The organism is Weizmannia sp. FSL W8-0676 (genome assembly GCF_038593015.1).
GTDB lineage: Bacteria > Bacillota > Bacilli > Bacillales > Bacillaceae_C > Weizmannia > Weizmannia coagulans.
On record NZ_CP151954.1, the window covers coordinates 2,703,641 to 2,761,311 of the forward strand.

Here is a 57,671-nt window from a genome sequence, read left to right on the forward strand (position 1 = left end):
CGATGCGCCGCCATGGATGCGCCTGAGCAGATTCATCGCTTCCAGGTCCTGAAGATCGCGCCTGACCGTTGATTCTGAAGCATTAAGCAGGTTAACCAGCTCCTGCACTTTTACGATATGGTTTTCTTGCAAATGTTGCAAAATGATTTGATAGCGTTCTTCTGCTAACATCTTCATTCCTCCGTCTGATGTTATTTTATCACACACTTAATCATAATCAACCGTTTTCAATCAAAAAATATCATTTTTCTTCAAAACAAATCATATTTCTGTCACATTTTGTCGGGACAGCCCCATTTTACTTATTATCCCCCGAAAATTGAACGTTTTTGAAAAAGTATGGATGATGCGATGAAAAGGTTTTCTTTTTTGCAAAAATAAGTTATGATGGAGTTGTGTTTGTTATACTTTTCACAAAAAGTCCTACGGTGTGATGTCAAGGGTTAAAAACAAGTGAATTGGAAATTTTGTTGGCTCTATGTCGTAAAAATGGCAATACTGAACTAAGCCTCCAGACAATTGGAATAATCTGGAAGTTTTCAAGTTCAGGCTATCGATGATGGTTACCTGGTTACCTCATCGCGTCACCTTCTTTTTCGGCGCATAAATTTGATCGTTGCGGAGCAGCGCATCGATCAGGCGCACCAGTTTTCTTGCCGTTAAGACGAGGGCGCGTTTGTGTGAGTGCTTATGCACCTCACGATATTTCTTTTGGTAAAAGGCGCGGTACTCAGGTTCGTGTCGCCGGACCAGATTGGCAGCCTCAACCAGGTAATACCGGAGATAACGATTGCCTGTACGCGCAAGCATTTTGTCATCAGCCTCAAAATCACCCGATTGGTGGCGGGGCCAGAACAATCCGGCAAATTTTGCGATCGCGGCTTGGTCGTCAAAGCGCTCAATGTCGCCGATTTCAGCGAGAATCCCAGCACAGCTCACCGGGCCTATTCCCGGAATGGTCTGGAGGGTATTCGGGATTCCATCAAGAACGCGGGCAATCGCCTTATCCAAATCCTTGATTTGGCGTTTAAGATGCCGGATGATCTCAATAGAACTGCCCAGGACCAAGTCAATCGAATCCTCCACACATTTAGAAAGCCGGTAAGAGGACCGGGCAGCTTTTTGGATGGATGCGGCCAAATCCTCGGGATCGCTAAAGCGGCCATGGCCTTTGGTCTGGAGATACATCGCTAAGTCCTCCAGAGGCATTTGGGCAATTTCATCGAGGCTATAGGCCTCAAGCAAAAATTCCGTTATGGCATGGCCGAAGACCGATGTATCCACTTCAAGGTTAAAGGCACTGAATTTGAAAAACAGATGATTCAAAAATACCTGTTGTTCCCGGGTTAAACTTTGAATCAGGTGATAGCGCATCCGTGTTAACCGTTGAAGGGCAAGGTATTGTTCTGACTGAATCACGGATTTCGGCAATCTCCCGAAACGCAAGCGGTCCGCAATTACCCAGGCATCTTTGGGATCGGTCTTGTCCATCTCGGCATAAGCCTTTTTGAAATTTCTCACCAGCTTCGGATTCAGGGTAAACACCTTTGTACGACGCTGTTTCAGCTCGGGATCTTCATGGAAAAACATTGCCGGGTGCCAACTATACACAGATGTGGCCTCCATGGCGATCTGGATGGTGTCATCCGCCTCCGCATGTTGGAGGATGGTGTCTCTTAACTCAGAGGCACCGGGAAGATTGTTTGTCACCGTTTGGGTGGCTAACGTTTCCCCCATTCCATCCATCAGGCAGGCATCGAGGTTTTTGGAGCTCACGTCAATACCGACAAATAAGGGCATATGATTTCCTCCTCTCTGTATTGGGATCGATGGAATCGGACGCTTCGGGATATCCCCAGATGGCTTGCCGATCTGTCAGCCTCGCGTATGAGAACTCATCCGGGCCGTGGGCTGCCTGGAACTGCTCATTTCCAGCACGGAGATCCGGAGGAACGGCCTACGGGTTAGACGTTCAAGCAAGAACCTGGGGATGCAGACTTTTCGAGTAGTCAGGCTACAAGGAGGGGAAGCATTGACCCAAACGATCCTAAGACCATTATCCGGGAACATCGCGAAGCGTCCAAGTCCGAACTTGTATTCCGGGCTCGCCCGGAATACAAAATCTTATATTCACTTGTCAATGAGCAGCAGAATGAACTGGAAATTGACATCCACTTTGGATTTAAACTTATTATACGAGGAGGCATTTTTATGACGAAAATCATTACCTCTCCAAGCAAGTTTATACAGGGCCCCGATGAATTGTCCAGGCTTTCGGCGTATACGGAAAGGCTTGGCAAAAAAGCGTTTATTATTGCGGATGAATTTGTCACCGGCCTTATCGGCAAAACGGTTGAAGAAAGCTATGCCGGCAAAGAAACGGGGTATCAAATGGCATTATTCGGCGGCGAGTGTTCTAAACCAGAAATCGAACGGCTTTGTGATGCCTGCAAATCCCAGAAAGCTGATGTCATGGTCGGAATCGGCGGTGGAAAAACATTGGATACCGCAAAAGCAGTCGGGTATTACAACAACATCCCGGTGATTGTCGCGCCGACCATCGCTTCCACCGATGCCCCGACAAGCGCCCTGTCTGTCATCTACAAAGAGAACGGCGAGTTTGAAGAATACTTGATGCTGCCGCTGAACCCGACGTTTGTCATCATGGATACGAAAGTGATTGCCTCTGCCCCTGCCCGCCTGCTCGTTTCCGGCATGGGGGATGCGCTTGCGACGTATTTTGAAGCGCGTGCCACTAAGCGGGCAAATAAAACGACGATGGCCGGCGGACATGTTACGGAAGCGGCGATTACGCTTGCAAAACTTTGCTATGACACGCAAATTTTGGAAGGGCTAAAAGCGAAACTGGCAGCAGAAAAACATCTTGTTACGGAAGCAGTGGAAAAAATCATTGAAGCGAATACGTATTTGAGCGGGATCGGCTTTGAAAGCGGCGGCCTTGCTGCAGCACATGCGATCCATAACGGGCTTACCGTGCTTGAAGAAACCCATAGCATGTACCACGGCGAAAAAGTGGCATTCGGTACCCTCGCCCAGCTGATTTTAGAAGATGCGCCGACAGCGGAAATTGAAGAGGTGGTCTCCTTCTGCCTGAGTGTCGGACTTCCCGTCACGCTCGGGGATTTGGGCGTGAAAGAACTCAATGAGGAAAAGCTCCGGAAAGTGGCTGAACTTTCCTGCGCGGAAGGCGAGACGATTTATAACATGCCGTTTGAAGTCACCCCTGACCATGTGTATGCAGCAATCGTCACTGCTGATTCCGTAGGGCGGTATTATAAGGAAAAATGGGCATGATGGAAAAAAGGCTGCTCCCGGTTCCGGGACAGCCCTTTTTTGGAATTTCACTGTAATCCAGTTGTACAGATTTTTTCTTCCAGCTCGTCTTTTTCAGCTGCTGATAACAGGTTTTCAGCCATTGGAAACAGGACGTTTTCTTCTTTGAAAAAATGGCTTGTGAGCAGCTCATACATTTGAACGATATAGGAAGCAAGCATTTCGGCCTGGCCTTCATCCATGATTTTTGTGCCATTCAAGAAAATCTCAATATATTTTTCTGCTTCATCATGCTCGTATTCCATCACGGCGATCGGCCCTTTTTCGCGTCCAATGTAGCGGGCCATCATGGTAAACAGCACATTTTCTTCCCGTTCGGCATGATGTTTCAGCTGTGCGGAAAAGGATTCAGTCCCTTTCCGCAGCGCACCAAGGGCTTCTCGTTTATTTTCGAGTTCACCGTTTATCATCTGCTCTGCCGTTTCATACAATGCGCGTTTTACTTCATTCAAGTGCCCATGCTCATTTTTCAACTGGTTGAGGCCTGCGCACAATGCAACATCAGCCCCGCCGCTAATCATGGCACAATGTGGCATTTTCATGTTAATTCCCCCTCTTTCTTTGCCATTTCCTTTATTTTAAACAAGATGGCGTAAAAATGGCGTGATGCAGATCATAGTTTGCAAATTTGTCTTATTTGCCAGAATCCGTTCAGGGCGGCCCAAACTGTTTTAAAAAAGACAGCCTGCCTGTAAGATGCATCACGAAAAGCCAAAAGCCGAACCGTTAAAACTATTTTAGAATGGGGCTAATCCAATTGAAGAAAAAGAAGCAGGAAAAGGGTCAGGAAGATTTTGGAAGCGTGATGTTTTACTGTAAACGTTGCAACAAGACTTTTGATATGGAATGGGAAACGATTTGGGATATGCAGGAGTTGACGCACGGCTATGTCGGGTATCATTTGTATGATACCTATATTTGTTGCCCGGATTGCGGCGAACTCGCTGAGGCACTGGAAGAGCCCGGCCCGAATCCATTTTAAAGAAGGGTGCCTGCCTTCTGCCGGCGGGCACCCTTCTTTTTACGACAACACCAGTTTCTCAATTGCATAGGCGACGCCGTGTTCGTTGTTCGTGCGCGTTTCGAAATCGGCAATCGCCTTAACTTTCGGGACAGCATTGCCCATCGCCACCCCGCAGCCGGCATATTCAATCATAGTCAGGTCATTTTCATTATCACCGATACAAAACACTTCCTCGCGGTGAATGCCGAGATGGCCGGCAAGGAGTTTCACAGCATTGCCTTTGCTCGCCTCTTTATGCAAAATTTCATAATAAAATGGCATGCTTCTGACCATCGTGTACTTCTCCTGCACCCAGTCCGGAATCGCTTCAATCGTCCGGCTCAGCTTCTCCGGCTCGTCAATAAACATCACTTTCGGAATCACCATATCCCGCGGCAGCTCTTCCAACGTCCGGTAATGCACCGGCATCTGCGTCAAATAAGATTCCACAACCGTATAAGGACTGAGATCCCGGTTCGGCGTATACAAATGTTCCGGGTCAAAAAAATGCATCGGCGTTTTCAGTTCGAGGCTGAGCCCGTACAGCCGCACCAAATCGCCGTAACCAATCGACCGTTCCGCGACAACCCCGTTCGTATGCGTATTTTGCACGAGCGCGCCGTTATAGGCAATGACATAATCATCTTCTTCATTCAGCAATAAATCTTCAAGAAAGCGGCGGACGCCCCCGATCGGCCGCCCTGTGCACAGCACGATTTTGACGCCTTTCTTTTTCGCTTTATGTAAAGCTTCCCGGACTTCCGGAGTGACTTCATGCTGGTCGTTTAAAAGCGTTCCGTCCATATCAATGGCAATCAATTTATACATATTTTTCTGCTCCTTGGTGATGAAAAAATTTCATACGGTTTTATCATAATATACTCAGCCGGATAAATCCATTTATGTAAAATCATTTACAAATCATGCATCGCCCAAACTTATTTTTTTAATAAATGCCGGATGGAAAAAACGGGATGGTACAAAAGCATCCACGGGCCGGAAAAACGCATGACCGCCCTGATTTTTTCACGGTAATCTTTCCGGTAGCAATGGACCTTGCAGTTGGAACACGCGCTTTTTTCCTCGCCAAACCGGCAATAGGAAAGCCTTTTTAAGCAATAGTTTTGTAAATCGAGGCATTCTTCGCAAAGCGTCTTGCGGTGGTGTTTTTTCCGGCAGTAAATGGCAATCATTTGTGACACGGTTTCCTTTTCTTTTTGGATGACCGGCCCGTTGTTTAATTCCCTTTTTGGCATGGCGATCGACCTCCTGTTTTCACCATACCACAGCCACAGAAAAGCAATTTTAACGATTTTTCTACAATGCACACAAAAATGCCGTAAAGAACAAAAGCCTTTACGACATTTCTATGTCCCTTTTAACAAACGGTAAAAAATGGGAGCCACCTTCTTTAAAAAAGATTATTCCCGGTTCCCTGATTTCATTTTTACCCGCATTACCCAGTCATCGAGGCCGATTGTCTGGGCCGGCGGGACTTCCATGCTTTCGACTTGATCCATATTGGCAACGGAGACAGAGGAGTAAAGATTTTCTGTTTTGGCATCTGTCAATTGAAAGGAAAATTCCATGAGCGGAGTTCCGGCGGTAATGTGATCGCCTTCTTTGACCATGATCACAAATTCTTCGCTTTCCATAGCGGCTTCTTCTGTATTGAGGCGGATTGTAATTTCAAGCCCCTGGTCTGTCAATATACTGATGGCATTGTTTTCCGGAGAAATGTGCGTAATTCTTCCTGCTGCGGGTGAATGCACCCTTCCTTCAAGCGGTTGGATGGCAATGCCTTTACCCGGCTTTCCCGTATCTTTGCACGGAATCATATTGCCGGCTATCGGGGAAACAAGTGTAACCACTTTTGAATTTTTTCTTTTCAGCCAGTTGAACATCTCACAACACCTCCTTTAGTCAGTAAAATCTGTATTTTTCACTTCTATTATACACCTATTTTGAAACACTGTCTTGTTTGGCGTCAGGAAACTTCACATCTTTTTGGAAAAACTTCTTATTCTATTATATGTATGGACAAACGAAAAGGGCCCGCGCCGGACCCTTTTCGAAAAATTTTTACCTGTCCATGCCGCTGTGATGCACGTGCTGCGGCTGGTTGTTCCGGTTGGATGTTGATTTTTTTCTGCGCGCAAAGTAACGCTCCTTCCGCGCATGGAAGCTTTGCTCAATTTCTTCAAGCGACCGCCCCTTCGTTTCCGGGACGAATTTTTTTACAAACAGGATGGAGAAGATGCCAAGCCCGGTAAAAATGAAGAATGTTGCCGACAGTCCGATTGCATGGAACAATACCGGAAACAACAGGCCGACAAGGAAATTCGTTATAAACAGGCAGAAAACCGAGATCCCCATCGCAAGCCCCCGTAAATGGATCGGATAAATTTCCGACTGCATGAGCCATGTCACAGGAGATACGCCGCCCTGCTGGAAAGCGAGAAACATGACGGTCAAGCCCAAAACGAGAAATGGCAATGCCGCACTGTTTTTTAACGTGATCGAAAAAATCCCGATCAAAAGGAGCGCAGTGCTTGTCCCTGCAAGCCCGGTAATCAGCATTTTTCTTCTGCCGGCCCTGTCCAAAAGTGCAATGCCTGTAAGGGTGGCGAGAACGGAAATCAAACCGTTGGCAATATTTCCGATCAGTGCTGCGCCTGTCGAAAATCCGGATTTCTTTAAAATTTCCGTCCCATAATACATAATGGAGTTCACGCCGGTCAGCTGCTGGATCATCGCGATGCCGACACCGATGACAATGATGCGGCGGACAAATGGAAGTTTTAAATCTTTCAAGGTTGCCTTTTTCATTTTGGCATCTTTTTCGACTGTCTGGCGAATCTCATTCCATTCCATTTGTGCCCGTTTTTCTTCGCGTATTCTCCGCAACACATCGAGGGCTTCCCCAAATTTGCCTTTTGCGGCGAGCCAGCGCGGGCTTTCCGGCACAATCAGCATCCCGAGCCATAAAATGACAGCCGGCAATGTTGCGATTGCCAACATATATCTCCAAATGTTTCCGGCTTCCCCGAACGTATTGGCCAGTATCGCGTTAAACGTATAGGCAAATAGTTGGCCGGAGACAATCATCAGTTGATTTTGTGTAACGATCCGCCCACGGTGTTCGGCAGGCGACAATTCTGCCAAAAAAGTCGGGACTGTGACAGCTGTCGCGCCAACTGCAAGGCCCAAGATCATCCGGAAGGTAACCATGGCGGCCACATTCGGCGCCATCGAACAGCCAAGCGTGGCGATGACGAAAATAAAAGCGACGCTTAAGATCGTTTTCCGGCGCCCTTTCCGGTCAGAAAGCCTCCCCCCGAACACGGCACCGAATGCTGCCCCTAAAAGCAAGGTGCTTGTGACAAGCCCTTGCGTAAACGGCGTTAAACCAAGCTGGTCGTCCCTTGACATGAATGGCAGCGCCCCGTTGACAACGCCTGTATCATAGCCATATAGTAAACCGCCAAATGTTGATACGATTGTAATCAAACGCAGAAAAGTTTTTTTAGAAAATGATTCTTTCCTTGTTCCCGCTTCCTCGGGACGGACTGAAACACGCCTGCCCCCGTCTCCCTCATCTTTTCCTCTCATTACGCTCATTCCTTTCCTATCATGTATTCTTCGTATGTTGTTAAAATATTTTTTCAGCATAGAATTGCTGTACCCTATACCTACCCTGTTTGTTCGTTTTTTTAAACGTAAAAAGCCCGCCCCGCTTTGGATAAAATCCAAAATACGGGGCGGGCTCTATTATGCCGTTCTGTTCGCTTTTTTGATCTGTTTGCTGCGGAGCTGGCCGCATGCCGCATCGATATCCGTGCCGTGTTCCTGGCGCACAACGCAGTTGATGCCATTTTTTTTGAGCGTATCGTAAAATGTCATAATCGATTCTTTTTCGCTTCTTTGATAACCGTGCTCGTTAACAGGATTGTAAGGAATGAGATTGACATAGGCAAGATGGCGCTTGTCCTGCAGCAGTTTTGCAAGCTGCAGCGCTTCTTCCTTATGGTCATTGACATCTTTCAGCAAAATATATTCGAACGTGATTCTGCGATTTGTTTTTTCTAAATAATAATCGATCGCAGGCATCAGCTTTTCAAGCGGGTATGCGCGGTTGATTTTCATGATGCGCGACCGGAGTTCATTATTCGGCGCATGCAGGGAAATGGCCAAATTCACCTGCAGGTCAAGGTCTGCGAACGCATAAATTTTCGGTGCAAGGCCGCTTGTGGAAACGGTGATATGGCGCGCGCCGATCGCCAGTCCCTTTGGCGCATTAATAATTTTAAGAAAGTTCACCACATTCTCAAAGTTATCGAACGGTTCGCCAATCCCCATGACGACCACATGGCTGACCCGCTCGCCCTTTCCGGCTTCATCAAAATGTTTCTGGACATACATAATCTGTTCTACAATTTCCCCGCTGTCTAGGTCGCGGTTTTTGCGGAGCAGGCCGCTTGCGCAGAACGAACAGCCGATATTGCAGCCGACCTGGGTCGTCACGCAAACCGACAAACCATAATGTTGGCGCATCAAAACCGTTTCAATTAAATTGCCGTCCTTAAGCTGGAACAAAAATTTTACCGTGCCGTCCTTTGATTCCTGTTTCACCACTTGTTTTAACGTGTGAATATGGAAATGTTCCTCAAGCAACGCAAGGCAGTCTTTATTGACATTCGTCATCTCTGCAAAGCTTTTCACCCTTTTTTGGTACAACCATTCCCACACTTGCTGTGCGCGGAATTTTTTCTGCCCGTGTTCCAGCATCCAGCCGGCCAGTTGATCTATCGTCAATCCAAAGATGGATTTCTTTTCCATTCTACCCCTCTTTTCTGGCGTTTTTCGCATAATTCCTATTGTAATCGAATTTGCCGCTGATTTCCACAGGCAGATGTTGCAAAATGGGCCGAAGCGAAAGCAGGAATTCCAGCGGCAAGGAACGAATATAGTTCAGTAAACTACATTTTTTCAGGGAGAGACAGACATGGGCACAAAAACATTATTCCTGCCATACCGTTGGACCGTTGTCATTCACGAATCATACCACTTGTACACAAACCAGGAAGACCAATATGCCTTTGCCGTGCTGGATGGCGAACTGGATACGGTGGTTGCTTTCTCTGTTGGCGATGCATCCGTCCAGGTGTCAAACTGCGGATACGATGTGAACTTGGACATCAACGTGGACACGCGCTTAATCACAATCGGGCATGAACCGGAAAGAGAGTAGCCTTTTTAAACGCTTTCAAAACTTATTTTTTGAAAGCGTTTATTGATGAAAAAGGCAGCCCGCTGTATTGTTACCTGCGAAAGCGGCAAAAGCGGCATGCGGCGTATTTTGGTTTCGCCCGTTTCCCGGCGATCCGCTGCCAACAATCCGCATGCATGCGTTAGCGGGAAACGGGAAAAAAACGAAAAGAAATGCCCGGCCTATTGCCGCCCGTCTTCCCGGCGATCGGGCAAAAAACGTGCGCATCCAGGCAAACGAGCATAATACTGCCGCGTAAATGTTGGATTTTCCCATCTGTCCATAAAAATTCAAAAAAACCGCACGCCATCAAACGGCCGTGCGGATTTTACCAAATCTCTTTTTTCCTGTTTTGCTCTTCTTCCAAAAAGTGGATAAAGTGGAGGAAAATATTCGTCGGTTCCTTTTCGATCAATGCCGCATAGCGTTTTTTCACCGGCTCCGTGACAATGCTGCTTTTTTCAATCCGCTTTTTCATATAGGAAAAACTGAGCTTCGTAATTTCTTTTCTCAAAACCCGCGCTTCCTGCGACAGCGCCATGCCGAACGCCCCGGCGACCGCACAGAAAAGGAGGAGCGGAATCGAGCGGTCTTCCGCCGGCATCACGAGAAGCAACAAAAACAAATTGAGCGCTGCCACAAAAATGAGCGGTTTGGACCAAAATGCATACTGGTTGGCTTTTTTCAGTTTTGGGGCGATCATTTCCCCTAATTTCTCCATTTCGAACCGGACAAATCCCGGCATTTCGTTCAAATTAATGATCAAATGGATCCCTTCCCATCCGTTTCATTTAAGGCCACTTTTAAAAAATCTTCAGGGATTCGAAGCTTTTCAGCGTCTATGATCAGTTGGTGCACGCTGTTTTCACTGTTCCGCTTTTTGACTTCCTTCATTTCTTTTTGGATGTTCTCCATTTTTACATCGAGCTGTGCTGCCTGCAGTGCTGCTTCTTTCAGTTCTTCCTTCAAATGTTGTGGCACATCCTCGTCATATTTATAATATATTTTATGTTCCAGGCTTGCCCAAAAGTCCATGGCGATTGTCCGGATCTGAATCTCAACATACACTTCTTCCGACCTGTCCGACATGAAAATCGGAATTTTGATGATCATATGGAGGCTCTGGTAGCCGTTCGGTTTCGGATTTTGAATATAATCCTTGCACTCAATTAACTTTACATCTTTTTGTTGCTGGATCATTTTGCTGATCTCATATATGTCTGAAATAAACGAACACGTAATCCGGATGCCGGCAATATCGCGGATGTTTTCACGGATCGAATCAAGCGATAATCCACAACCCTTCCGATATGCTTTGTTCAAAATGCTTTCCGGTGACTTTAGGCGCGATTTTACATGCTCAATCGGATTGTAGTCATGGACGTACTGGAATTCTTCTTTTAAAATATCAATTTTTGTCATCACTTCATGGAGCGCGAATTTATACGACATCATAAACCGCGTCAGCTCTGTTTTGACTTCTTTCATCTGCTCAAAATCTATCGGGATGGCAACTTCCATTTTTGTCTCTGCTTCAAATTTGCAATGCAAATTCGTTACCCCCATCTTAAAGGCAGGAAGGGGTTTTGTCAAAGAATCGAATTGCGCGGGTGGTTCATATCAGGTGTGGTCATAGCGGTTTCATCCGCCGTTTACCCGCTATCCAAAAGATGAATCAAAAAGGCGTAAAATCCCCCTAAAATGTATTTTTATTTTTGCAATATTTATAATATCATAATCTTATAAAAGGCACTATGATGACAGGAATCGGTTACATAAATATAATCAAACGATAAAAAGGAAGCGTTAAAATGACAAATGCAAATGTAAACTCCTCTCTGCCGGGACTGCTATCGAAAGAACTGTTGGAAAGAAGGGAAAAAGCCGTTCCCCGCGGTGTCAGCAATGGCATTCCGGCATTTGCAAAAGAGGCAAAAGGCGCGCTTGTTACAGATGTGGACTGCAACACGTATATTGATTTTGCCGGCGCAATCGGCACGCTGAATGTCGGGCATAACCACCCGAAAGTTGTCGCAGCTGTCAAAGAACAGCTTGAACATTTTATCCATACCGGCTTTAACGTCATGATGTATGAACCTTATATTGAACTGGCTGAGAAATTGGCAGCGCTCGCCCCGGGGAATGCGGAGAAAAAGGTCATCCTTTTAAACAGCGGGGCCGAAGCCGTCGAAAATGCCGTTAAAATTGCCCGCAAATATACGAAGCGGCCGGCCATTATCAGCTTTACCCGCGGCTTTCACGGCAGAACGTTAATGACGATGTCGATGACAAGCAAAGTGAAGCCGTATAAATACGAATTCGGCCCGTTTGCTTCTGAAGTTTATAAGGCGCCTTACCCTTATGCTTACCGGAAACCCGGCCATTTGACTGATGAAGAATATGAAGACTATATGATCCAGGAGTTCCGGCATTTCTTTCAAAACGATGTTGCCGCTGAAACGGTTGCTGCTGTGGTCATGGAACCAGTACAGGGAGAAGGCGGATTCATTGTGCCAGGCAAAAAATTTGTAAAAGCGGTTTATGACTTCTGCCAGGAAAACGGCATTTTGTTCGTATCGGACGAAATTCAGGCAGGATTCAGCCGGACCGGGCACTATTTTGCCATTGAGCATTTTGATGTTGTGCCAGATTTGATTACCATCTCGAAATCTCTTGCAGCAGGCGTCCCGTTAAGCGGTGTAATCGGACGGAGCGACATAATGGATGCGGCAAATCCGGGTGAACTTGGCGGGACTTATGCCGGAAGCCCGCTTGGATGCGCAGCCGCCCTTGCCGTACTGGACATCATTGAATCTGAAAAATTAAACGAACGGGCGGAAAAAATCGGGAGACAGGTACTTGATACGTTCCGCAGCTGGCAGAAGGCGTTTACCTTTATCGGGGATGTGCGCGGACTTGGCGCCATGTGTGCATTTGAAATCGTAAAAGACAAAACGACAAAAGAACCGGATAAAGCATTGACAAAGCGGATTGTGAAAGAAGCCAACAAGCGGGGGCTGCTTCTTTTGGATGCCGGGATTTTCGGCAATGTCATCCGCATTCTGATGCCCATTGTCATTACAAACGACCAGCTGCAGGAAGGCCTGGATATTTTAAAACAGTCCATTGCTGCTGCCGCAAACGTAAAGGAAGAAATATCTTTATTATGATATTAAAGGCCGTGCCCGTGGAAAGCGAAGTATTTTGACGGAGCGCTTCGTTGCTTTCTTATGAATAAATAAAAATCCGAATCATTCAGATAGAATGTCTGAATGAGTTCGGATTTTTCTATGAGTAAAATACTTCTGTCCCAGCCTCCTCTTATTAATCCTCCGGCGGGGCCATGAATTCAGGGCCAACGGGGTCTTTTACATTTTTATTTATGATATCATCGATTGTTTTCAAGTCTTCTTGTGTTAGTTTCCAACTGAAAACTTCCTTGACAGGGTTTAATTGATCGGGGCGGCGCGCACCCCATAAAGCGATGCTTGAACCCGGTTGATCAAGAAGCCAGCGAACAGCTAAATGAATAACTTGTTTGCCGTAAGCTTCTTGGACCCATTGATTTAATTCGTTAACGGCCGATAAATATTGTGGCAGGCGGTCCGGTTGAAATTTTGGATCTGTTTTGCGCAAATCATCGCCTTCGAATTTTCTGTCCGGTGTCATCTTACCGCTCAAAAGTCCCCGGCACAGGCTTCCATAAAATAAAGAAGTCATGCCTTTATCCACAGCATATGGCAAAACATCTTTTTCAATGTTTCGTTCAAACAAATTATAAGGGGGCTGTACCGTATGCAGAGGTGCCACAGTACGGAATGCCTCCATTTGTTCCGGAGAAAAGTTGCTGACGCCTATGGCGCGAATCTTCCCGGAATCATAAAGTGTCTTCATGGCCTCTGCGGTTTCTTCAATCGGTACTTTCGGATCCGGCCAATGCACCTGATAAATATCTATGTAATCGGTTTGAAGCCTTTTTAATGAATCATCAATTTCTGCTAAAATCCGTTCTTTTGATCCATTTCTGAAAACTTCACCATTTTTCCATTCCAATGCAACTTTTGTCGAAATCACCACTTTGTCACGTTGTCCGACTTCAGCAAGGGCTTTGCCGACTATTTCTTCAGACCGGCCAAAACCGTATGCGGGAGCCGTATCAATCACGTTAATCCCTAAATCGATCGCAGCTTGAATCGTTTTGATGGATTCCCTTTCATCGGTTCCACCCCACATCCAGCCGCCAATGGCCCATGTTCCGAGGGCTACCCTTGATGCTTCTTGAATATCGGTATTTTTTATTTTCGTATATTCCACTTCATTTTCCTCCTTCTGAATAGAATAGAAAATGCTTGGTGCAAAACTATTTTATTCTTATTCATTTATGAGTGTAAAGTAATGTGCATTGCTAATCTTTTTAAGCTTACATGAACTCTGAAAATAAAAAGCCCCGAGAATGTTCGGGTCTTCTTGTAATAAAAAATTAATGCTTTGACTGGTATCATAAAAAAAGTTAATCTTAAAATTCCTTCTCATTTTTCGTGAATCTCTAACATGCATACAGCACCGGCGTCCTCTCGAATATAATAAAAAGGAGAACCGATTGAGTGAATCTCTAACATGCATACAGCACCGGCCCCGTTTTTCCTAAGGGCCTTTCGAACGCCATACAGCGCGGGCGGGCAAAAAAGGCTTTAAAATGGCCATGCAGGGCGCCCGTGCGTTTTGCGTGAAAACCTGATGAAGGCTGCCCCACGTTTCATGGCCATTGGGGCAGCCGCCTAGCTCCTATGTTTTTCCACAAAAAAGCAATGCCCGGACCGTTCATACCGGCCCGGGCTATTTTTTTATTTTACCTTTAATGGTTCCAGCTGTTTTAAAATTTCTTCCAGTTCTGCATCTGCCTGGATCAGCGCGGCAGCCGTATAAGCACTTTCGACAAAGGCGGTGTCCATCAGGCGGATGTACTTATCCGACATCTCCATTGCCATTTCCAAATTCATTTTGGCGCTGCCAAGGTCATAAAAAGCAAACAGATCATCCGCTTCATTTTCGGCTATGGCGGCATTCATTTTGTCAAAACTGGTGCCAACCCCGCCGTCATCGGTGCCACCCGCATACGTAATGGAAACGTCTTTGGCCGCTTCCTTTAACAATGTGGCAAGGCCGGCCGCGATTTCAGGAATATGGGAAACAATGACAATGCCTACTGGTTTTTTACTCATCCAGAATCCCGCCTTCCAACAAAGCTTCAAACAAATAGCCGCTTGAAACCGCCCCAGGGTCAAGATGGCCAATGGAACGCTCGCCAAGATAAGATGCGCGCCCTTTTGTCGCTTTCATCTCTTTTGTCGCCTCTACGGCAGATTGAATGGCCTCTTTTGTCAGCGATCCGGACGCGAGTGCTTCACAGGCTGGCATCCAGACATCAACCATCGTTTTCTCGCCTTTTTCCGCTTTCCCGCGTTTTTGGATGCCTTCAAGCCCGGCTTTTACAATTGCCGCAACATCTTGTTCATTTTCCCCTGCCTGTTTTGCCATCGCAATCAGCGCTGATCCATACAGCGGCCCCGAGGCACCCCCGACTTTTCCAAGCAACGCCATCGCCGCTGTTTTCAGGACGTCCTGGACCGTGGCAAAACCGCCGGCTTCCAGTTTTTCTTCCATAGCCGCCACCCCGCGTGCCATGTTCGAACCGTGGTCGCCATCACCGATCGCACTGTCCAGTTCGCTCAAATAGGCTTTGTTCTCATTGATTTTTTCTGCAAAACGATGCAGCCAGTCTGTTGCTGTTTCTGCTGTTAACATATTTCCGCCTCCTTTACACCCATGCCGGAACGGATACCGGCCGTTTTAAAAATTTAAGCCACGCCTCATCTTCCAGTTTTACAAGCGTGAGGGAAAGGCCGGCCATATCAATGGACGTCATCAAATTGCCCACTTTTCTAAACGGAACGGTAAGGCCTTCCCGGTCAAGCAGGGCATGCACATCCTTGGTAAAAATATACTGCTCCATAAGCGGCGTAGCCCCAAGCCCATTGACAAGGAGCGCAAACCGGTCCCCTTCTTTCCAGTTGAACGCAGTTTTCAGCCGGGCAACGAGTTCTTCCGCGATCGCTTTTGACGACTTGATTTTTTCCCGCCGGTAACCCGGTTCCCCGTGAATGCCGACACCGTATTCCATTTCATCTTCTTGAAGGACAAAGCCCGGCTTTCCGACTTCCGGAACTGTTGCCGGCGAAATAGCGACACCGATTGTCTTCACATTGGGCACAAGCCGTTCAGCCAACGCCTTGATTTCCTGAAGCGTCTGCCCCTCTGCTGCTGCCGCGCCCAGAATTTTATGGACAAGAACGGTACCGGCAACGCCGCGCTTTCCTGCTGTATAGGTGCTGTCTTCTACCGCGATGTCATCGTCAACCACGATCTTCTCCACCTGAATATCTTCCATTTCAGCTAATTCCTGGGCCATGTCAAAATTCATGACATCCCCTGTATAATTTTTCACAATCATGAACACACCGGCGCTCTGGTCGGCTTTTTTAATCGCTTCAAAAATCTGGTCCGGCGTCGGCGAGGTAAACACTTCACCGCAAACTGCCGCAGACAGCATTCCTTCCCCGACAAAACCGGCATGGCTCGGTTCATGCCCGCTGCCGCCGCCGCTAATGAGCGCCACTTTCCCTTCATCCCGGAAAGTACGATAAATGACGCCTGTCCCTTCCAATCGCTCCACTTTTCCTTCATGGGCGTACACAAATCCATCCAGCATCTCATCGACAACTTTTCCAGGGTCGTTTATAATTTTTTTCATGGCGTATCCCTCCGCATCCTTATGTCCTTTCTTTTGCCCGGCACAACACATTCTAAAACACCACTTTTATTATACCGCTTCCATCGTGAAAAAAAATCATTTTTCATGTCAAGCCAGCAATCACGGATGCCCATTTTTTCTTCATCAACCCTATGTCTTTTGTTTCAACCGCTATTTTTTCAGTCATTTTCTGCTTTGAAAAAACCGGGATTGTTTTCGATCACTTTTTATCTAAAACAGCCTGCTTTTTAGTACTTTTATGCATATATGCACACACGCGGTAAAGTATTAAAAATTTTTGTTGACTATAATCTGAATGTTTTATATAATCATACGCAAACAGACAAGCATCGGCGCTTATCCGGCAGCGCCAGCAGCGAGGTCAAAACAAAATGGGGGCTTCCACTAATGAAAGATTTCTTTAGCAAACTGTTAAACGGAATGAGCATAGGCATTGTCGTTTCTCTGATCCCAAACGCCTTGCTCGGGGAGATATTGAAGCTTATTATCCCGCATGCGCCTTATTTGCAGCATGTTGTGGATGCAACCGTTATCATCATGAGCATGCTGCCTGTATTGATTGGCGTTATGGTCGGCATTACCTTTCAATTGACACCGATCCAGATTGCAAGTGTTGGCATTGCCGCAATGGTCGGGAGCGGCGCCATCGAGAAAACGGCTGCCGGCGCATTTGCTTTAAACGGGATCGGGATTGTCATCAATACAGGGATTACTGCGGCATTGGCGGTTTTATTCGTCAAGTGGGTCGGAACAAGGTTAAAGGCTTATTCCATCCTCCTGGTCCCGACATTAAGCATTTTGATACCGGGCATGATCGGCCTCACGATTTTGCCGTTTATTAAAACGGCTACCGGGCTGGTCGGCATTGGGGTGGCACATGTGACAAGCATGCAGCCTGTCGTAATGGGCGCGATTATCGCCGTCATTTTCTGCCTGATTATTTTATCGCCGATTTCAACAGTCGGCGTAGCAACCGTTATTATGCTGTCAGGTGTCAGTTCAGGGGCGGCAAATCTTGGCATTTGTGCCGCCGGGGTCGGGCTTGCCATCGCCAGCTATAAAGCCAACTCGCTCGGCACCGCCCTTGCCCATGTACTTGGCTCGCCGAAAATTCAGATGCGAAACTTCTTTATGAAGCCGAAAATTGCTTTCCCGATGCTCATCACCGCTGCCGTGCTCGGTGCGCTGGCCGGCGTCTTTCATATTCAGGGCACGCCTTACAGTGCAGGATTCGGGCTGTCAGGCTTAGTCGGCCCGCTCAATTTCATGCATCTTGCTGAAGGCGGCTGGACTGCAAAAAATATTGCCATTATGCTGAGCACTTTCTTTGTGTTACCGTTTATCTTAAATATCGGAATCATTTACGTCTTTTCAAAAAAATTAAAGATGATCAAATCAGAAGACTATCAGCTTAATTTTGAATAACATAAAACACTGCAGCCCTTCGGATCAGGGTTGCAGTGTTTTTCTTTTCATCAGGCAGAAATTCCGGGACTTCGGAAGGACCGGCCTTGCGTGATACAGCGGCATGAGACAGTTACACATTCATCACTTTGTTAAATGGTGCAAAATGGAATCGAGCGCCTTCACTGGCTTCTGCCCCGCCGTAATCATAAAGGAGGATATGATCTCACGGTGTAAATATGGACCTCCCGTCCTCCGCATGACCATAACTCGAAGTTCAATTTGGGTATACCAAAACGAAAATAGGTTAATTTAGCCTTAATCCAAATATTTTTTGGCAGACCATCGTGGCCATGCTGGACAACAAGCACCTTTCATGCCGGCCGTTATTTTCTGTGCTATATTTGAACATACAATGGACTCACCAAAGACAGGAGTGTAAAAGAATGAACACAGTCATTGAAACGATTCTCAATCACCGGTCGATCCGCCATTATGAAGACCGGCCCCTATCTGATGAACAAATCCGCCTGATTGTGGAATCCGCGCAGGCAGCCGCCACTTCTCATTTCGTCCAGGCTTATACGATTCTCGGCATTCAAGATCCCGGACGGAAGCAAAGATTAGCAGAACTGACCGGGAACCGCCATGTCGGAACATGCGGCCATCTGCTCATTTTCTGTGCCGATCTCCATAAACATGCACTTGCGGCGGAAATGGAAGGCGTAGATGCGCAAGATACACTTGAGACAACGGAAAAATTTATGGTCGCGCTCATCGACACGGCACTGGCCGCGCAAAACGCCGCGCTCGCTGCGGAATCGATGGGGCTTGGCATTTGTTATGTCGGAGGCTTGCGCAACCGGCTGCCGGAAGTGGCCGAACTTTTGAAAATCCCGCAATATGTCCTTCCGCTATTTGCAATGACAATCGGCTATCCGGCCGATCCGTCTGCGAAAAAACCGCGCATGGCGGCTGAGCATGTTTATTTTGAAGATGAATACCCGGCTGATGAACGTCTTTTGCGCGATCTGAAGGAATACAATGAAACGGTATCGCAATATTATACAAAACGCACAGACGGAAAAAGGAACGATACCTGGACAGGCCAAATGGCACAATTTTTTAAAGAACCATCGCGCGTTTTCATGAAGGAATTTGTAGAACGCCAAGGGTTTGATAAAAAGTAGAGGGAGCTGGCGCGTATTTTCCTCTGCCCGTCCCGGGGCACAAACTTAAACAGAACGGCGAGATACTACAATGAATGGTGTCCCGCTGTTTTTACATTTTACTTTGGTGAAATATGGATGCATCTGCCATCCGGCGATTCCATTTTTTTGTATATCAATATTTCCTTTTTTCTGCTAAAATAGAATAAATGCTTTAGCACTGAAAAGCGTTTATCTAAAAAAGAAAAGTGAGATTGATAGAAATGGAAAAAAACCAACATCATTTGCAAAAAGGCTTGTCACCAAGGCATGTCCAGTTCATCGCATTGGCCGGGATGATCGGAACCGGCATTTTTAAAGGCAGCTCCGATACCGTCAGCCTTGCCGGCCCGAGTGTTGCCGTTTCTTACCTGATCGGCGGCGCGCTTTTATTCATTGTCATGTCAGCGCTGGGGGAAATGGCGCTTGTCCACCCCGGCCTCAACGTCCAAAATCTGATCCACAAAGCGTTCGGCAGCCGGGTTTCTTTCATTATTGGCTGGCTGTACTGGATCAACTGGGTCATTGTTACAGTCGTGGAACTGCTTGCAGCCGGGAGCTTCCTGCAATTCTGGGTTCCCCACGCGCCATTGTGGCTGCTCAGTTTGCTCTGCGCCGCTTTCATAGTCGGCATCAATTTAACTGAAGTGAAGTACTACGGCGAATTTGAATTTTGGATTGCCGGCATTAAAATCATCACATTGATCGTTTTTATCCTGCTTGGCGCGCTGATTTTATTCGGTTTATTCCCCGGGACATCTTCCATGCTGTCCAACTATACAGCGCACGGCGGGTTTTTCCCGAACGGGCTTCACGGTACGTTCAGCGCTTTTCTGATCGTGATGTTTTCATACGGCGGCGCGGAACTGATCGGCGTTACCGTTTCGGAAACGAAAGACAGCGAAAAAGTGCTGCCGCGTGTCATTAAACAGACCGTTGTCCGCGTCATGCTTTTTTATATTTTGCCCATCCTGATCATTTGCGGCATTATCCCGTGGAACCAGGTTTCTTCCGTGGAAAGCCCGTTTGTGCAGGTGTTCAGCCGCACCGGGATCCCCGCTGCCGCCCATGTGATGAATTTTGTGCTCTTGACGGCCGTTCTTTCTGCCGCCAATTCCGGCATTTATGCCACTTCGCGCACACTGTTCAACATGGCGCAATCCGGAGAAGCGCCGCGCGCCTTTTTAAAAATTTCCCGGAAAGGCGTCCCGCTCACCAGTATTTTGCTGACCTCACTGTTTATTTTAGCCGGCGTGATTCTGGCCTATCTTACGCCGGATGAGGTCATCAGCTATTTGATGACCATCCCGGGATTTACCGTCGTCCTTGTCTGGATCGCCATCTGTGCAGCCGAACTGCGGCTCCGAAAGTCGTATGAAAAATTGCCTTCCTTCCGTGTAAAAGGGTACCCTTTCATGGTCTGGATTGCACTGCTTGCACTGGCAGGCATTTTCCTGTCTTTTTTGCTGGGCGGCGGCAACCCGATTGGTACAAGCATCTGCCTCGCTATTTTAATCGTGCTGGTCGTCCTGTCACTGAAAATCAAAGCAAAGGAATAGGCTTGTGTTGATAAAACCGGTTCCTTTGGACGGGAAGGGGACAGGCACGGGTGGATAGCGCGTATCAAACTGCCAGAATGGGCGGGACCGCTAACCCGGTTGGACTATTGAATAGAAGCAGCCATAATGCCCCCGCGCATCCTAAAACAAGCTTTTTAACACCAATCCGGCGTAAAGAAAAAACTCCCGACACAGCGTAATCTGATGGGGAGTTTTTTCTTTATCCCCCCATTCGTATAAATCCTATAAAAAAACTTGCAATAATTATATTGACTTCCATTTATTTTCTGATAAAATTTTAAACAACAAATCACTTATCAAGAGCGACGGAGGGATCTGGCCCAATGAAGTCCGGCAACCTGCAGCGAGCAGCAAGGTGCCAATTCCAGCAAAATGGGTACCATTTTGAAAGATAAGCGCTTATCCTTTACTCGCTGTCTTTCCGTAAAATGGCGGAAAGATTTTTAATTTCTGCAAGGCCGGCCGTTTGACCCAGGATAGACCCTGATGCGTATAATCCCTCTACATCAGGATGAATCAAATTTATGGATGAAGAAAGCGGGGAACATGAACATGCAAAAATTAATTGTCTTAGCACTTGTCGGCCTTGCCGCACAATTGGTGGATGGATCTCTCGGAATGGGTTACGGGGTGACTTCTACCTCACTCCTCTTGGCTTTCGGAATTGCGCCGGCTGTCGCATCAGCTTCTGTGCATTTGGCGGAGGTTTTTACAACGGCGGCTTCCGGGGTCTCTCATATGAAATTTGGGAATGTCGATAAAGGGATCATTTGGAAACTGGTTGTACCCGGGGCTGTCGGCGCCTTTCTCGGGGCAACCGTTCTCAGCCATCTTCCTGCAAGCACATTAAAACCGTACATTTCTATTTTTCTGATCGCCCTTGGCCTCTATATTCTTATCCGGTTTCTGATCAACGCGCGCGGGGCGTTGAAAGTTAAAAAGAAGACCGGGTCAAACGTATTTTTCATCCCGCTCGGCTTTGTCGCAGGATTTTTTGATGCAACGGGGGGCGGCGGCTGGGGCCCTATCGCCACACCGGCTTTGCTGTCCAGAAATGACATCGAACCGCGGAAAGTGATCGGCTCGGTAGATACAAGTGAATTTGCCGTATCCCTGGCGTCAAGCATCGGTTTCCTTTTATCCCTCGGCGCTATGCAGATTAACTGGATCTGGACGATCGCCCTCATGCTTGGCGGCCTGATCGCCGCACCGATTGCAGCCTATCTGGTTAAAATTTTGCCGGCTCATTTGCTGGCTGTCATTGTCAGCGGCATGATTGTGTTCAGCAACGTGCAAACTTTATTAAAAATGGCCGGCGCCGGAAGCGGGTGGTACGGCGTTACCTATACAGCCATTGTGGCAATATGGGCAATCCTCATTTTCTATACAATCAGAAAACACAAGCGGGCAGTTGCCAGCGCCAGCGTAAGCGTCGCAGAATAAGGAACATGTTCGGGCAAGGGATCCATTGCCCAAATTGTTTTTTTAAAGCCGTTTTTGACAATAAACGGGCTGAGGCGTTTCTATGCGAACGAACAACGCCATTTTTGCTTCCTTTATGCAGATGCCCTCTATGTGAAGGAAAGCGGCCCCGTTTTTCCACCTAAACCAGCCATTCCTTAACCAGGCACCGGCAAAAATGATCCATCACCAATTTTTCAATACCGCACGCCTAAGTGAAGGCAGGCCGCAAACTTCTTTTAGCGGCAAATGCACAGAGGCGCGTTTTGTGATTTTTTTGTGGGCCAAAACATGGCTTACCCGCGCCCGTCCGGTTTGCAGCCCCTGTTTATGCCGCCGTCCGCCATGCCCGCTTTCCCTCCCCCGTTCGCGAAATGGTTTATGTTTAAAATGTAAAATCTGTTTTGCTATAATTATATTTACTGGTATTTTCCATTTTTTTGAACGGAAAGAACGGTGTGCCTATGAAAACATTTATTTCGTCGCTGCAATGGATGGCATTTATGATCGCCGGGTCGATCGCGGCCCCGATTGCCATTGCGGATGCTTTCCATTTCAGTGCGGGCGAGACTGCCCTGTTTGTGCAGCGGACGCTTTTTGTGCTCGGGATCGGCGGCCTTTTGCAAGGAATTTTCGGCCACAGAATGCCCATCAATGAAGGGCCGGCCGGACTGTGGTGGAGCGTGTTTGCCATTTATGCAGGGCTTGTCGGCAGCTTGTACACTTCAAGTATTGAATCTCTGCAATATTTGGCAGGCGCGCTAATGGTAACCGGCATCTTTTTCTTTCTGCTCGCTTTTACCGGCCTTGTGGACCAATTAAATAAACTGTTTACGCCGGTTGTGACATTTATTTATTTGCTGCTGCTCGTGCTGCAGTTGAGCGGCTCTTTTATGAAAGGGATGCTCGGCATTTCGGGGGCCCATCAGGAAGTCCGGCCGCTTGTTGCCGTTTTGAGCCTTGTCACAGTATTGCTTACATTCTATTTTGGCCATGTAAAGAAACCGTGGGTCAAGCAATATTCGATCATGCTCGGCTTGATTTGCGGCTGGATTTTGTTCGCGCTTTTCGGCGAAGCACCGGCCATTACATTTGGGAAAAGCTGGTTCTCTCTTCCCGCCGTATTTGATTTTGGAAAACCGCGTTTTGATTCCGGCGCCGTCACAACCGGTGTATTCATCGGGCTTTTATTAACTGCGAATATGATTACGTCTGTGCGCGTCATGGGAAATGTGACGGGAGTCCGGCAAGAGCGGGTGCGGAGCAGTCTGTTCATATCTGGCATCAACCAGCTGCTTGCCGGCATCTTTTCCGCTGTCGGCGCAGTGCCGATTGCAGCAGCGGCAGGCTATGTTGCACAAACCGGCATAAAAGTGCTGAAACCATTTTTGTACGGCGCTTGTTTCGTTTCCATTATTGCGCTGCTGCCGCCGCTCGTGCATATCATGTCCGCGATTCCCGCGCCGGTCGGCTATGCCGTTACCTTTGTAGTCTTCACACAGTTGGTCGGCCTTGCCTTAAATGACCTTGAAAAAAGCCCGGACAAAGAGATTGCCCATACAACAGCGGGCATCTCCTTCCTGGTCGGAATCGGCGCGATGTTTTTGCCGGCTCATGCAACTGAACATTTGCCAATGGTGGTGGCAACTTTTTTAAACAACGGCTTAATTCTTGGTTCTGTGGTCGGCATTTTAACAGAACAGCTGCTGATTTGGAGGAAAAAAAGAAAAATGCAGGAAAACAGCATCCGCGAGCAGTAATGCCAAACAGCAGGGAATGCTCTGCTCCCATTTGCACGGGGTCCCGTGTCACCAACCGGATGCAGGCTTTGCTGCAATCATCAAAATGGCCTGCATCCCTTGCCTTACATACAGCCGCGAGCCCTTTGCGGCGGTCAGGGGTGCAAAAATGCCGGGAGATTCCCGGCATTTTTTATATCCGCTTCAGTTTTCCTTCTTCACACACGATTACCGACCGGCTTCCTCAAGCAGCCCCATTTCGATGCAGGTCGGGATAGACAGTTTCACCGTCCGTTTTTCGAACCGGATGGCCATGGTGTCGCCGTTGATCTCTATAATTTCACCATGGCCAAACACACGGTGCCGGATTTTTTTGCCGGCAACAAAAGCGGAGGCATCCTTCATTGCATTCGGGTTATACGGTATGGAGACCGTCTTTTTGCCGATTCGGGCAACTGCCATGTCCGGCTTTGTTTTTGCCGCCTTTTCAACATTGTTGACAATTTCCTTCACCGCTGCAACAAACGGCGAGTCCATTGTCCGGGTTCCGTCCCGTTTTTCATAGCTGACCATTTCCAGCGACTTTTTCGCGCGCGTCATGGCCACATAAAAAAGACGGACCGATTCTTCCATCAGTAACTCATCTTCTTTTTCATCGTCACCCGGAATGATCCCATTCACCAGGTCAATCATATATACTTTTTCAAACTCCAAGCCTTTAGAGCTGTGAAACGTCGAAAGCGTCACAGCATTCCGGCCTTTGTTCCCTTTCGCCGTTTTTAAAATTTGCGCCAAATGCTGAAGACGCGCGGCAAATTCCTCCATGGTGGAAAGCGTGTCCGCGATTTCTTCGAGTGTGTTTAAAATGCCAATCAGGGGATCCTTTCGAAATCCTAATCTTTTGCACATGTTTTCGAGCGCTTTTTCATAGCCGAGCCTGCCGCGAATAACATGAATCGCATCCAGCGGCGGCATGCCCCGCATTTCCCGGAGCGTCTCCTTTACTTCACGCACTTTTTGGACCTGGTAGTCCTTCAAATGTGCGTATTGGATTAAATTGTCAAAAACAGATTGGTTATTATGGATCCCCTTTACCGCTTCCATCTGCTGTTTCGTAATATAACCGTCCAGTTTCGAATGGACCTGCGCGAGGATATCCGCCCGTTTATCGGTAAACGTGAGCCGCATCACATTCAAAATATCCTGGACGACCCAGTGGGAGAAAAAGCGGTTGTCGGTATCTTTGAGATAAAACGGAATCCCTTCCCGGTCAAATTCGTTGATCAGGGCAATCGAAGACATATTGTTGCGGTACAGCACGGCAATTTCCGAGAAATTTTCGGATGCGGCAATGTTTTGGGCCAAATATTTTGCCTGGTATTTATAATCCGGCAGGCGCACAAACCGGATCGGCCCGGCAGGCGGGTTTTCCGTGAACATGTTTTTATCATAGCGGTGCTTGTTGCGCTTGATAAACAGGTTGGCAGCCGTGACAACCTCTTGAGATGACCGGTAATTTTGTTCCATAAATAAAATTTTCGCATCCGGATACACTTTATTAAAATTTAGCAAGTAGGACGGCTCCGCACCCCGCCAGCTGTATATTGACTGATCATCATCGGCGACAACGCACAAATTGCGATGCCGGCGCACAAGCTTTTCAACAATGGCATGCTGTACCATGGACGTATCCTGGCTCTCATCCGTCAGCACATAGTCATAACGCCCCTGATACATACGGAGAAGATCAGGATCACGCCTTAATATTTCATTCGCATGCGTCAGCATATCATCAAAATCAAGAAGCAGCTGTCTGGTGCCCTGCTTTTTAAATGCCTCATACTCCTTTAAAATCCGGGCAGCTTCCGGCACACTCGTCGCCACCTTCCCCCATTTTGCAGGCGGGATCATCTTGTTTTTGATATAGCTGATATACGTCTGCAGTTCCTCCAGCTGGTCTTCCGTGATCCTCTCCCCGTTAATGGCCTTGTATACATCCCGCAAAATTCTTTTCTTATGGTACGGCCCCGCCTCGCCTTCAATCAGCTGGAAAGGGATATGGGCCCGCCTGAAAAATATGCGGACAAGTTCGAAAGCAAGGCTGTGGATCGTTGAAAAATCAACGGGCGGAAGGTTCGGAAAAAGCTTTCGGAACCGGTCTTTCATGTCAGCGGCAGCGGCCCGGCTGAACGTAATGGCTTTGATCCGTGCAGGTGCCACCCCTTTTTCTTCAATTAAATAGCCGATCCGCATGATAATTGTCGTCGTTTTTCCGGACCCGGGAGAAGCCAAAAGCAAAAGCGGACCTTCCGTTTGCTTTACGGCCTCTTGCTGCACTGCATTCAGCACAATTCCGGACTCCTCTTTTTTACGGGTAAAAAAGTCTTGTTTCGTGTCCATTGACATTGCTCCGTTCCAATTGCTTTGGTTTAATAGTAGCATATTGGAACGGAGTGTTGACATAAAATCTAACCATTCAGTTTTGACAACTGTCTCATATGTATAAAAATAGTTCTCAATCGCATTCGAAGGCTGCCTTCAACATCTCACAATCGAGAAAAGCTTGACACATACCTCGTCATAAAAGGTTTTGCCTATGACGACATTTTCCTATGTCCTCCCTTTTTTTCATTTTCTATAAAAGAAAAATTTCTGCATGCATGCCGAAATTCCTTTTAAAAAAATCAGAAGGGAAAGCTTTTGGATTTCCAAGTAAACATGCCGGCTGTACTGGAAATCAAGGTACCCGCTCCGCCTACGCGGTGTACCGATGATGGCCACGCTTGCCATCCCCGCTGATTTTAGAGTACCACCGATTTGTTAAATTATGATAAAGAGGGATTAAAGAATTTACAAAGATGCGGAAAGAACGGGGATATGTATCCCGTGCCCCGAAAAAGGGGAGCGGGGAAGGCTTACCAGCTGGATTTCTTTACTCCCGGAATCTCGCCTTTATACGCAAGTTCCCGGAAACAGATGCGGCAAAGTTTGAATTTGCGGTATACCGAATGAGGACGCCCGCACCGCTCGCAGCGTGTGTAAGCCTGAACTTTAAATTTCGGCTCACGTTTTTGTTTGACAATCATCGATTTCTTTGCCATGACGTTTGCCTCCTTTCTATGCGTTAACAGTTTATTTTACTATAAATTTAATAGAAAAGATAGTGGAATATTTTGGAATTATAAGTAAACCTTTCTAAATAATTTTTCAAATCACATGATACTTCGTTCATCTTAATATAGAGATGCAAAAAATTCACCTTAAAAAGAAATCAAATGGAGAAGCAACTTCTCCATTTGATTTCTTTTAGTTATTTGGGTTTTTAAGTAATACTCTGTTTTCAAGAGATGTTTTCTTTTTAACTGTAACTGTCTTCTTTTTTCCTGTTTTTTTTCTTTTTCCGTCCATTGCCATCCATTGAACCATTGTCACTTTGTAGTATTTATAAACACTTCTTACTTGAAATTGGCCTTTTTTTCCTTTTGGAATCTTTGTTTTTGTTGTAGTAGTAAGTGAATATTTTTTAGAAAAATCGCTAGATAATCCAGCCTCTATTTGTTTAACTGGGATACCTGCAGAAGCTGTCACACTAATTGACGAAGATTCTTTATATACTTGTACTAAGGTTGTTGGTCCATGTACAGCCGCCCCTACATCTCTCCAGCCTCCAAAACTCTTTTTAATATATTTTGGATCCCCGCTTTGTATCCAATAAGTATAAGTTGGTTCATTGCCAGATAGTTGAGGTGTAGCCCCTCTATTACTAGTTGGTGTTGCAGCAAGGCTGCTGGATGGAAATGCAAGTACAATTAGCAAGACAGCTGTTAATAAACCCAAAATTCCTCGTTTCATGTTATCACTCTTAAAGATTTTTTCATTGAGAGCCCTTGCCAAAATGCTATATCCCCTGAAACTGTAAGCAGTCAGACAATTAAAGGTCGTTGATTTATTCCACTAAAGAAAGAAGACGTTTGTAGGAACATTATGACAAATGCAAAAAGAAATTGTGAGTTTTTGATTTTAATAGGATAAATTTGCTTATTATAAGTGCCAGAATTTTATCACTTTTTGAGGCTTTGGGCGAGTTTCAATAGATTAGGCTACTCATTCCTGTGGAAAATATTGTAAAACGGAAAAGGATGATTTTTTTTGAAAAAAAAAGAGCCGTGAAAGCCACTCCTTTGCTAAGATATAAGTACGACCAAATATCCAGGGAGTGATTTCATGGCTATTTCTATTCTAACACAAACCAGAGACTTTTCAATACAACAAAATTTGACTTACCACAAACCCATCAATCCTTCACATGGAAAGAGACTGCTTGAAATCACCATTTGCGGGCTTTCCAATGTTCAATAAGTCTTTTTTATTTGTTTTGTTAATTGAACTTTCATATTATCCTATGACAAACCGGTTGCTGAATTTGATGAAGATTATTGAACAGTTCGGTTTTACGGAAGGAGAATATGCCCCGCTATTGAGCTTACTTGGTCGATTCGGTCAAGCTCGGGAAATCGCCGAAGCAAATCTTTGGCTCGCTTCCGACGCATCATCCTATGTAACAGGAACAACGATTCATTTGGATGCAGGTTATACTTCAAGATAAATTTTTGTCAGATTCTCCATGGTGAGTAAACCGGAATAAACCTTTCCAAGGGGATTTTTCTAACCTCATTGGAAAGGATTTTTCTTTTTTTGTGCAGAACGAATAAATTTCCGGGAGAAATTCCAAATTAACAAAGTTTGGAATTTTTTACATAAAATAAAGCTACTTATCCCTCCAATACATAAGGGGGTGTCTGCCTAAAATCGTAAAATCTAATGTTGAGCAATTTACTATTCTCTTCTTTTAGTTCTTTAAAGGTGCCTTTTTTGATATTAAAGCATTTCTTCCAACTCTTCCAACTCTGTAAGCTCTACATCTGAAATAACTTTGATTCCGTTTCTTTTTAATAAAGCAGAAGTCACTCCATTGCCGGGTACCTTTTTGCCGCTAAATTCACCGTTATAAATCATTGAACTTCCGCATGAAGGACTATTTTCTTTCAACACAACAGTTGTGATCTTCATCTTTTGTACCAGTTTTAATGTCTCATATGCGCCTTTTATATACATATCGGTTACATCTTTTCCTAACCGATCTACCACTTTTGCCCGGCCATCCAATACATCGAAGCCATCTCCTTGAATGATTTCGGCAGGGATCCTTGGTATTGGAAGACCTCCTAATAGTTCCGGACAAGCTGTGATAGCGCGGTTCTCATCTACTAACCTCTTGATTATGTCACGAAGGCAATGTTTCCCGTCATAACGAACTTCTAGTCCTGCTAAACATGAACTAACTAAAATCATTGATATTCAACCCCATTTTACTATGTTAATATTAAAAAAATCGGTTAGTTTCTCAAACCACTTTTGAATGGTCCGATCCAACTAAAAAGCAAAATGACACCAAAGACAAGTTCTCCCAAAAAACGTATCTAACAATCCTCCCATGGATGGGAAAGACGGCTTTCCGCAAAAAAGGTTTGATGATTGCCTGAATCTCGCGTGTACCGGCTGCATCCCCAGTGCCCGGCTTTGCAGTGGGTGGTTTGATTTTGGAAAAACAATAAGCATGTCAGAATGCTTATCTGCGACGAATTCTTTTCAGTTCTAGCCCGCATTGAAAAATAAAGAAAACGAAAACCGGGCGGAGTTTTGCCCGGTTCGTTTGCAACGGCTTATTTTCCTAAAACATCGTGGTCGACCCAGCGTTTGCCGTCGATTTCACTGATGAGGTTAACAGCCACTTTAGCGCCGTCGCCTGCTGTGATAATCGTGTGCATGGAAACGCCGGCAACCGTTCCGCATGCCCATACATTCGGGACATTCGTTTTTCCTTGCGCATCCACTGCAAAAACGGTTTTTACGCGTGGTTCTGTTGCCGGTTTGGTTTTGACGCCAAGGGCTTCCCCGAGGCTTGCAATCATGCCGGTTGCAAGAATAACGTATTTGCTTTCGTACGACTCTTGTTCTGTTTTAATGGTAAAACCATTTTCCGTTTTTTCAATCGATTCAACTTTTTTGTCGACCAGTTTGGCACCGAATTGCGCTGCCTGTTTTTTACCGGTTTCGACCAGGTCTGGTCCGGTTATTTCTGTTACACCGTAGTGATTTTTCAGCAAAGCCCGCTTGGTAGCGCTCGTGCCGCCATCAAAAAGCACTGTGCTTTTCCCGGCTTTGGCCGTAAAAATAGCGGCACTTGCCCCGGCCGGACCAGCTCCAATAATGGCAATTTCATACATCGACCATTCCTCCCTTACCATTTTAAGTATAGACCGGCAGATGGGGAAGTTCAAAAAATACACTTTGGAACCGGATTACCGGTTTTTCTCATTCTCTTTTTTATCATAAATGCAGTTCCATCCATTCATCCACTTCCTGGAAACCGAATTTTTCATACAACGGCTTGCCCATTTCAGAAGCGCCAAGCCAGATGTTGGAGATGCCGGCCTTTTTCACCTCATCAACCAGTTTTCCCATCAATTCTTTCGCGATCCCCTGGCCGCGGTATTCTTCTTTTGTATACACATTTGTAATGTAGGCTTTCTTCCCGCTTTTATTCACATAGCTGGGCGGGAATTCGTAAAAAATGACGGCCCCGCAAGCAACGATTTCTCCTTCGTCTTCCGCAAGCCATTGGACCATGGAGCCTTCTTTTAATTTCTTTTGAAAAAACTTTTCCAAATCGGCATCAATGTCCGTCTTTGGTTCGATGCCCTGGGCAACCTGCTGCTGCTTTCTAAGCTCTATTAAATGATGAAGATCATCAAGATGGGCTTTCCGGAATTCCATAGCTGCGCCTCCTTCATCACGGTTATGAAAGACAAATCTTAAGCGAACCGCCGCTTTCAAATACTTTTTGCTACCCAGGAGACAAACCTTTAAATATCCTTCGAGTACCCCACTCGAACGACATATGATTTCCCAAATGAATGTATGGCGTGGCCCTGCCGGCAATGTATAGTGACTTTTGGCAGGCCACCCAAAAAACAGTTTGCATGTGCGGGCGCCTCTTATATTCTTTCCAATCAAAAAAGCCGCCCCGCCGTTTGGCAGAGCAGGCTTCTGATCATTTTTTCTCCTCAAAAACTTTCCGGATCCGTTCAATTGCCCATTCCAGCTCTTCTTCCGTTATGACAAGCGGCGGGGCAAATCGGATGACATTCTCATGCGTTTCTTTGCAAAGCAGCCCTTCCTCTTTCAATGCTTCGCAATAGGAGCGCGCCGGTTCCGTGAGCTCCACGCCGATGAAAAGGCCGCGGCCGCGGATTTCCTTAATCGACGGGTGCTTGATTTCACGCAGTTTCTCCAGGAGCACCTGTCCAAGCCGGAGCGAGCGTTCCACCAGTTTTTCTTCTTCAATCACCTCAAGGCTTGCGATCGATACCGCGCATGCAAGCGGATTGCCGCCGAACGTTGAGCCGTGCGACCCCGGGTTGAATACACCCAGTATTTCTTTATTTGCAGCTACACAGGAAATCGGCATGACACCGCCGCCAAGCGCTTTCCCAAGAATGAACACATCCGGGGTAACACCCTCCCAGTCAACCGCAAACAACTTGCCGGTCCGGCCTAACCCGGTTTGCACCTCGTCTGCCATGAAAAGCACCCGGGACGCGCGGCAAATATCCGCTGCTTCTTTTAAAAACCCGGCCGGCGGAATGTTGATGCCAGCTTCCCCCTGGATCGGCTCAACAAGGAACGCTGCCGTATTCGGAGTGATGGCTTCCCGCAGCGCTTCCGCATCCCCGTACGAAATGAGCTTGATGCCCTCAATCATCGGCCCAAAGCCGCGTTTATATTCTTCTTCCGATGAGAGCGACACCGCAAGCAGCGTACGGCCATGGAAATTTCCGGTACAGGCAATGATTTCCGCTTTATTGTCCGGCACGCCTTTCACATCATATGCCCAGCGCCGTGCAGCTTTGACCGCCGTTTCCACCGCTTCCGCCCCGGTGTTCATCGGCAGCACCATATCCTTTTTCGTCAGTTGGCACACTTTTTCGTACCATTCGCCAAGTTTGTCGTTATAAAACGCGCGTGATGTGAGCGTCACACGGTCCGCCTGGTCTTTTAATGCCTGAATAATCTTCGGGTGGCGGTGCCCCTGGTTCAGTGCCGAATAAGCGCTCAGCATATCCATATAGCGGCGGCCGTCCGGATCCTTCACCCACACCCCTTCCGCTTCCGAAATGACAACCGGAAGCGGCGCGTAATTATGCGCACCGAACTGTTCCGTTTTTTCAATCACTTGCTTCGCCTGCTCTTTTACTTGTGCCATTTTGTTTCCCCCTTCTTTTCAATGTCCCTATCCATTCATATGCAAAAAGAATGCCATCATGAAAAAAAGGCCTTCGTGCGGTTTTTTCAGTGAAAATGCAAAAAATTTTTGCATAAAGCCGCAAAATATTTTAAAATTTTTATCATCGAAGGGGGTGGACGCAACATGGAAGAAACAAAAGATGTACTCCTCGCGTTGTACGAAACAATAATGAATCTCGTCGATGCCGGCATTCATGCAGTGGACGAAGAAGGGCGCACGATGATTTACAATCAAAAAATGCGGGATATTGAGGGGATGGACAGCCGTGAAGTACTGTATAAAAAGTTGGAAGATGTTTTCCGCTTTCGCAGCAGTGAAGAAAGCACCTTGTTAAAGTCGCTCAAAACCGGAGAAGAAAGCCATCTTGTCAAACAGACGTACTTTAACAATAAAGGCCGCGAAATTACTTCCGTCAACCATACGTATCCGTTTTATTATAAAGGAAAATTGGCGGGCGCTGTTGAAATTGCGGAGGACATTACGAAAATTGAGCGCCTCATCCGCCGAAACCACGAGCCCCATACCGGTTACACATTTCATCATATTATCGGAAAAAGCAAGGCAGTTTCTGAAGTCATTGAATTTGCAAGACGCGCCGCCCGTACTTCCTCCTATGTGCTGATTATCGGTGAAACCGGGACGGGAAAAGAGTTGTTCGCGCAAAGTATCCATTATGAAAGCGAAAGAAGCCGGGGACCGTTCATCACGCAAAACTGTGCAGCGCTTCCCGATAATCTCATTGAAAGTATCTTATTTGGTACGAAAAAAGGGGCATTTACAGGGGCCGTTGACCGCGCAGGGCTGTTCGAACAGGCGGACGGCGGCACGCTTTTGCTCGATGAAATCAATGCATTGAACATTCATTTGCAGGCAAAACTTTTGCGGGTGTTGCAAGAGAAAAAAGTGAAGCGGATCGGGGGGACGCAGGAAAAGCCGGTCGATGTGCGCGTGATCGCCACCATGAACGAAACGCCTTACGAAGCGATTGCAAATCACCGGCTGCGCAAAGATTTGTACTACCGGCTTGGTGTCGTGACGCTGCTTATCCCACCGTTAAGGGACCGGCTGGAAGATTTGCCCCTTCTCACCGGCCACTTTATTCAAAAATACAACACTCTTTTTCAAATGAATGTCAGGGGAATAACACCGGAAGTACTTACTTTCTTCCGTTCGTACCGCTGGCCTGGCAATATACGCGAGCTGGAGCATATCATTGAGGCAGCGATGAATGTCATGCTGGATGAAGACATGATTGAACTCCGCCACCTGCCCATGCAGTACCGGCAGTCCGGCCACTACACTCCGGCGGCGGAAAAATCACCGCTTTTAAAAGACCGGCTGCTTGAGTATGAGAAACAATGCATTTTAGAGGCACTTGAGGCAAACGGGTCGAATATATCAAAAGCAGCAGAGCAGCTCGGATTGAGCCGGCAAAGCCTCCAGTACCGGATGAAACGGCTCGGGATTTGACGTGGTAAAACACAGCGGCTTCAAAGATCACCTCTAGCCAGGCAGTTAGAAAAAGGCAGGGGAATCAACAAACAGCCCCTGCCATGATTACGCTTATTTCACTTGTTCCTGCAGCACTTCTTTTAATAACTCGATCGCACTTTCTTCGGTCGGATCATTCGTTCCAAGCTCGCCGCGGAAGGCTTTGGAGAGGATGGATTGTTTTAATGTTTCTAGTTCATACTTGGTTTCGATTATCCTATAGGCAATATCATCTCTTGTGAAAATTTCATCCAAAATATCTACTATTGCGTCCTGTTCTTCTTTGGGTGGTAATGGAAATGGGTAGTTTACTAAAAATTCTTTCGGTACCCTCTGTTGTCCGACAGCCCCTGTCATCTCCCCTTTGGCTTCTAATCTGAATTTCTTGGAACGGACTAAGTAGTGGAGATATCGCTCGTTGATATATTCGTTTGTTCTTAAAACATGAAATTCAGTTGATCCGAAGCCAAATCCATTTTTAAGATTTTTTGCAATAGCCGATTTTCCATTTTCCATACACGGTGTTATTTTGGCAAACAGCACATCATTTTCTAAAAAGAACGTATAGCCTTTCTTTACCTTTGCATATTCCTTTTCTTCTGGTGACTCAATTTTTCCGGTTTTATCGCTTACGGCAGGCATTGGAACAAATGTACAAATTTGCTGATCAGAAATTTCTTCAAGTTTCTTTTTGGGAGGATTTACTTGGACCACCTCTCCCAACCTCACCATTTTCCATGTGTCAGGAATATTTAATTTTTGCTCTACATTAGAAGAAACATTTTTGGGCTTCGTGAAGCGGATGATCTTATTGTATAAAACCTCAGCACTTTCAATTTCCGGGTGCTGCTCTCTCCACTTCCTCGTCAGCTCCCCCTGAAACGCCTTATCCAAAATAGCCGCCCGGCGAAGTTCAAACGTTTCCTTCGCTTCCTCAATCAACCGCTTTGCTTCGTCGATTTTACTTAAAAGCCGCTCTACTTTGGCTGCGATACGTATTTGTTCCTTTAAAGGCGGTACTGGAAAAGGTATTTTTTTTAGTTTCTCCACTTGTACTCCTTTTACTGTAGTTCCAGTTGACATAGATTCAATTAATGTACGGTTTACAGTAAAAAATAGCCACAAAAAATAAGGTTGTATTTGAATTTTTGGTCTAACTATTTTCAAATCTTGATTGATAGCAGTCGAAATCTTTGTAATTGTGCTTTTACCAGGAGACATTCTAGTTATTAATAAGAGCTCGTTTTCGTATGCCATAGTCGTTGAACTATTTTCTAATCCTGCAACAGTGATTTTATCTCTCGTAGTAACAAGATATCTTCCTTTTATATCTTTAACGGTGGCCCAAGGAATGTCACCATCCCAATATTTGTTATAACCTTTTGGAGGTGTTCCTCCACCTATAAAGTCCAATAAAAATTTTGAATATACCCAAATCCAATTCCCCGGTACTTCATACGGCTGCTCTTCCTCCGGCACCAATGCTTCTTCCAATAACTCCTCCATGGTCTTTTGCTTCTTCCTCACTTCACGACCACCTCATCCGCTTCCACAGCGCGCAGTTCGTCTACCACTTCGCCCAATAAATCCATTGCCTGCTGCAGTTTTGCGATCGCTTCTTCTGCCGATTCAACCGGGTCTGGCAAGTTTTCGTAGGAGGACAATGACGCATCCGCGATCAGGCCGATGTCGAGGCTGTCACCTTTTTTCGCAATTTCTTCCCGTGTGAACACATTCCAGCGCTCGTCTTCCACTTTCGACCGGTCTTCAGCTTCGTAGGCTTTCATGAAGTTTTCGAAATGCGCCATCGTCAACTGGTTGCGTTTGCCGAATGACGGCATATTCGTGCGGAGGTCATACACCCACACTTCTTTTGTGTTGTCCCGGTCAGTTTTTCCCCTCGTAAAGAATAAGACGTTTGTTTTGACACCTTGTGCGTAAAAAATACCGGTCGGCAGCCTTAAAATCGTGTGCAGATTGCATTTGTTCATTAAGTCACGACGGATTTGCGCACCAACGCCACTTTCAAACAGCACATTATCCGGCAAAACGACTGCTGCGCGCGCTTTGCCATCATCTTTTAAGGCATTGTAGATCAGCTGCAGGAAATTCAATTGCTTGTTCGATGTGTCAAACGTCAAGTCATCGCGCGATACCCGTTCGCCGCCTTTTTTTGTGCCAAAAGGCGGATTTGTTAAAATGACATCCAGATTTTTCATCCATTTCCCGTTGTTGGATAAAGAGTCGCCATGCTCAATACGCCCTTCCATGCTGTGGAGCAGGGCATTCATTAATGCAAGACGGTGCGTGTCTTTTACCAGCTCCATCCCGGAGAAAGCTTCCTTCCTCTGGAATTCCGCCATTTGCGGATCCAGATCAAAATAGTCATCCGTTTTCTGTCTTACATAACGGTCCGCTGCAATCATAAAGCCAAAAGTGCCGGCTGCCGGATCCGCGCAGCGCTCGCCGATTTTCGGGTCGACCAGCTGCACCATGACATCAATCAGGACGCGCGGTGTAAAATATTGCCCTGCTCCCGATTTCTTTTCATTCGCATTTTTTTCCAGCAGTCCTTCATACAGATTACCGAGCCCTTCTTCTTTTGCGCTGTACCAGTCGAGGGCATCAATCGATTTAATGATTTTTTCAAGGTTTTTCGGCTCTGAAATGCTGGTCGCTGCATCGCTGTAGATATCGCGCAGCATTTCATTGCCGCTTGTGCCCAAATGCAGCAGCAAATGCTGATAAAATGTTTTTAACTCCGTTCCTTCCTTGGCCACAAGGTCATCCCAGCGATAGCCTTCCGGAATGGCAGACTCCTTTTCTTGTTCTTTCATCATTTTTAAAAACAGCAGATACGTTAATTCCGTCACATATTGCTGATATGTAATCCCGTCATCCCGCAAAACATTACATAAGTTCCAAAGCTTTTGTACGATTTCCTGGTTGTTCATTTTTCTCCTCCTGTTTTTACTGCACATGTTACTTGCAATGAAACAAGCCCTTCTATATTCCAAAGAAAAGAACCCAGTCACTTTTTGGGAGCTTGCATTCAAAGGAGCTGGGTTCTGCCTGTATATGATATAGGCTGCCTTTACTTTCGTTCATTTTTGGTTTGAAAAATTTGCACGGATTGGTTTTGCAGCATTTGTACTGTTTTTGCTTTTTCCCGAATTTGACTCAGGCATTTTCGCTCTTCTGATGGCGAACCTGGTTCCAAAACCCATTTGATAAAATCATCTTTTTCCTGCCTTGTTTCAAATTCAATATCTATTGGGGGGTTATGGAAACTATACAATCAATTCCTTAGCATACATCATTGTACATGTACAATTATATATGCAAAATCCTAAAAAAGTCCACGTTTCTATCAAGTTTTTCCCGGCAAGGTTTAAATATCGGGTCTTTCAAAACAAAGAAACCCAGTTCATCCAACCGCCAAAATCCGGCTGGATGAACTGGGTATATTTATATCGCATACAGGTTATCATTAATCGTATCCACAATCCTATCAATTTCATCACCAAATTCTCGCTTCAAAATCTTATACCCGCCCTGGCTGCGGAACGGTTCTTCCCGAAACGCCTCTTCCGGGTTTGGCGCCAGCACCGGAACTTGCAGCAACTGCTTTTCAATCCGCTGCAGCCATTTTTTCTGCCGCGGCGTCCAGTCATGCAGGGCGTACACCTTTTGCATCGCCCGCCTGATCCGGGTTTCGTGATCAATAAGCGATTCGCCTAATGCAGCTTGGCGAATGAAACTGATGATATCGGCCGCAATATCTTCGTTTTTCGTTTGTTTCCAGGCCGTTTGCAAGTGGGATTGTTTAAACCCTTTCGTCTCCAGTATCGTAATTAATTCACGCAAGTCCTGCCTTGTTAAATCTTTCGGGCGCGTGCAAACGAGGTGGAGTGCGGGAATTTCATTGATATTTTCTTTAATAAATTTTACAAATCCATCCAGGTAATCTTCAGGTCGTTCATTCCCTTCACCATAGCCCCGGATGACTGCTGTTACCCGGTCTGCCTGATTGGAAATATAGCGTTTATCTCCACCTGTCCGGTAATTTTCCATGTACTCAAACAAGAGGCTGTTTTGCTTTGCTTCCTGCGGCGTGTAATATTGAATTTCTTTCGCCCAGTCTTCAATATTTTTGCCATTGGACAGCTCTTCAAATTTCTGTTTTGCTTCTTCACTGAGCCTTTGTTTGCGCCGCTGGATTTTTGCGCCCAACTGATCGCGGTAAAATTTGGCTTCTTCTTCCGTTTGCGCGTTCACAAGCGACTTGTACAGCTCGCCAATACTATCATGTTGCTGTTTCACGACTGGCTTCATTTCTGTATAAGGCTGAAGTTTATCGTAAATCCCAACAGCATCATAAATATGAAAATGGCTTTTCCCGATCTCAGGGCAAAGGCGGGTGGCGCGGCCGAGCATTTGATCATACAGAATACGGGATTGAACGCGGCGCAGAAATACGAGATTCGTAATGGCTGGCACATCTACACCGGTCGTGAGCAAATCAACCGTTACAACAACATTCGGCAGCCTTTCGTTTTTAAAACGTTTAATGGCATCCAGTGGCTTATAAATATACCCCGTAATTTTCATAATGGCATCATCTTCTATCTCATCGCCGCGTTCGGCATATGCCTCTTTCAATAAACGGACAACCAGGTCTGCATGCTGGTCGGTAGCAGCAAAAATCAGGGTTTTTTCTTTGCCGGACGGATCAATATAATCCGCCAGTTTATGCAGCACCGCCCTGTTAAAAGATTCGGTGATCACTTTTTTGTTAAACTGTTCCACTTCAAAATGAAGGGTATCTTCCATTTTTTCCAATTGAATTTCGCCGTTTTCTGCATCATACACTTCGACTTCTTCATCTTTCTCAAAAGTGATCCCCGCTTGCGAAAGTTCCGTTTTGAATACATAAGGCGGCTCATGGTCAACCAGATAGCCGTCCAGTACCGCTTCACTGTACGAGTATTTAAAGATCGGCATGCCAAAAATTTGCGTCGTGTGAAGCGCCGGTGTCGCAGTCAGCCCTAAACAGGCTGCATCAAAATAGTCAAGAACGCGCCGGTACTGGCTGACATAATCATTTTGATCCCTGAACAAAAGCTCTTCTTCGGACATTTCCCTGTCGCTTGTATAGCCGCGGTGCGCTTCATCTACAATGATAAAATCGTACTGCCCTACACTCGGAATCTTTTCTTCATTGCTGTAGAAAAGCCTGCGCACCATTCCCTGCACCGTTGCAATATGCACCTTTGTTGCCACTTCCGGTGAAATGTCCCCGATCGACTTCACATCATAAATATCAGAGAATGAATAACCTTCAATCTTCGTATCTTTCAGGGCATCTTCCGTTTGTTTCCCGAGTGAGTTGCGGTCGACAAGAAAAAGAATGCGTCTGCATTTTTTCGATTTAATGAGCCGGTACATGAGCGCAATCGCGGTACGGGTTTTCCCGGTCCCTGTTGCCATGGCGATCAGCATTCTTCTTTGTCCGGCTTTCAGCGCTTCTTCGGCAGCCAGCACCGCCTTTTCCTGATACGGGCGCAATCCGAATATCGAGATGCTTTCTTCTTCGAGCCGCTGATTGGCATCCTCATCATCCTGGCCCAGTAACATTAGCAAATCATCGGGAGAGTGCCAGCCTTCAAGCGGGCGGGCGTGTTCAAGCGGCTTACGGGAATCCCAAAACCAAATGCCCGATTCCTCTTGAAGCTGCCTGAGAAAAGGCCGGCCATTGGTTGCGTATAGGAAAGGCACCTTATATTCATTTCGCGTTTGCAAAATCTCTTCATTTTCAATTTGGCGCACTTGCCTTGCATACGCTTTTGTCTGGCTTTCCAGCGCGCTTGGAATCGTTCTTTTCTTCGCCTTTGCTTCAATGAGCCCGACCAATTTCAAACCGATAAATAAAGCATAGTCCGCTCTGCCGCTGCCCACTTTCCATTCCGCAATGGCCATATTCCGGTTCTTTTCAGGCACTGTACCATGTGTATAATGATTCAACAACGTTGTATCTGCTTCCCAGCCGGCCGCACGCAACTTCTCATCAATAATGGCACGTGTTTCCGATTCCGTCAGTTCGTGGCGGCGCATAAAAGTTGCGGCTCTCTTTTTCCGTTTCGTTTTCTCTTCCGCATTCTCTTCAGAAGCTTTTGCTCTAATGGATTCTAACTCGTCTTCAAGCTTTTTCAGCTTCTCTTCGTATTCCTGTTGAAGCTGTTCCGTATCGACTTTCTTCTGCTCTTTCGGCTCTATGTATTCCGGCGCTTGAAAATCCCATTCTCCGTATACTTCCATAAACCAAATGGACAATCGAAAAGCGAGCCTAAGCAGTGCTTTTGCTTCCCCCGTTGTAAATTTCAGCGCTTCGTGCATCGCCTGGTTGCCCTTGCGGCGCAGCGTCTCAAAAATATCCACCAGCTCCGGCTCAATCAAACCTTCTCTGCGCAGCGTATGGATACGATCCACTTGGGATGTCCCGTATGCTTCCTTAATATTTTCGGCTGCCAGTACGAACTTGGTCAACGTCTCAGCAAACAACCTAAGCTTCATAATCGTTGTATGGGGATCCTGATAAATATTTCTCTCAGCCGTCTCACCCAAATTTGCAAGCACATCCCATTTCCCTTTAAAAAATGAAAAGTTGCTTTTCACTTTCATCACCGTTTTCTTTTTACTTTGCTTTTATTATACAACAAACTATTTATACTTTGGGCGCACAGGGAAACGTTGTCATTGGGTTGAATCAAAATACTGGGTGGCTGAACATATATCCCCTATATTTTTGCGTAAAAGAGAGTCTGTGATGACGTTTTCAACTGTGCTCAACTTTAAGGTGTACAAAATGCCCCCTGATTTACAAACACAATGGCATTTTTATTAGCATCCCGGCAGAAATCGGGCCGCCGGGGTCTCATGTTCGCCATGTCTGTGTGTGACCCTCTTTTTGACATTATTTTAGCCGCATGCAAATGGATTTTGCATCCTGAAGGGAAATGCACTCGCGGCCCGCAACATAATCATGCCGGCGCCAAATCATGGTTCGCGCATGTGCAAAAAAATTTTGCATGCATCGCGTTTGCTTCACGAAAAACAGCTCCTCCGCCTTTGGCATGAAAATTGCAAAAAGTCCTGATATGAGAATATATACATTTTTGCAAGCGTTCTTATGAAACGAATGAAGGGGGAAAAGAAAAATGGAATTGGAAAAGCAGCAGGACATCCATCTTCCAAAGCAGCAGGGCAGGACACTCCGAAAAGGACTGAAAGCACGCCATTTAACGATGATTTCGATCGGGGGCTCCATCGGAACCGGCCTGTTTCTCGGGAGCGGCGCGGCGATCCATTCGGCGGGGCCGGGCGGAGCACTTGTCGCATACGCACTGGTCGGGGCAATGGTGTATTTTGTCATGACAAGCCTTGGGGAAATGTCCGCCTACATGCCGACAAGCGGCGCGTTCAGCACATACGGGACAAAATTCGTCGATCCCGCTTTCGGATTTGCAATTGGCTGGACTTACTGGTTCAACTGGGCGATGACGATTGCTGCCGAACTGACCGCTTCGATTATGATCATGAAGTTCTGGTTTCCGCACAGCCCGTCGTTATTATGGAGCATGTCCTTTTTTGTGCTCATTTTCCTGCTCAATTATTTGACCGTCAGAGGTTATGGCGAAGGGGAATACTGGTTTTCTTTCATCAAAGTGGCGGCGATTATTCTTTTTATCGTTGTCGGCTTATTGATGGTTTTTGGCCTTCTTGGCGGGGAAGCAGCCGGCGTAAAAAATTTCACTACAGGGAAGGCACCGTTTCCGGGCGGGTTTCTCGGCACTTTTCTCGTCTTTATTGCGGCCGGTTTTTCGTTTCAGGGGACGGAAATTGTCGGGGTTGCCGCCGGGGAAAGCGAAAATCCGGCGAAAAATGTGCCGAAAGCGATTAAAAATGTTTTCTGGAGAATTCTATTATTCTATGTGCTTGCCATCCTTGTCATCGGGCTCCTTGTCCCGTATACAAACAGCAGCCTGGAAAGCGAAAATGTTCTCCTCAGCCCGTTCACGCTTGTCTTTAAAAAAGCCGGCCTTTCATTTGCAGCTTCGATGATGAATGCCGTGATCCTGGCCGCTGTTCTGTCAGCCGGCAATTCCAGCCTGTACGCATCCACGCGCATGCTTTACGCGATGGCAAAGGAAGGACAGGCCCCGCGTATTTTTTCAAAGCTTGACAGGCGCGGCGTCCCGGTGCCGGCCATGATTTTAACCGCAGTTGTCGGTATGCTTGCGTTTTTCACTTCCATTTTCGGGGACGGTGTTGTATATATCTGGCTGATGAATTCGATCGGCATCACCAGCTTTATTTTCTGGCTCGGCATCTGCGTCAGCCATTACCGGTTCCGCAAAGCTTTTCTCGCGCAAGGGCACGCGCTCGATGAACTTCCTTACAGAGCGAAATGGTATCCGTTCGGCCCGGTTTTTGCCATTGCCGTTTGCCTGATTGTGACACTCGCCCAGGACTACCAGGCATTTCTCGCACCGCATATCAACTGGGGAAATGTCATTGCGGCCTATCTCGGCATCCCGTTCTTTCTCGTCTTGTGGTTCGGGTACAAAATCGCAAGAAAAACAAAAATCGTGCCGCTTGATGCACACGATTTCCATGCAATCGCAGAACCCAATAAATAAACCGGGCTCTAAAGTCCTAGGCTTGGGAGCTCCGGCCTGGACATGTTTTTATAAAAAATGCCGGAAAAACTTTGCCCTTGAAATCGTCATGAAGCAACGCAAAGCCGGATTCGTTTGACAAGCCCCGAATAGCAGAAAAGAACCCGGAATTTCGGGTTCTTTTATTTTGCCGCAGATGCGCCTATCTGTTCCGCACCCCGTCCATGATAAACCGGACGGCGGATTCAATCTCAGCCTCTTCATCCCGGGATCCGTTCAGCCCGAAGACAAACTTCAAAATAAATGTGCCGCCGATTGAAAAAAAGATATGCCTTGCCATCGCTTCCGCGGGCCGGCCTGCCAGTTCCCCGCGTTCCTGGAAAGCGCGGATCACCTGCACCAGCCGGGAACCGATATTTTCCGCAACATACGGCATCAGTTCATGGCGGATTTCTTCATTATAAAAAAACTCTTTTACGATGATTTGGAAAATCTCCCTGTTCTGTTTTAAAAAGAGAAGCCGGTCCCGGAGCAGGTTCCGCAAAAAGTCCTCAAAACCGAGGCCATGGTTTGACAGCAGTTTTTCAAAAAGCTCTTCCGCCATCAAAGGAATCGAATCTTTTAAAAACGGAACGATCAGCGAAACAAGCAAATGGTCTTTCGTGCCGAAGTGCCGGAAAATCGTCCCTTCTGCAACGCCGGCCGCTTTTGCAATTTCGCTTGTCGGCGTATTGCCATACCCTTTCTCTGCAAACAAGGCAATGGCTGCCTCCATGATTTTTTGTTTTTTATCCGTGAGCTTCGCGTCCGTCCTTTTTTGCTCCTTCATTGCTTCCAGAAGATTATATTTCGGCAAATTTTCTCCCCCTTTACAGCGCACGGTAACGCCGCAACGCGACAATATTGAGCAGAATAAAAATCACTGCAAAAACAACAAGCGCCGTCAAGTCTTTCCATACATCCCCAAGGCCCATGCCTTCATACATGACCCGCTTTAAGGCATCGGCACCGTAATAAATCGGCATCACTTTTGCAAGCGCCTGCAGCCAGACGGCCATCCCTTTTAACGGAATAATGCCGGAGAAAAAGATCTGCGGCACCACGACAAGCGGAATAAACTGTACCATTTGAAACTCTGAAGCCGCAAAAGACGATAATAAAATCCCGAGAGACAGCGCCACAAGCGCGAGCATCAAATTAACGAGCAGGACATTCCAGAGTGAACCGGCAAGCACCATATCCAGCACGTTCACCGCGTAAAACACGACAATCACGGTCTGGATGACAGCAAAAATGCCGAAACCCGCCAAATAAGCGGCCACAATTTCGCCCCGCTTGACCGGCGTTGCCATCAGGCGGTCGAGCGTGCCCGTTGTCCGCTCTTTCAAAAGCCCAATGCCGGAGATTAAAAATACGAAAAAGAAAACGAAGAAACCCACCAAAATTGGGCTCAGCACATCAAAATATGCCGTATGGCTATTGCCGTATACATATTTTGCTGATACATCCGGTTTGGAAAAAGCCACTTTGACCGGCGCCTGCAACACGCGTTTCGTTCTTTCCGCCTGTTCTTCCAGCTGCTGCACTTTCCCAAAGGCGGGTGACTGTGCGGGAACCTGTTTGATCAAAATATGCTGCGCCTCATTTTGCAAGGCAATGATTTTCTGCACGTCTTGAAGCGTCTTTGCCTGTGCTTTGATTTGTTCGGCCAGCTGCTGCGTGGATTCCGCCGCAATCGCCTGCTTCACTTTCATCTGCAGCGATTTGGCAGTAGACGGATCATTGTTTTGCAAAGTGAGGACATACGATCCACCCTTTTTCTCAAGCAGCCCGTCAAGATTTCCATTCAGCACGGTTTGCTCCGGATCTTTTACTGTTTCATAGTGTTTGATTTTCATATCCGCTTTATCCAACACTTTTACAAGGCTTGCGTCCACGTGGCTGATCCCGAGTCTCGGGCTGGTTGAGCTGCCGTTAAAGAAAAAGTACATAAGCGTCAAAATCAACAGCGGCGCGAGAAACAACAGCGCCAATGTGCGTTTGTCCCTCAGCATTTCCAACAAAATTCTTTTGATGAGTGCGGCTGTCCTCATTGCCCGTCTCTCCCTGCTTTCAGGAATATCCGGTTTGCATCATCTGTTTGAAGCAGTTCTTTTAATCCGGCCGTATCGAGCAAAAAGCTGGTTCTCTTCATTTTCCGGTCCTCCCCGCTTTCAAAAACACTTCATTTAAGCCGGCTGCTTCATACATTGCTTTCAACTCGCCCGGTGAGCCGTGCGCCAAAATTTTTCCTTCCCGGATCATGGCGACCGTATCGCATTTTTCCGCTTCATCCATCACATGCGTCGTGACGATCATCGTTTTGCCTTCTTCATTTTTGAGGCGGAGCAGTTCATCCCAGATATTTGCCCTTAGTTCCGGGTCAATGCCGACAGTCGGTTCGTCCAGAATGAGCAATTCCGGATCCTGGATCAGCGCAATCGCAAGCGACAGCCGCCGTTTCATCCCGCCGGAATAGGCAGACACTTTTTTATTGAGGTCATCCTGCAAATGGACAAGGCCCGCCGCGTAGGCAATCCGCTCATGCCGTTCCGCCTTCCCCATTTTATAGAGCGATGCGAAAAATTTCAGGTTTTCCTTTCCGGTCAGCTGCATATACAATGCGTCTGACTGTGCCATATAGCCGATATGCTGCAAAACTTCAAGATTCGGCATCTTTTCTCCCAGCACATGGACCGTGCCGGCATCCGTTTTTTCCATCCCGACCATCATTTTGACCAAAGTGGTTTTCCCTGCTCCCGACGGCCCGATCAAGCCGTAAATCCGGCCCTTCCCGATTTTCAAACGGATATCGTTTAACACAGGCTTTTTCCCGAACTGCTTGCTTATATGTTCCATCACAACCGCAGCTTCCATCCCCGGCCCTCCTCTTTTAGATAAGTGAGTAATGACTCACTTACTATATTGCCATGAAGAAAGCTGGCTGTCAATAAAAAGTGAGTGGTCACTTTAAATCCGGCAAAAATCTGCCCCATTCTCCATTTTTTGCTTATTATCGGGGCCATTGGGACAATCTTAACATTAGAATATGGGAAACGATTCCACATCCAACATAAAGGAGCGAAAACATGTCAGGACCATCTTTAAGGCACGCGGACAGCCATTCGTCCATCCATGAAGCAGCATTAAATGAAGCCCGCGATTTAACGGATTTGCTTGCGCAGCTGCTCGGGAAAAATTTGCACGCGGAGGCGCTGAAAACTGCTTTGATTCTGCTTGAACATTGGGAAACAAGGACGCTCGCGCACGCGCAGGCAGAGGAGGAAGGCCTGTACCCGGAGCTGCTTGCCGAAAATGAAAACATGAAGGATAAGCTCACCGCCCTTGACCGCGACCATGATCTAATGCGGAAACTGGCACAGGCAGTAAAAAAGGATTTGCAGCAGGAAAAGCTGGATCGGCAAACCGTCCGGCAATTTTATGCCTTGATTTGTATCGATGAAATACATAATCACGAAGAAGAAAGCGTACTCCCCCATCATTGAAGAGGTGTGAATCATGAAAGAACAACAGGAAAAACCGCTGTTTTCCGTCTCCCCGCCGCTTTACCATACGTTCATGCAGACATTTGAACTGCATCATATTCATCTGTATGACGCAGATCCGGCGGGCGTTGAAAAGGAAAACGGGATTGAAGTGGTGTTACGCTACGGCGATCGTTTTCAACATGAAACAAGAAAATGCTTCTCCTTCTCCGATATTGAAAACGCGCCGCTAGTGGCGGAATTTTTCAATCAAGCGGCGGAATCATGCAAAGAAGTGCTGATTGCAGATTACTACAAAATGATGAAAAGCTGATAAGGGAAGGTGAAAACATGTTCCAGTTTGAAGACGCAGATTTGATCCAGGATCGCGAAGATTTGATCACCATTATGCGTATGCGTTTCGGTGATATCCCCCCGGCATTCATTGAAACCATTTATCAATTAAACGATCCGAATACACTGCAGCGGCTCATTCTGGCCAGCGCCAATGCCCAGGACTTCGAAGTCGTGGAAGAAGAACTCCGGGCCGAATCCGGCAGCATCCGGTTAACGGGCGAACGCTTCAATCCATTCGGGAAAGGAAATGACGGCCATGTATAAGGACAACAAGCTGCTTCAGCGGCTGAGGCATTTAAAACGCGGAAAACGGATCAACGACGGCTGGACGGAAGAAAGCCCGCGCTCGCGCGATGCAGAAAAATATTACCGCAGGCGTTACGGCTACGACAACATTGTCCGCTCCACGCACGGGGTCAATTGCACCGGCTCCTGCAGCTGGCGGGTTTACGTGAAAGACGGGATCATCACAGCCGAGACGCAGTACACCGACTATCCGACAACCGGCAGCAACTTCCCGGAATACGAACCACGCGGATGCCCGCGGGGGGCGAGCTTTTCCTGGTATACGTACAGCCCGACCCGCGTAAAATTCCCTTATATTCGCCAGGACTTAATCGAACTTTGGCGGGCGGAAAAAGAAAAAGGCCATGACCCTGTCACGGCATGGGCGAATATTGCCGGAGACCAAGCAAAACGCGCCCGGTATGTCAGTGCCAGAGGAAAAGGCGGTTTTGTGCGCGCCGATTGGAAAACGGCGTGTGAAATCATCGGCGCTGCCTCGATTTACACGATCAAAACGTACGGCCCCGACCGGATCGCCGGCTTCAGCCCGATCCCGGCGATGTCGATGGTCAGCTATGCGGCCGGCACCCGGTTTTTATCGTTGATCGGCGGCACGATCCTGAGCTTTTACGACTGGTACGCCGACCTCCCGCCCGCTTCCCCGCAAATCTGGGGAGAACAGACGGACGTTCCGGAAAGCGCGGACTGGTATAATGCCAAATACTTTATCATCTGGGGCACAAACCTGCCGCAAACGCGGACGCCGGATGCCCATTTTATGGTGGAATCCCGCTATAACGGGACAAAGATTGTCGGTATCAGCCCGGATTATGCCGAATACGACAAATTTGCGGATATTTGGTTGCCTGCACGCGCCGGCACGGACGGGGCGCTTGCCCTTGCAATGACGCATGTCATTTTAAAAGAATTTTACATTGACCGCGAAACGCCATATTTTTCCGATTATGCAAAAAAATATACGGATCTGCCTTTTCTCGTTGAAATTGACGAAAAAAACGGGGAGGCCCGGTCCGGCCGTTTTCTGCGGGCAACGGATCTCACGGACGGCGAAAAACTTGGCGAATGGAAAACGCTTGTCTGGGACAAGGCGGCAAACAGCCCCCAGATCCCGAACGGCAGCCAGGGTTTCCGCTGGGACGGCAGCAGCAAGTGGAATCTCGAGCTGACAAAAGACGACGGCAGTGCGATCGATCCGAAATTAAGTTTTATGGATGACTATGATGAAACCGTGGCTGTCACTTTCCCTTACTTTGCCGATAAGGAAGGCGGCACGATCAAGCGGGCGGTCCCGGTCAAACGGTTAAAGACAAAAGACGGGCAGACGGTGAAGTTTACCACTGTATTTGATCTTTTCTGCTCGCACCTCGGCGTGGACCGCGGCCTGCCGGGCGATTTCGCGGCGGATTACAATGACGCAAACGCGCCGTACACCCCGGCCTGGCAGGAAAGCATTACCGGCGTGAAAAAAGCGCACGTCATCCAGGTCGCGCGCGAGTTTGCCGACAATGCCGCCCGCACAAACGGAAAATCGATGATAGCCATGGGCGGCGGGACCAACCACTGGTACCACAGCGACCAAATTTACCGCTGCATTTTAAACCTGGTCATGCTGACGGGATCACAAGGCGTAAACGGCGGCGGCTGGGCCCATTATGTCGGGCAAGAAAAAGTGCGCCCGCTCGAAGGCTGGCAGCAAATCGCCTTTGCCAACGACTGGACAAAACCGCAACGCTTCCAAAACGGCACATCTTTTTTCTACTTTGTAACGGACCAGTACCGGTACGAAGCGCGCATCAGTTTGTCAGCATGGATTTCCGGATGACCAGTTCCGGCCTGTTTTCGGATATTGTTTTGCCGGCTGCCACATGGTATGAGAAATTTGACCTCTCAAGCACCGACATGCACCCGTTCGTCCACCCGTTTAACGCGGCGATCTCCCCGCCGTGGGAATCGAAAAGCGACTGGGAAGCGTTTAAGGAGATCGGAAGAACATTTTCGGAACTCGCAAAAGAGCACTTGCCGGCGTGCGAAGACCTTGTCATGACGCCACTCGGCAAAGACACGCCGAATGAAATCGGCCAGCCGTTCGGGGAAGTGAAAGACTGGCGCAAAGGCGAAGCGGAGGCGGTACCGGGCAAAACGATGCCAAACTTCGTCATTGTGGAGCGCGACTATCCGAATGTTTTTCAAAAAATGACCACAGTCGGCCCGAACATTCAAAACGGATACGGCAGCAAAGGCATTCAGATCCCCGGCGAAGGCGTTTATAAAGATTTGCTTTCCCGCCTCGGAAAATCACAGCGGGAAGGGGTTGGAAAAGGGCTCCCGGATTTATCGTCCGACAAGCAGGCGATTGAAGCGATTCTCCTTATGTCCGGCGCCACCAACGGGAAACTGGCGGTCGAAGAATGGAAAGCACTTGAAAAGAAAACAGGGCGTTTGCGGAAGAGTTGAAAAAAGTGTACCGGGACAGGCGGCTCTGGTTCCTCAGTATTTTTTACTTTATTACATTCGGTTCGTTCGTTGCCTTTACTGTCTACCTGCCAAACTTTTTGGTGTCGAATTTTTCCCTCGCCAAAGTAGATGCCGGTATGCGGACAGCGGGTTTTATTTTGCTGGCAACATTGCTGCGGCCGCTCGGAGGCTTTCTTTCCGATAAATATAATCCTTATACGGTGCTGGCATTCACCTTCATCGGGTTGACGATATCCGGCATCCTGCTTTCCTTCAGCCTCGGGATTACGCTGTTTACGATTGGCTGCCTTGCCGTCGCTTTCTGTGCCGGTATCGGAAACGGTGCGGTTTTCAAGCTCGTTCCGCTTTATTTCTCAAACCAGGCGGGGACGGTAAATGGCATCGTCGCAGCTGCCGGAGGGCTCGGCGGTTTCTTCCCCCCGCTCCTTTTAACATTCGTTTACGGGCTGACCAAAAGCTATGCGATCGGCTTCATGTCCCTTTCGGAAGTGGCCCTCGCAAGCCTTGTGCTCGTTTTCTGGATGGGATTCAGCGAGCAAAACCGCGTGCCGGAATAACCGCCCGTCTTCTTTTTTAGGGGGCATGCAAATGAATATATTCAATATATTTTTTTCTCCCAATCAGTAGTGTTATGCTTATGCATAGAGGTTTCTTTTTCATTCATTGGGATATGAAGAAAAAGAAACCCTTCAAAAAACCTTATAAGGAGAGATCAGGATGAACCAAACACAGTTCGACAAAGTTAAGAACGGAAAAGGTTTTATTGCGGCGCTCGACCAAAGCGGCGGCAGCACACCGAAAGCATTGGCAAACTACGGCGTGCCGGAAGATGCCTATTCAAACGAAGACGAAATGTTTGATCTTATCCACCAAATGCGGACAAGAATCATCACTTCTCCGGCTTTTGATGGCAAATACATCCTCGGCGCTATTTTATTCGAACAAACGATGGACCGCCAGATTGAAGGCTTGTACACTGCGGAATACCTGGCCGAGAAAAAAGGCATTGTCCCATTTTTAAAAGTGGACAAAGGGCTTGCGAATCTTGAAAACGGCGTTCAGCTGATGAAGCCGATCCCGGATCTGGATGCGACACTCCGGCGTGCAAATGAACACCATATTTTCGGGACCAAAATGCGCTCCGTCATTAAGGAAGCCAACCCGGAAGGCATTAAAGCCGTGGTTGACCAGCAGTTTGAAGTGGCAAAACAAATCCTCGCGGCAGGCCTCGTTCCGATTATTGAACCGGAAGTAGACATCCATAGTGCAGACAAAGAAAAATGCGAGGAATTGTTAAAGGCAGAACTACTCAATCATCTGAACGAATTGCCGGAAAAGGATCATGTGATGCTGAAGCTCACCATTCCGACCGTGCCAAATGTCTACAAAGCATTGGTTGAGCACCCGCGCGTTATCCGCGTTGTTGCCCTTTCCGGCGGCTATTCCCGCGAAGAAGCCAATCAAAAACTGAAAGAAAACGATGGCATCATCGCAAGCTTTTCGCGTGCTTTAACCGGAGAACTCAACGCCAGCCAGACAGACGAAGAATTTAACGCCGCTTTGGAAAAAGCAGTCAAATCGATCTATGATGCTTCGGTCAATAAAAACTAACAGAAACCAGCAGGGCACCCTTCGTCCTGCTGGTTTTATTTTTATCAACTTCCCCGAGGCCAGGAAAACAGCGGGAGGTTTTTTTCAGACTGAAAAGATGCATTTTGCAGAAGATACCCCGCAAAAAACCATCATGTTTCCCCGCTTTGTGCATATGTATCGTAAAAAAGAAAGGAATGGCGCCATTCTTAGGATGGCGCTGCGTTAGAAGCGGGCATGGGCCTCTATGTTAAGATACTCAGAAAAAAACAACATGCTTCTTGGCATAGAGCCCGTCTATGTTAAGAAAGCGAGCATAAGGGATGACACTCCTTTACATAGAGGCCTCCTATGTTAAGAAAGCGAGCATAATGAATAGCATTCCTTTACATAGAGACCTCCTTTGTTAAGCAAGCGACCATAATGAATAGTTTGCTGTTTCAAGTTTTAGTAATAAGCATTATTGTAGTTTAGGACAAAATGAATCCCCTTGTGATACAAGGTTCCCAAACCACCAAATATAAAAAAGCCCTCACTCCTGAAGAGTGAAGACTCCATTTTCAATGCATTCCTTCCCATTCTCCCTGGTTTTTGGATGATTTCATCTTTTTCGCTTTTTCTTTGTGCATGCGGTTGGCCGCCGCACTGCCCGCACCATCGCCCAGCTGTTGCAATTCTCTTGAATATTCAGAATCAGTTTTAGCTGAGTCAAAGCCTTCTTTGTTCTTTTGTTCTGCATCGTGTTTCCACTTTGGCATGGCCATCCCTCCTTGTTTTTAGTATGGAAATGAAACAAACAAATATGCAACGAAGGGGCAAAAGCAAAGTCGATGCTTTTTCAATTTGATGGCAGTTGGATAGAAAAGAGAAACTGTGGATGAAGATCCCGCCATGGTTTTCAAATGAGCAGTTACAATCCCCCGGCCTCATCACCATTCGCAGGTTTTGCATGAGATTGAAAAATTGAAAACACCGGCGATTTGCCTTTGGAAAACTGTCTTACTACCCTTTACACCGGCACTCCTCCCCTTTTTCTTAACTTTTCATACAATCCCTGCATCCCATACAACAAATAAGCCTTATAGTGAAGATATATAAAAAATTGAATGTGGCTCAGCTGATTAAGGGAGACAATCCGCAACTTTTTTAATACATCTATGAACAGAAAAGCAAAAAGTCCATCTGCAATAATGTTCATCAGTACAAATTTTTTAAAGTTTCCGTACGAATACTTTAAAATCCACATCGATAGCGGCATATACGGGCCGACGCTGAAAGGCAGCTCATCCCTTAGAAAGGATACTTTTTTATCGTAAAACTTCCACCACTTCCGCATATGGCCAAATAAATGATTTATAATTTCAAACAAACCAATACAAGCACTCGCCAAAGCATAGCGTTTCACATTACGCCTTCCTAAAAATAGAAGGGACGCCCATGGAATCACTATGATCGCCAAATTAAAATACAAGTGCCGTTTTGTCATCATAACTGGTTCACCCCAAACTGGTTTTGTTCATTAACATGCCCCATTCAGATGAAAAAAACCGCTGTATTTTCCGGAAGACACTGAAAAAGTGATGTTTTATTTTATACAAGATACAGAAAAAAAACGCTGAGGCACGATTAATGGTGGTGAATCCCCACCAGTTTGTGGATGTAGCGGTCATGGGCATTTTTGGGATCATTTTATTGCGTTCTAAAAACCCGCTAACCCTGGAAAAAACGGTATCAGAAACTTTAAAAGCAGATAAACCGTAATGAAAATGGCAAATAAAGCAGCGATACCTTCTATTGTCCGGGAATCGCCGCTTTTTCTCATGAAAGCTGAAATTTTTGCTCATAGGAATGGCGGAAAAATTCCGGGTCATCAGCAACAGCTGAATGATTTATGATTTGTTTTCCAGGTAAAAGTTCACTTCCAGTACAATGGGTTTGTCCGGTTTTACAAGGATCAGCCCTTCTTTCGTGTTCAGCGCTTCGTTTTTCGCGACCCATGGTTCGATGCAGACGAAAGGCGCATCCCCTTCCACCCAAACGACAGTGTAACGGAAATGTTCGTCTGCTTCAATGGCGAGATCCTTTGTGGCATGGAAAGCTGCCTTTACTGAACCACCTTCAAATATCACGGATTCTTTTAATCCCGCCATCTCCAGTTTCCCAGTAAGTGGCTTTTCTTTGTGGCCATTGTAATCGAAATAAGTTGTTGCAGCGGTCTCCAGTTCCAGCGCTTTATCCCGGATGGCAAAGTATGGATGGAACCCCGGGCAAATCGGCATCGAGTCTACTGACCGGTTTGTGGCTTTCTGCAGGATGGTTACTTTTCCGCCCGCTAAGCGATACGTTAACTGCATTTCGAAATCAAACGGATAGGAAATACGCGTCTCCGGTGTACTATGGAATGCCAAAGTGATTTCCGCATGATCCATGCCGCACGATTGGCCTGCCACTTCTAAAGGGCGCGTCCGGACAAGCCCATGGTTGGCCATTTGATATACCTGGCCTTCCCATTCATACTGCTTGCCCCTGAGCTGCCCCGCGATTGGGAACAGAACCGGAATCCCGCCGCGGACATTTTTATCAAGATTAAACAGCGTTTCCTCATTCATATACAGCAAATCCTCATCTGCAATATGAATGGCTGTGATCATTCCGCCCCGTTCAGGGCAGACTTCCACAAAAGCCCCCTCCCCCTTCAAACGGAAAAAGTGCATGCCTTGCCGGTCAAATTCTTCTATGCTGTACATGTGATCCCTCGATTTGTTAAGTATTGAACATCCGTTTTATTATACCATTCGTGAAAACTCTCTACACCAAAAACTGCAGTCCACCCAATCTTTGGATGTAAAAAAAATAACAGGGAGAATCCGCCGCTCCCTGCTATCTTAAAATCATATCAAACGCCTGTCCCAATGGCGGTCAGCTGCAATCGCCTTTAAAAATTCTTCTGTAAATTGCCGGGGATCTTCTCCCGTGACCACTCCCGCCTGGTTTAACAGATTTCCTTTTTCCAGAAATACAACGCCGTCAAACGTGGCGCCAATTGCTTTATAATGCATAAAAGCCTCATGAATAAATTGCGCGGCATTTTTTTCAAATGCAGGGGTTGACCCTTGCCCGCCTGCTGCATAAATCGCATCAAATAAAACAGAACTGCTTGTCAGGAATGTTTCTGTTGCCTCAAAAATAGTCCCGTCTGTACCTTTTACATCACCTGCTTTATCACTGATGATGACGGGCTGGACGCCTGCAGCCTGCAAGCCTTTCACGACCGCTGCCACTTTAGGCCCATTAAATTGGCTACCGAGAATCACGCCGACTTTACGTGTGTCAGGAAGCATCACCGTGTTCAGCATGCTGAGCGCCGGAGAAGACTTTTCCAGTTTTGGATCCTCTGCGTTTTCAGGCGGATTTACGCCAATTGCATTTGCGACCGCATTCGCAAGCTTGGTGCTGACATTGGCAAACATATCGACTGCCTTTTGCTTGACCGACTTGCTTTTTACTTTGCCGAGTTCAAAGCTGAAGGCCTGGATAATATGCTGTTTCTCCGGTTCCCCCATGCTGTTCCAAAACAGGATGGCTTGTGAAAAATGATCCTCGAAACTCTTGCTGCGGTTTCGCACTTTACGGCCTTCCACTTTTTCCTGGTAATGTGCATAACCGCCCTCCTGTACGCTGGAAACAGACGGGGTATTATTTGCAAGCGAATTCCTATGATAGCTGACCTGGCCAACATTGATTGTCTGGCGGCCATATCCGTCGCGCTGGTTATTATGGAAAGGGCACACCGGCCGGTTAATCGGAAGCTCATGGAAGTTCGGCCCGCCCAGGCGGATCAGCTGCGTATCCGTGTATGAGAACAAGCGGCCCTGCAGCAGTGGATCATTGGTAAAATCAATTCCCGGTACAACATTGCCGGGGTGGAAGGCAACCTGCTCCGCTTCGGCAAAGACATTATCGACATTGCGGTTTAACGTCATTTTCCCAATGATTTTCACAGGAATCTCTTCTTCCGGCCAGATTTTCGTCGGATCGAGGATATCAAAGTCAAAAGCAAATTCATCTTCCTCTTGAATCATCTGGACGCCGAGCTCCCATTCCGGATAATTCCCCATCTCAATGGCTTCGCACAAATCGCGGCGATGAAAATCCGGGTCCTTCCCGGCAATTTTTTGGGCTTCGTCCCATACCAGCGAATGGACACCGAGTTTTGGTTTCCAATGGAACTTAACAAAGCAGGCCTTTCCTTCTTCGTTTACAAACCGGAATGTATGGACGCCAAATCCCTCCATCATCCGGAAGCTTCTCGGAATCGCCCTGTCCGACATATGCCACATCACCATATGGGCAGATTCCTGGTTGTTCACAACGAAATCCCAAAACGTATCATGTGCCGTTTGGGCCTGTGGAATTTCGTTATGGGGCTCAGGTTTAAAGGAATGCACCAAATCCGGGAATTTAATGGCATCCTGGATAAAGAAAACCGGAATATTGTTTCCGACAAGGTCATAGTTTCCTTCTTCCGTGTAAAACTTTACTGCAAATCCGCGCACATCCCGGACGGTATCTGCCGACCCCCGCGACCCGGCAACTGTTGAAAAGCGCACAAAAACAGGCGTCTTTACAGCAGGATCCTGCAAAAATTTCGCTTTTGTATAAGGTTTCATGGATTCGTAAACCTGAAATTCGCCGTGTGCAGCATAACCTCTTGCATGGACAACGCGTTCAGGAATCCGTTCATGGTCAAAGTGGGTAATTTTTTCACGAAAATGGAAATCCTCCATCAAAGTCGGGCCGCGTTCGCCCGCTTTCAGAGAAAATTCATCTTCTGAAAGTTTTAACCCTTCGTTTGTCGTCATTGGTTTTCCTTCATCAATGGAGCGAAACTGTTCCAGTTGGCGATCCTTCTCATTTTGGCCCGGTTTCCGTTCACTACTCATTCATATCTGCCTCCACTCTTTGCATTGGATCATCACTCCTCATTCATTTCGTACCCTGCAAAAAAGGAAGGCAAACCGCAAATCGTTATTACGCCTCTTCGTGTTAGCGGAGCCCACCAGCTTTCACGCCCGTGTTCCATTCAGCAATCACATTTACAACTGATCCTTTGGCGTTTTCGCTCGCTCCCTGTCCCCCGGAAAATTTCCGGATGACGGCCGGCCTTCATTTCCAATTCGTTCCTTCGGGGGGCTATCAAAATCTTTTCATTAGATCACCTAAATGTGGGAGGAATTAAATTTGATGGACATCCCATTTAAATTTTTAGCGATCTATTTGGCAGTAAGTGAAAATTTTGGCAGAGGTTGAGGGTAAAAATAAAAAATCACTTACAAAATATTTCATAAGTGATTCATGTGGATATCTAATATTGGAAAATTAAACAGGAAAGTCTTTAACGATTTCATAGTCAACAATAGGAGGAATACGATCTGCCAACATTAGATCTTTTAACATTATTATCCGAATAGATACATCAGCGTCGTAAAAGATCTCTCCATCAACCGGCAGTTTTTCGTATGGAACATTTATAATTTTTAACTTTTTATTGTCTATAGTCCATTCAACCGTTCTTTTCAGTTGGGTAGTGGGTCTCATTTTTTTGATACCCTCCTTGTTTTTAACAAGTATAAGGTTTTTCATTTATATCCTCCTAACAATTTAACCTGATTTACAGAAAATAAACAATGTATTCTGGATTTATTGTTTTTCATCCTTAAAATCATTTTCACGAACAAATTTTTCAAGTTTAGCAAGCGTCTTAGCGTATTCATCATTATATTCAGAAACGCGCCACTCTGTTTCTTCAGGCTCATCGTTTTTTAAATGAACGGTGATAATCTGTATTCTGTGCTTGCCGCTCGATAGCCGCATAAAAGCAATCGCAAATGTATACTCGTCTGGATCCCCATTTTTTGTTACGGTGTAAGATAAATGTGGATACCCCTTGAATTGAGCCTTGTTTACGATGTTCGTATCGCGTACTTTTTCAATTAATTGTATGATGATGGCTTTCTTGTCAGAACCGATGCGTTGCGATAATCGTTCTACAAAGTGTTCTGATATCTTGACCGTTTTTTCATCTTTCATTTCTTGTCCGGTTTTACCCGCCATAATGGAATTTTTTGTACTTAAAACGACAGTCTTTTGTGTATCTGTTAAATACGATAGAGTTAATCCATATTTTTTTTGTTTCAGTCTGGAAAGTTCGTAGTCGGATGCCCAGCTGCGAATTTCATCAATTTGATCCTGAATTACGAGAGTAAAGCAGAAGCTTAAAATAAAAAGGTGCCCCGAATCTCTGGTATAATTGGGTTTGTATAGAACTACCAAACCAGAAAGGAGGGCACCTTTAAGGTGAATTATATCACTTCTGTCTCGAAAATCAAATATGCGTTTCGTTTAAAGAAGAGTACGAATTTTAGCGGGCTGCTCCCGATTTTGCAGTTTCTGGAAAGAATGAAGATTGAACAGACCTTCCGGGATTTTGACTGCTTGAAAAAATACAATGCCAAATATCCTTTAAGCAAAATCTTTATATACCTGGTGATTGGCTGGCTGTCCAATTGTTCCCGGCTATCTCATTTCCGGACTTTGCAGGATGATCCTTTAATCATGGCATTTATGGGCGGGAAATGCCCGCACTATACCCTTTTAAATAAAGACCTGCTAAGAATTGAAAAGTTGGAGGGCGCTGATCTTGAATTCAAAGAACGCATGATGGATTTGATTGAACCCTGGCTTGACAAGGAGCTCATTCTGGATTTTGATTCAACCGTGGAAACCGTCTATGGGGGCCAGGAAAAAGCAGGGGTCGGAGTAAATCCCTACAAGCCGGGAAGAAAAAGTTATCACCCTCTTCTTGTATTTGAAGGGAAATCCCGTCTTTGTTTAAACGCCAGGCTGAGGGAGGGAAATTCCCATTCTTCTCAAGGGGTACTCGGTTTTGCAGAAGAGACCTATCAGCTGCTTTCTCCCCATTACCCTATTCGTTATACCCGTTTTGACAAAGGATTTGGTGGAGAAGATTTC

General features: G+C 46.7%; 54 protein-coding genes, 2 pseudogenes and 1 riboswitch (2 of these 57 running past the window's edge). Of the genes and pseudogenes, 22 read left to right on the forward strand and 34 right to left on the reverse strand.

Annotation, left to right across the window (positions count from 1 at the left end; translation table 11 throughout):
- Positions 1-171: the beginning of a DeoR/GlpR family DNA-binding transcription regulator gene (locus NST20_RS13360; protein WP_017554287.1), read on the reverse strand. Its footprint begins 588 nt before the window's first position; 171 of the gene's 759 nt are visible here — the first part of the coding sequence; its start codon is at positions 169-171; its stop codon lies off the left edge, out of view.
- A gap of 405 nt (positions 172-576) precedes the next feature.
- Positions 577-1,800 carry an IS110 family transposase gene (locus NST20_RS13365; RefSeq protein WP_237349286.1) on the reverse strand — a complete coding sequence of 408 codons (1,224 nt, stop codon included), beginning with the start codon at positions 1,798-1,800 and terminating at the stop codon, positions 577-579.
- Between the two features lie 232 nt (positions 1,801-2,032).
- Here NST20_RS13365 and NST20_RS13370 point away from each other — a divergent pair, with 232 nt between their 5' ends.
- Both NST20_RS13370 and NST20_RS13375 read left to right on the forward strand, forming a co-directional pair.
- A complete protein-coding gene (locus NST20_RS13370; protein WP_342399632.1) occupies positions 2,033-2,215 on the forward strand; it encodes a hypothetical protein in 183 nt (60 codons plus the stop codon).
- Positions 2,212-3,315 (forward strand): glycerol dehydrogenase, encoded by a 1,104-nt coding sequence (locus tag NST20_RS13375; protein WP_342399633.1) that lies wholly within the window; start codon positions 2,212-2,214, stop codon positions 3,313-3,315. The genes NST20_RS13370 and NST20_RS13375 overlap by 4 nt, the downstream gene beginning before the upstream one ends.
- A 47-nt stretch (positions 3,316-3,362) precedes the next feature.
- Here the strand turns inward: NST20_RS13375 and NST20_RS13380 are convergent, their stop codons facing one another.
- Positions 3,363-3,896: a hemerythrin domain-containing protein gene (locus NST20_RS13380; RefSeq protein WP_342399634.1), complete on the reverse strand. Its 534-nt coding sequence runs from the start codon at positions 3,894-3,896 to the stop codon at positions 3,363-3,365.
- Between the two features lie 215 nt (positions 3,897-4,111).
- On the opposite strand from NST20_RS13380, the gene NST20_RS13385 reads away from it, so the two are divergent.
- Positions 4,112-4,336, forward strand: a complete 225-nt coding sequence (locus NST20_RS13385; RefSeq protein ID WP_013860415.1) for a hypothetical protein — start codon at positions 4,112-4,114, stop codon at positions 4,334-4,336.
- Between the two features lie 39 nt (positions 4,337-4,375).
- Here the strand turns inward: NST20_RS13385 and yidA are convergent, their stop codons facing one another.
- The 5 genes from yidA to rlmN form a co-directional block, all read right to left on the reverse strand.
- On the reverse strand, positions 4,376-5,185 hold the full coding sequence (yidA, locus tag NST20_RS13390) for a sugar-phosphatase (protein WP_342399635.1): 810 nt from the start codon (positions 5,183-5,185) through the stop codon (positions 4,376-4,378).
- A 110-nt stretch (positions 5,186-5,295) separates the two neighbouring features.
- On the reverse strand, positions 5,296-5,613 hold the full coding sequence (locus NST20_RS13395) for a nitrous oxide-stimulated promoter family protein (protein WP_013860417.1): 318 nt from the start codon (positions 5,611-5,613) through the stop codon (positions 5,296-5,298).
- A 165-nt stretch (positions 5,614-5,778) separates the two neighbouring features.
- A complete protein-coding gene (locus NST20_RS13400; protein ID WP_013860418.1) occupies positions 5,779-6,261 on the reverse strand; it encodes a PTS glucose transporter subunit IIA in 483 nt (160 codons plus the stop codon).
- Positions 6,262-6,439: 178 nt separating this feature from the next.
- On the reverse strand, positions 6,440-7,969 hold the full coding sequence (locus tag NST20_RS13405) for a sugar porter family MFS transporter (protein ID WP_342399636.1): 1,530 nt from the start codon (positions 7,967-7,969) through the stop codon (positions 6,440-6,442).
- 159 nt (positions 7,970-8,128) lie between these two features.
- A complete protein-coding gene (rlmN, locus tag NST20_RS13410; protein WP_013860420.1) occupies positions 8,129-9,196 on the reverse strand; it encodes a 23S rRNA (adenine(2503)-C(2))-methyltransferase RlmN in 1,068 nt (355 codons plus the stop codon).
- 166 nt (positions 9,197-9,362) lie between these two features.
- Between rlmN and NST20_RS13415 the strand changes: the two genes are divergently transcribed.
- Positions 9,363-9,608 carry a hypothetical protein gene (locus NST20_RS13415; protein ID WP_061565086.1) on the forward strand — a complete coding sequence of 82 codons (246 nt, stop codon included), beginning with the start codon at positions 9,363-9,365 and terminating at the stop codon, positions 9,606-9,608.
- 346 nt (positions 9,609-9,954) lie between these two features.
- Here the strand turns inward: NST20_RS13415 and NST20_RS13420 are convergent, their stop codons facing one another.
- Together NST20_RS13420 and NST20_RS13425 are read right to left on the reverse strand one after the other, a co-directional pair.
- A complete protein-coding gene (locus NST20_RS13420; RefSeq protein WP_017554279.1) occupies positions 9,955-10,392 on the reverse strand; it encodes a YwnF family protein in 438 nt (145 codons plus the stop codon).
- Positions 10,389-11,147 (reverse strand): GTP pyrophosphokinase family protein, encoded by a 759-nt coding sequence (locus NST20_RS13425; RefSeq protein ID WP_340702948.1) that lies wholly within the window; start codon positions 11,145-11,147, stop codon positions 10,389-10,391. The genes NST20_RS13420 and NST20_RS13425 overlap by 4 nt, the downstream gene beginning before the upstream one ends.
- Before the next feature lie 290 nt (positions 11,148-11,437).
- Here NST20_RS13425 and gabT point away from each other — a divergent pair, with 290 nt between their 5' ends.
- A complete protein-coding gene (gene gabT / locus NST20_RS13430) occupies positions 11,438-12,796 on the forward strand; it encodes a 4-aminobutyrate--2-oxoglutarate transaminase (RefSeq protein ID WP_342399637.1) in 1,359 nt (452 codons plus the stop codon).
- Between the two features lie 154 nt (positions 12,797-12,950).
- Here gabT and NST20_RS13435 read toward each other — a convergent pair whose 3' ends face one another.
- From NST20_RS13435 to dhaK, 4 genes are all read right to left on the reverse strand, one after another.
- Entirely contained in the window at positions 12,951-13,940 is a 990-nt protein-coding gene (locus NST20_RS13435; protein WP_014097174.1) for an aldo/keto reductase, read from the reverse strand.
- Between the two features lie 530 nt (positions 13,941-14,470).
- Positions 14,471-14,848, reverse strand: a complete 378-nt coding sequence (gene dhaM / locus NST20_RS13440; RefSeq protein ID WP_014097172.1) for a dihydroxyacetone kinase phosphoryl donor subunit DhaM — start codon at positions 14,846-14,848, stop codon at positions 14,471-14,473.
- The gene (gene dhaL, locus NST20_RS13445; RefSeq protein ID WP_342399638.1) at positions 14,841-15,431 is read right to left on the reverse strand and encodes a dihydroxyacetone kinase subunit DhaL; all 591 of its coding nucleotides are present in this window, start codon (positions 15,429-15,431) and stop codon (positions 14,841-14,843) included. Before dhaL ends, dhaM begins: the two co-directional genes overlap by 8 nt.
- A gap of 13 nt (positions 15,432-15,444) precedes the next feature.
- Complete coding sequence (dhaK, locus tag NST20_RS13450; protein ID WP_342399639.1) at positions 15,445-16,437, reverse strand: dihydroxyacetone kinase subunit DhaK; 993 nt, start codon at positions 16,435-16,437, stop codon at positions 15,445-15,447.
- 408 nt (positions 16,438-16,845) lie between these two features.
- On the opposite strand from dhaK, the gene NST20_RS13455 reads away from it, so the two are divergent.
- From NST20_RS13455 to NST20_RS13475, 5 genes are all read left to right on the forward strand, one after another.
- On the forward strand, positions 16,846-17,883 hold the full coding sequence (locus tag NST20_RS13455) for a PTS sugar transporter subunit IIC (protein WP_342399640.1): 1,038 nt from the start codon (positions 16,846-16,848) through the stop codon (positions 17,881-17,883).
- Between the two features lie 425 nt (positions 17,884-18,308).
- Positions 18,309-19,052 carry an oxygen-insensitive NADPH nitroreductase gene (gene nfsA, locus NST20_RS13460; RefSeq protein ID WP_328005283.1) on the forward strand — a complete coding sequence of 248 codons (744 nt, stop codon included), beginning with the start codon at positions 18,309-18,311 and terminating at the stop codon, positions 19,050-19,052.
- Positions 19,053-19,294: 242 nt separating this feature from the next.
- Entirely contained in the window at positions 19,295-20,629 is a 1,335-nt protein-coding gene (locus NST20_RS13465; protein ID WP_342399641.1) for an amino acid permease, read from the forward strand.
- A gap of 311 nt (positions 20,630-20,940) precedes the next feature.
- A riboswitch (SAM riboswitch) is annotated at positions 20,941-21,048 on the forward strand.
- Between the two features lie 154 nt (positions 21,049-21,202).
- Positions 21,203-22,093, forward strand: coding sequence for a sulfite exporter TauE/SafE family protein (locus NST20_RS13470; protein WP_237348540.1), 891 nt, complete (start codon positions 21,203-21,205; stop codon positions 22,091-22,093).
- A gap of 482 nt (positions 22,094-22,575) precedes the next feature.
- Positions 22,576-23,871 (forward strand): purine/pyrimidine permease, encoded by a 1,296-nt coding sequence (locus NST20_RS13475; protein WP_342399642.1) that lies wholly within the window; start codon positions 22,576-22,578, stop codon positions 23,869-23,871.
- Positions 23,872-24,078: 207 nt separating this feature from the next.
- Here the strand turns inward: NST20_RS13475 and NST20_RS13480 are convergent, their stop codons facing one another.
- The 3 genes from NST20_RS13480 to NST20_RS13490 all read right to left on the reverse strand — a co-directional run bounded on the left by NST20_RS13480 (position 24,079) and on the right by NST20_RS13490 (position 27,702).
- Positions 24,079-26,250, reverse strand: a complete 2,172-nt coding sequence (locus NST20_RS13480) for an ATP-dependent helicase (protein ID WP_342399643.1) — start codon at positions 26,248-26,250, stop codon at positions 24,079-24,081.
- 515 nt (positions 26,251-26,765) lie between these two features.
- Positions 26,766-26,951: a type Z 30S ribosomal protein S14 gene (locus NST20_RS13485; RefSeq protein ID WP_013860453.1), complete on the reverse strand. Its 186-nt coding sequence runs from the start codon at positions 26,949-26,951 to the stop codon at positions 26,766-26,768.
- A 205-nt stretch (positions 26,952-27,156) separates the two neighbouring features.
- Complete coding sequence (locus NST20_RS13490; protein ID WP_328229334.1) at positions 27,157-27,702, reverse strand: hypothetical protein; 546 nt, start codon at positions 27,700-27,702, stop codon at positions 27,157-27,159.
- Between the two features lie 372 nt (positions 27,703-28,074).
- On the opposite strand from NST20_RS13490, the gene NST20_RS13495 reads away from it, so the two are divergent.
- Together NST20_RS13495 and NST20_RS13500 are read left to right on the forward strand one after the other, a co-directional pair.
- A complete protein-coding gene (locus NST20_RS13495) occupies positions 28,075-28,209 on the forward strand; it encodes a hypothetical protein (RefSeq protein WP_342399644.1) in 135 nt (44 codons plus the stop codon).
- Positions 28,210-28,276: 67 nt separating this feature from the next.
- Complete coding sequence (locus tag NST20_RS13500; RefSeq protein ID WP_236579019.1) at positions 28,277-28,456, forward strand: SDR family oxidoreductase; 180 nt, start codon at positions 28,277-28,279, stop codon at positions 28,454-28,456.
- A 272-nt stretch (positions 28,457-28,728) separates the two neighbouring features.
- On the opposite strand, the gene NST20_RS13505 is transcribed toward NST20_RS13500, so the two are convergent.
- From NST20_RS13505 to NST20_RS13520, 4 genes are all read right to left on the reverse strand, one after another.
- Positions 28,729-29,202, reverse strand: coding sequence for a DUF523 domain-containing protein (locus NST20_RS13505; protein ID WP_026684082.1), 474 nt, complete (start codon positions 29,200-29,202; stop codon positions 28,729-28,731).
- Positions 29,203-29,573: 371 nt separating this feature from the next.
- Entirely contained in the window at positions 29,574-30,137 is a 564-nt protein-coding gene (locus NST20_RS13510; protein ID WP_019721639.1) for an FAD-dependent oxidoreductase, read from the reverse strand.
- Positions 30,138-30,240: 103 nt separating this feature from the next.
- Positions 30,241-30,687, reverse strand: coding sequence for a GNAT family N-acetyltransferase (locus NST20_RS13515; protein ID WP_013860456.1), 447 nt, complete (start codon positions 30,685-30,687; stop codon positions 30,241-30,243).
- Positions 30,688-30,964: 277 nt separating this feature from the next.
- Positions 30,965-32,176, reverse strand: coding sequence for an ornithine--oxo-acid transaminase (locus tag NST20_RS13520; protein WP_211062238.1), 1,212 nt, complete (start codon positions 32,174-32,176; stop codon positions 30,965-30,967).
- A gap of 165 nt (positions 32,177-32,341) precedes the next feature.
- Here NST20_RS13520 and NST20_RS13525 point away from each other — a divergent pair, with 165 nt between their 5' ends.
- Positions 32,342-33,688, forward strand: a complete 1,347-nt coding sequence (locus NST20_RS13525; RefSeq protein ID WP_342399645.1) for a sigma 54-interacting transcriptional regulator — start codon at positions 32,342-32,344, stop codon at positions 33,686-33,688.
- Between the two features lie 93 nt (positions 33,689-33,781).
- Here NST20_RS13525 and NST20_RS13530 read toward each other — a convergent pair whose 3' ends face one another.
- From NST20_RS13530 to hsdR, 3 genes are all read right to left on the reverse strand, one after another.
- Positions 33,782-35,236, reverse strand: coding sequence for a restriction endonuclease subunit S (locus tag NST20_RS13530; protein ID WP_342399646.1), 1,455 nt, complete (start codon positions 35,234-35,236; stop codon positions 33,782-33,784).
- The gene (locus tag NST20_RS13535) at positions 35,233-36,663 is read right to left on the reverse strand and encodes an N-6 DNA methylase (RefSeq protein WP_342399647.1); all 1,431 of its coding nucleotides are present in this window, start codon (positions 36,661-36,663) and stop codon (positions 35,233-35,235) included. Before NST20_RS13535 ends, NST20_RS13530 begins: the two co-directional genes overlap by 4 nt.
- 514 nt (positions 36,664-37,177) lie before the next feature.
- Complete coding sequence (hsdR, locus tag NST20_RS13540) at positions 37,178-40,390, reverse strand: type I restriction-modification system endonuclease (RefSeq protein ID WP_342399648.1); 3,213 nt, start codon at positions 40,388-40,390, stop codon at positions 37,178-37,180.
- Positions 40,391-40,926: 536 nt separating this feature from the next.
- Between hsdR and NST20_RS13545 the strand changes: the two genes are divergently transcribed.
- Complete coding sequence (locus NST20_RS13545) at positions 40,927-42,408, forward strand: amino acid permease (RefSeq protein WP_342399649.1); 1,482 nt, start codon at positions 40,927-40,929, stop codon at positions 42,406-42,408.
- A gap of 181 nt (positions 42,409-42,589) precedes the next feature.
- Here the strand turns inward: NST20_RS13545 and NST20_RS13550 are convergent, their stop codons facing one another.
- The 4 genes from NST20_RS13550 to NST20_RS13565 are packed head-to-tail and all read right to left on the reverse strand — an operon-like array spanning position 42,590 to position 45,303.
- The gene (locus NST20_RS13550; protein WP_342399650.1) at positions 42,590-43,243 is read right to left on the reverse strand and encodes a TetR/AcrR family transcriptional regulator; all 654 of its coding nucleotides are present in this window, start codon (positions 43,241-43,243) and stop codon (positions 42,590-42,592) included.
- Positions 43,244-43,256: 13 nt separating this feature from the next.
- Positions 43,257-44,480: an ABC transporter permease gene (locus NST20_RS13555; RefSeq protein ID WP_342399651.1), complete on the reverse strand. Its 1,224-nt coding sequence runs from the start codon at positions 44,478-44,480 to the stop codon at positions 43,257-43,259.
- Positions 44,477-44,581: a hypothetical protein gene (locus tag NST20_RS13560; RefSeq protein WP_014097127.1), complete on the reverse strand. Its 105-nt coding sequence runs from the start codon at positions 44,579-44,581 to the stop codon at positions 44,477-44,479. Before NST20_RS13560 ends, NST20_RS13555 begins: the two co-directional genes overlap by 4 nt.
- Positions 44,578-45,303, reverse strand: coding sequence for an ABC transporter ATP-binding protein (locus NST20_RS13565; RefSeq protein ID WP_342399652.1), 726 nt, complete (start codon positions 45,301-45,303; stop codon positions 44,578-44,580). The genes NST20_RS13560 and NST20_RS13565 overlap by 4 nt, the downstream gene beginning before the upstream one ends.
- Positions 45,304-45,515: 212 nt before the next feature.
- On the opposite strand from NST20_RS13565, the gene NST20_RS13570 reads away from it, so the two are divergent.
- The 6 genes and pseudogenes from NST20_RS13570 (at position 45,516) to NST20_RS13595 (ending at position 50,660) form a co-directional block, all read left to right on the forward strand.
- On the forward strand, positions 45,516-45,932 hold the full coding sequence (locus tag NST20_RS13570) for a hemerythrin domain-containing protein (protein WP_342399653.1): 417 nt from the start codon (positions 45,516-45,518) through the stop codon (positions 45,930-45,932).
- A 13-nt stretch (positions 45,933-45,945) separates the two neighbouring features.
- Positions 45,946-46,245: a hypothetical protein gene (locus NST20_RS13575; RefSeq protein ID WP_340713984.1), complete on the forward strand. Its 300-nt coding sequence runs from the start codon at positions 45,946-45,948 to the stop codon at positions 46,243-46,245.
- 17 nt (positions 46,246-46,262) lie between these two features.
- Positions 46,263-46,532, forward strand: coding sequence for a hypothetical protein (locus NST20_RS13580; protein WP_017554051.1), 270 nt, complete (start codon positions 46,263-46,265; stop codon positions 46,530-46,532).
- Positions 46,525-49,010 (forward strand): annotated as a pseudogene (locus NST20_RS13585) (molybdopterin-dependent oxidoreductase); the annotation flags it as partial. The gene NST20_RS13580 and the pseudogene NST20_RS13585, both read left to right, overlap by 8 nt.
- An 8-nt stretch (positions 49,011-49,018) precedes the next feature.
- Positions 49,019-49,606: pseudogene (locus NST20_RS13590) on the forward strand (MFS transporter); the annotation flags it as partial.
- Between the two features lie 160 nt (positions 49,607-49,766).
- Positions 49,767-50,660, forward strand: coding sequence for a fructose bisphosphate aldolase (locus NST20_RS13595; protein ID WP_017554048.1), 894 nt, complete (start codon positions 49,767-49,769; stop codon positions 50,658-50,660).
- A gap of 539 nt (positions 50,661-51,199) precedes the next feature.
- Here NST20_RS13595 and NST20_RS13600 read toward each other — a convergent pair.
- A complete protein-coding gene (locus NST20_RS13600) occupies positions 51,200-51,397 on the reverse strand; it encodes a hypothetical protein (RefSeq protein WP_258921074.1) in 198 nt (65 codons plus the stop codon).
- 251 nt (positions 51,398-51,648) lie between these two features.
- Positions 51,649-52,128, reverse strand: a complete 480-nt coding sequence (locus NST20_RS13605; RefSeq protein ID WP_342399654.1) for a hypothetical protein — start codon at positions 52,126-52,128, stop codon at positions 51,649-51,651.
- A 271-nt stretch (positions 52,129-52,399) separates the two neighbouring features.
- Here NST20_RS13605 and NST20_RS13610 point away from each other — a divergent pair, with 271 nt between their 5' ends.
- Entirely contained in the window at positions 52,400-52,534 is a 135-nt protein-coding gene (locus NST20_RS13610) for a hypothetical protein (RefSeq protein ID WP_017554043.1), read from the forward strand.
- Here NST20_RS13610 and NST20_RS13615 read toward each other — a convergent pair.
- From NST20_RS13615 to NST20_RS13630, 4 genes are all read right to left on the reverse strand, one after another.
- Positions 52,529-53,386 carry an aldose epimerase gene (locus NST20_RS13615; protein ID WP_342399655.1) on the reverse strand — a complete coding sequence of 286 codons (858 nt, stop codon included), beginning with the start codon at positions 53,384-53,386 and terminating at the stop codon, positions 52,529-52,531. The two genes, NST20_RS13610 and NST20_RS13615, sit on opposite strands and share 6 nt — an antisense overlap.
- 144 nt (positions 53,387-53,530) lie before the next feature.
- Complete coding sequence (locus NST20_RS13620; RefSeq protein WP_342399656.1) at positions 53,531-55,582, reverse strand: catalase; 2,052 nt, start codon at positions 55,580-55,582, stop codon at positions 53,531-53,533.
- 436 nt (positions 55,583-56,018) lie between these two features.
- Positions 56,019-56,282: a hypothetical protein gene (locus NST20_RS13625; protein ID WP_342399657.1), complete on the reverse strand. Its 264-nt coding sequence runs from the start codon at positions 56,280-56,282 to the stop codon at positions 56,019-56,021.
- Between the two features lie 57 nt (positions 56,283-56,339).
- Positions 56,340-56,972 carry a hypothetical protein gene (locus NST20_RS13630; protein WP_342399658.1) on the reverse strand — a complete coding sequence of 211 codons (633 nt, stop codon included), beginning with the start codon at positions 56,970-56,972 and terminating at the stop codon, positions 56,340-56,342.
- A 24-nt stretch (positions 56,973-56,996) separates the two neighbouring features.
- On the opposite strand from NST20_RS13630, the gene NST20_RS13635 reads away from it, so the two are divergent.
- On the forward strand, positions 56,997-57,671 hold the 5' portion of the coding sequence (locus NST20_RS13635) for an IS1380 family transposase (protein ID WP_342399525.1). 630 nt of this gene lie beyond the right edge of the window; only the first 675 of its 1,305 coding nucleotides appear in the window; the start codon lies at positions 56,997-56,999; its stop codon lies off the right edge, out of view.

Bases quoted from the DNA above. Each gene is read 5' to 3' on its own strand.
- NST20_RS13365 (WP_237349286.1), bottom strand. From the start codon at position 1,800: ATGCCCTTATTTGTCGGTATTGACGTGAGCTCCAAAAACCTCGATGCC.
- NST20_RS13375 (WP_342399633.1), top strand. From the start codon at position 2,212: ATGACGAAAATCATTACCTCTCCAAGCAAGTTTATACAGGGCCCCGAT.
- NST20_RS13380 (WP_342399634.1), bottom strand. From the start codon at position 3,896: ATGAAAATGCCACATTGTGCCATGATTAGCGGCGGGGCTGATGTTGCA.
- yidA (WP_342399635.1), bottom strand. From the start codon at position 5,185: ATGTATAAATTGATTGCCATTGATATGGACGGAACGCTTTTAAACGAC.
- NST20_RS13395 (WP_013860417.1), bottom strand. From the start codon at position 5,613: ATGCCAAAAAGGGAATTAAACAACGGGCCGGTCATCCAAAAAGAAAAG.
- NST20_RS13400 (WP_013860418.1), bottom strand. From the start codon at position 6,261: ATGTTCAACTGGCTGAAAAGAAAAAATTCAAAAGTGGTTACACTTGTT.
- NST20_RS13405 (WP_342399636.1), bottom strand. From the start codon at position 7,969: ATGAGAGGAAAAGATGAGGGAGACGGGGGCAGGCGTGTTTCAGTCCGT.
- rlmN (WP_013860420.1), bottom strand. From the start codon at position 9,196: ATGGAAAAGAAATCCATCTTTGGATTGACGATAGATCAACTGGCCGGC.
- NST20_RS13415 (WP_061565086.1), top strand. From the start codon at position 9,363: ATGGGCACAAAAACATTATTCCTGCCATACCGTTGGACCGTTGTCATT.
- NST20_RS13425 (WP_340702948.1), bottom strand. From the start codon at position 11,147: ATGGAAGTTGCCATCCCGATAGATTTTGAGCAGATGAAAGAAGTCAAA.
- gabT (WP_342399637.1), top strand. From the start codon at position 11,438: ATGACAAATGCAAATGTAAACTCCTCTCTGCCGGGACTGCTATCGAAA.
- dhaM (WP_014097172.1), bottom strand. From the start codon at position 14,848: ATGAGTAAAAAACCAGTAGGCATTGTCATTGTTTCCCATATTCCTGAA.
- dhaL (WP_342399638.1), bottom strand. From the start codon at position 15,431: ATGTTAACAGCAGAAACAGCAACAGACTGGCTGCATCGTTTTGCAGAA.
- dhaK (WP_342399639.1), bottom strand. From the start codon at position 16,437: ATGAAAAAAATTATAAACGACCCTGGAAAAGTTGTCGATGAGATGCTG.
- NST20_RS13455 (WP_342399640.1), top strand. From the start codon at position 16,846: ATGAAAGATTTCTTTAGCAAACTGTTAAACGGAATGAGCATAGGCATT.
- nfsA (WP_328005283.1), top strand. From the start codon at position 18,309: ATGAACACAGTCATTGAAACGATTCTCAATCACCGGTCGATCCGCCAT.
- NST20_RS13465 (WP_342399641.1), top strand. From the start codon at position 19,295: ATGGAAAAAAACCAACATCATTTGCAAAAAGGCTTGTCACCAAGGCAT.
- NST20_RS13470 (WP_237348540.1), top strand. From the start codon at position 21,203: ATGCAAAAATTAATTGTCTTAGCACTTGTCGGCCTTGCCGCACAATTG.
- NST20_RS13475 (WP_342399642.1), top strand. From the start codon at position 22,576: ATGAAAACATTTATTTCGTCGCTGCAATGGATGGCATTTATGATCGCC.
- NST20_RS13480 (WP_342399643.1), bottom strand. From the start codon at position 26,250: ATGGACACGAAACAAGACTTTTTTACCCGTAAAAAAGAGGAGTCCGGA.
- NST20_RS13485 (WP_013860453.1), bottom strand. From the start codon at position 26,951: ATGGCAAAGAAATCGATGATTGTCAAACAAAAACGTGAGCCGAAATTT.
- NST20_RS13490 (WP_328229334.1), bottom strand. From the start codon at position 27,702: ATGAAACGAGGAATTTTGGGTTTATTAACAGCTGTCTTGCTAATTGTA.
- NST20_RS13495 (WP_342399644.1), top strand. From the start codon at position 28,075: ATGGCTATTTCTATTCTAACACAAACCAGAGACTTTTCAATACAACAA.
- NST20_RS13500 (WP_236579019.1), top strand. From the start codon at position 28,277: ATGAAGATTATTGAACAGTTCGGTTTTACGGAAGGAGAATATGCCCCG.
- NST20_RS13505 (WP_026684082.1), bottom strand. From the start codon at position 29,202: ATGATTTTAGTTAGTTCATGTTTAGCAGGACTAGAAGTTCGTTATGAC.
- NST20_RS13510 (WP_019721639.1), bottom strand. From the start codon at position 30,137: ATGTATGAAATTGCCATTATTGGAGCTGGTCCGGCCGGGGCAAGTGCC.
- NST20_RS13515 (WP_013860456.1), bottom strand. From the start codon at position 30,687: ATGGAATTCCGGAAAGCCCATCTTGATGATCTTCATCATTTAATAGAG.
- NST20_RS13520 (WP_211062238.1), bottom strand. From the start codon at position 32,176: ATGGCACAAGTAAAAGAGCAGGCGAAGCAAGTGATTGAAAAAACGGAA.
- NST20_RS13525 (WP_342399645.1), top strand. From the start codon at position 32,342: ATGGAAGAAACAAAAGATGTACTCCTCGCGTTGTACGAAACAATAATG.
- NST20_RS13535 (WP_342399647.1), bottom strand. From the start codon at position 36,663: ATGAACAACCAGGAAATCGTACAAAAGCTTTGGAACTTATGTAATGTT.
- hsdR (WP_342399648.1), bottom strand. From the start codon at position 40,390: ATGAAAGTGAAAAGCAACTTTTCATTTTTTAAAGGGAAATGGGATGTG.
- NST20_RS13545 (WP_342399649.1), top strand. From the start codon at position 40,927: ATGGAATTGGAAAAGCAGCAGGACATCCATCTTCCAAAGCAGCAGGGC.
- NST20_RS13555 (WP_342399651.1), bottom strand. From the start codon at position 44,480: ATGAGGACAGCCGCACTCATCAAAAGAATTTTGTTGGAAATGCTGAGG.
- NST20_RS13560 (WP_014097127.1), bottom strand. From the start codon at position 44,581: ATGAAGAGAACCAGCTTTTTGCTCGATACGGCCGGATTAAAAGAACTG.
- NST20_RS13565 (WP_342399652.1), bottom strand. From the start codon at position 45,303: ATGGAAGCTGCGGTTGTGATGGAACATATAAGCAAGCAGTTCGGGAAA.
- NST20_RS13570 (WP_342399653.1), top strand. From the start codon at position 45,516: ATGTCAGGACCATCTTTAAGGCACGCGGACAGCCATTCGTCCATCCAT.
- NST20_RS13575 (WP_340713984.1), top strand. From the start codon at position 45,946: ATGAAAGAACAACAGGAAAAACCGCTGTTTTCCGTCTCCCCGCCGCTT.
- NST20_RS13580 (WP_017554051.1), top strand. From the start codon at position 46,263: ATGTTCCAGTTTGAAGACGCAGATTTGATCCAGGATCGCGAAGATTTG.
- NST20_RS13595 (WP_017554048.1), top strand. From the start codon at position 49,767: ATGAACCAAACACAGTTCGACAAAGTTAAGAACGGAAAAGGTTTTATT.
- NST20_RS13600 (WP_258921074.1), bottom strand. From the start codon at position 51,397: ATGCCAAAGTGGAAACACGATGCAGAACAAAAGAACAAAGAAGGCTTT.
- NST20_RS13605 (WP_342399654.1), bottom strand. From the start codon at position 52,128: ATGATGACAAAACGGCACTTGTATTTTAATTTGGCGATCATAGTGATT.
- NST20_RS13610 (WP_017554043.1), top strand. From the start codon at position 52,400: ATGAAAATGGCAAATAAAGCAGCGATACCTTCTATTGTCCGGGAATCG.
- NST20_RS13615 (WP_342399655.1), bottom strand. From the start codon at position 53,386: ATGTACAGCATAGAAGAATTTGACCGGCAAGGCATGCACTTTTTCCGT.
- NST20_RS13620 (WP_342399656.1), bottom strand. From the start codon at position 55,582: ATGAGTAGTGAACGGAAACCGGGCCAAAATGAGAAGGATCGCCAACTG.
- NST20_RS13625 (WP_342399657.1), bottom strand. From the start codon at position 56,282: ATGAAAAACCTTATACTTGTTAAAAACAAGGAGGGTATCAAAAAAATG.